Below are 57,671 nucleotides of genomic sequence, written 5' to 3'. Positions count from 1 at the left end.
AGCGCACCGGCTATGAGACTCGCTCAGTGAACCTGGGTCACACCCAGCGCGGCGGAACGCCAACAGCCTACGACCGGATGCTGGCCACACGGTATGGACTGGCCGCTATTGACCTGGTCCACCAAGGAAAATTTGGCCGGCTGGTGGTCCTCCATGGAACGAAGATTGAGGATATTCCGCTGGCGGAAGCGATCTCGAAGAATAAGACGCTCGATGACAGTTTCCTTGCGATTCTGGATGGACTGGAACCAAAGGTCTAAGGACACGAGGTCTAAGGACACGCCTGTTACAGGCAGAAAATGGCCGGGCAGCGCAATCCGCTGCCCGGTTTTATTGTTCATGGTTACCTACCATGCGATAAATGCAATGACTTTCGAGTGTTGATCGGAGTACTATAAAACCATCTCACGCGTTATCTCATCAAAGGCATGTTTAAAATGTCCTTATTGCAAGTGCTTAAGCTTAGCTGCCCCTGGTGTTCAGAAAAAAAGCATCTACGCTCATCTCACCTTCGAAAAGCAGACTATTTTTTTCTCGCTTTAGGAATGCGTCCGGTACGGTGCCAAATCTGCGGGAGGCGTTTTCATCGCTGGATCTCACCTGACGAGCAGAAAGCACAGCAGCAACTCTTAGAGCGGTAGCTGCCCTGCGCCTGAGAAGATCAGGTAAGCAGGCTACTATTCTTTATCCGTGGCTGCATTTGTGATGCAGCCACGGAAATAGTTCAGAGTCGCTTAGTAGATTCGGAAGTTGACTTCGACTTGGATTTCGACCGGCACCGGATGGCCCTTATACATAGCCGGCTTGAAACGGTACTGCTTGACCGCTTCGACAGCCTTTTCATCGAGCCCCATGCCCAGCGGGCGCACAACACGAACATGCTGCGGATTGCCCTGCGCATCAACGATCAGAGATACGATGCAGATGCCCTGATACTTGGCGCGTCGCGCTTCGTCAGAAAACTCAGGATCGACAGAATAGGTGACCTGAGGAGCCGAAACACCGCCGCCCGGATGATAAACGCCACCACCGGTTCCACCGCCAGAGCCGGGGCCGATACCGCCGCCGCTGCCGGAGCCGATGCCGCCACCGGAACCCTGTCCGAAGCCACTGCCCGCCCCCCCGCCCTGTGAGGCGAGCGCTACCTGGTTCGACTGGGGAATGCCAAGGTTGGGCATGGCAGCGTCAGGCATCTTGACCTGCTGCGGCATGACTACAGTGGGAGCGACAGCGAGCTTGGGATGATCGATGAGGAGCTTTTGCGGAGGCACAATCTGCTGCTTGTCGAACTTGGGCAGCTTGCCCTTGGAGGCCTGGACCAGTTCATGATTGCCGCCGCCACCGCCGCCACCCATGACCGCCATCGTCTTTGGAGCCATGGGAATAAAGGGCGAGATGTCCACCGGTGTGACGACCGCCTTCCTGACAGCCGGACGTGTTTTGATCTGCCAATAGATAAAGAACGCAATCAGTCCAATGACCAGCACATGGATTCCAGCGGAGATGGCGCTGGATTTGGGATCACGGTGGATTTCAAGCGGATTGGTGACCGCGACCGGCTTGGAAGTGAGCTGAAGAGGCGGAAGCTTCTTTGGAAAGAACAGATCCTGGATGCTGTCCGCGAGAGTCTTCCAGACAGGTTCGGACTCCAAGGCATCGTGTACAGCGACTGGCGTAGAACTCAATTGAAGTGGTGCTTGTTTCTTTGAGGAGAAGGCGTCGCGCAAATTTGCGATGAGCGACGTCCACATGGAGCCGTCGGCTTCATGCAGGAGTTCAAACTGCTCGTCCTGTGACCGATCTTGTTCCAGTTCAATAGGTGTCAAAACCTGATTCCCCATACAGCCTATGCGCAAAAACCGCGGATTTGAGATAGACCTGATTTCTGTCTATCTCTTCATTATGTAGTACGGCCAGCACCCTTGTCTCGATTCTGCGACTGGAAATATGTTGATGGCGCGTAACGGGCACTTCCAACTTGCTATCGACATAGACGCTGGCGACGGGGGAAAGTCGCCGGTTTTTTGCCTTGCGCGAGCAGATACAATGAAGTTTAGCTCTATCAAGTACAAGATCGACTGGAGAACCGATGTCCGCTGCGCCTGAGCTGAAGGCGACTTTAACGCTGCCCCAAACCGGCTTTCCGATGAAAGCCAATCTGCCCCAGAACGAGCCTACACGGCTGAAGCAATGGGCCGAAACCGGGCTGTACGAGCAGATTCGCGAGGCCCGCGCCGGGTTGCCGAAGTATATCCTGCACGATGGGCCGCCGTACGCGAATGGCCCAATTCACCTGGGCCACGCCCTGAACAAAGGGCTGAAAGATTTCGTGGTGAAGTCGAAGACCATGGCTGGCTTTGACGCACCTTACGTGCCGGGATGGGACTGCCACGGGCTGCCGATCGAAATCAAGGTGGACGAAAAGCTGGGCCGCAAGAAGCTGGAGATGCCGCGCGCCTCAGTGCTGCGCGCCTGCCGCGAGTACGCCCAGAAATATATCGACCTGCAGCGGACGCAGTTTGAACGACTCGGCATCCTTGGCCGCTTCAACGACCCCTATGCGACGATGACCCGACAGTATGAGGCGAAGACTCTGGAGGCGTTCTACAGCTTCTATGAGCGGGGCTTCGTCTATCGCGGGCTGAAGCCGGTTTACTGGTGCATCCACGACCGGACGGCGCTGGCCGAGGCCGAGGTGGAGTACGAGATGCACACCAGTCCGAGCGTGTATGTGCGCTACGCGCTGACCAGCGATGCTGCGACGCTCGACGCGCGGCTGGCTGGAAAGAAGGTCTGGACAATCATCTGGACGACGACACCGTGGACGCTGCCCGCGTCCCTGGCGGTCGCGTTCCATGCAGAACTGGAATACGTTGCGCTTGAACAGGACGGCAACACCTACATCGTCGCGGAGGCGCTGGCTACGGCCGTGCGCGAAGCCTGCGGCCTGGAGCGGGCGGTTGAAGTTGCACGGTTCAAAGGCGCGAGGCTGGAACGCACGACCTTCCAACACCCCTTTGTCGATCGCTCGATCCTAGGCGTAGTTGCCGACTACGTCACGACTGAGCAGGGCACCGGCGCGGTGCACACCGCACCGGCGCATGGCGCAGACGATTTCTACACCGGCGTGCGCTATGGCCTGGACCAGACGTGCAAGGTGGATAACGAAGGCAGGATGCGGCATGGACTGGCCGAGATTGAAGGCCTGACGGTCTTCGAGGCGAATTCGCCGATCATCGAGATCCTGAAGGCGCATGACGCATTGATGGGCCGCAACGATATCTATCACAGCTATCCGCACTGCTGGCGCTGCCACAATCCGGTGATCTTCCGTGCGACGGAGCAGTGGTTCATCGGTATGGAGACGCCGATGACCAGCCAGGATGGCACTGAGACGACCTTTCGCAAGCGAGCGCTCGACGAGATCGACAAGGTGAAGTGGGATCCAACGTGGGGCAAGGAACGCATCTCGAACATGATCGCGACCCGGCCGGACTGGTGCATCTCGCGCCAACGCGTGTGGGGGGTGCCGATTGCGGTGTTTCTCTGCGAGGGCTGCGGTCATGCGCTGAACGATGCGGGAATCAACCGCAGCATTGTCGAACTGCTGGCGCGCGAAGGAATTGAAGCGTGGTATTCGCATGAGGCAGGGCAGATGCTGCCCGAAGGCACAGCCTGCCCGAAGTGCGGCAAGAAGGATTTCCGGAAGGAAACGGACATTCTCGACGTCTGGTTCGACTCGGGCACAAGCTGGCATGCGGTGCTGGAGACAGAACCGGAACTGCAGTTCCCTGCCGACCTGTATCTGGAGGGCGGCGACCAGCATCGTGGATGGTTCCACTCATCTCTGCTGTGCGCGGTGGCGATTCGCAATGCAGCCCCCTACAGGCATGTAGCGACGGCAGGCTGGACGCTCGACGAACAAGGCCGCGCGATGTCGAAGTCGCTCGGGAACGGCGTCGATCCGGTGGACGTGGCGAACCGGCTCGGTGGCGAGATTGTGCGGTTGTGGGTCGCCTCCATCGACTTCCGTGAAGACATGGCGGCAAGCGAAAACCTGATGCAGCGCGTGGCGGACAACTACCGCAAGCTGCGGAATACATTCCGCTTCCTGCTGGGGAACCTGCATGGCTTCGATACGGCGCGCGATGCCGTAGCGTTTGACGAGATGCTGCCGCTCGACCAGTACATGCTGGCGCGCACGCGCGAACTGACGGAGAAGGTGCTGCGGTGGTATGAGGAATTTGAATTCCACCGGGTTTATCATGCGGTGACCGAGTTCTGCGTGGCTGACCTGAGCGCGCTCTACCTGGACCTGCTGAAGGACCGCATGTACACCTTTGCGCCGGCAAGCAGGGAACGCCGCTCGGCCCAGACTGCGCTGTGGAAGATCACGGAAGCGCTGGTCCGGCTGGTGGCGCCTATACTGAGCTTCACTGCGGATGAGGTATGGGGTTATCTGCCTGCAGTCGCGGGACGGGAATCCAGTGTGCACATTGCGCTCTTTCCGAAGCCGGAGGAGCTGGCGCCAAAGGATACGACGGCGGACTGGCAGAGGCTGCTGGTGATTCGCGACGAGGCACTGAAGAGCCTGGAAGAGGCTCGCAAGGACAAACGGATCGGCAAGGCGCTCGAGGCGAAGGTCCGCATCAGCGCCGAGTCGGACGCGCTGGCTCTGCTGACGAAATATGAGGGCGCCTTGAAGGAGTTGCTGAACGTTTCGCAGGTAGAGCTGACGGGTGGGGATTCACTTGTGGTTGAGACACTGCCCGCCGATGGCACGAAGTGCGAGCGCTGCTGGAACTACCGTACGGATGTGGCCCAGTTTGGACCGTGGAGCACGGTGTGCGGACGATGCGCCGAAGCATTGACCGCCATGGGATATGCGAGCGTGACCGCATGACCGCGCCTCAACGCCGCGACTGGCGCGGCCTTCTGCTGATGATCTCTGCTGTGATTGTCGCGCTCGATCGGTGGACGAAATACCTGGTGCATAAGCACATTGCCTCAGGCGATATGAAGGTGATCATCCATGGGACATTCGGCATTTCGAATCTGCAAAACAATGGAGCGGCGTTCAGCCTCTTCGCTGACTCAGCTTCGCCGAGTCGCACGCGATGGATGCTGATTGCCTTTTCACTCTTTGCGGCTCTGGTTGTGCTCCTGATGATCTTGAAGGCGGGGCGGCGATTGACGGCGACGACGGTCGCACTCGCCCTGGTACTGGGGGGAGCGGTCGGCAATCTCTGGGATCGCGTCTTCGACAAGACGGTCACGGATTTCATTGCGGTAAATCTCCACTTCGGCAGCTGGCACTATCACTGGCCAGACTTCAATATCGCGGATTCGGCGATTGTGATCGGCGGCCTTCTGCTATTGCTCGATGCTTTGCGCGGGAGCAGGGAGACAGATAAGGCGGTCTAACAGACGGGCTGGAAAAGCGGTGCGGTGGCTTGATTCTGAATGGGCTCGGCGAGCATCCTGCCGAGCCCATTCAGTCTTTGCACCCAAAATCGAACGACGCTCGAGAAGTCGCCTCTCCAAAGCCATGAGGTCCGCGGTTTCGAGATGGCCAGGTGCGAACGCTCCCGGTCTTGTCGGTGTGGGCCAGCTCACTTGCCGGCGGATCGAAAGGGACTTTGACGACCCGCCTCGAAAGGCGCAGCGAGAGCGGCAAAGCGCTTTTATAATCAAGATGGGGCGGTTCGCACGCACTGCTTCAGACAAGGCATACTTTTGACGGACCAGATCATCATCCGCGGCGCGCGGGTCCACAATCTCAAGAACATCGACTGCGAGATTCCGCACGGCAAGCTGACGGTCGTCTCGGGCGTCTCTGGTTCGGGTAAATCCTCCCTGGCCTTCGACACGATCTATGCAGAGGGACAGCGCCGGTATGTTGAATCGCTGTCTGCTTATGCGCGGCAGTTTCTGGAGCGCATCGAGAAGCCGGACGTTGACCTGATCGACGGCCTTGCGCCCGCGATCGCGATCAAGCAGAAGAATACGACGCGCAACCCACGCTCGACCGTGGCCACGGCCACAGAAATCTTCGACTACATGCGGCTGCTCTATTCGCGCTGTGGAACGGTGCACTGCATCGTGTGCGATGGAGTGGTGCGGCGCGACAGCGTAGACGAGATTGCGGCGGCAGTACTCGCGCTGGGCGATGGCACCCGGCTACATGCGCTTTTTCCAGTGCAGAAGCCGGGGACGCAACCGGTTTCGCCGGAGCCGGAAAAGCCGAAGACGCGCGGGCGCAAACCTACGGCGAAGAAGGCCGCTGCTCCGCTCTCGTCCCTGACGGAGGAACTCAAGGAGCGACTGGGCGAGCTGCGCAAGCGCGGCTTCAATCGTCTCTACCAGAACGGCACGATTTACGAGTTTTCGACGCCGGAATCGCTGCTTGAAATCAACTTCGACCTGCCTGTCTTTATCCTGGTAGACCGGATTGCCGTTTCGGCAGAGAGCCGTGCGCGCATTGTCGATGCGGCGGAAATCGGGTACCGCGAGGGCGGGGAGATTCTCTTCGAGATCGTGCCGCGTGAAGCAGGGGAAGCAGAGCGGGAGCGGTTGCGATTCTCAGCGGCGTTTGAGTGCAAGAACTGCCATCGGGTGTACACGGAGCCCGAGCCGCGCCTGTTCTCCTTCAACAATCCATTTGGCGCGTGTCCGCGCTGCCAGGGCTTTGGGAACACGATCGACTTCGACCTGGACCTGATTATTCCGGACAAATCGAAGACGCTGGAAGATGGCGCAATCGATCCGTGGATGCGACCCAAGTACCGCCCCTACTTCACGGAGTTGAAGCGCGCGGCGAAGCAGCATGGGATTCCGCTGAATGTGCCGTGGTATGACATGACGCTGGACCAGCAGGCGTTCGTGCTCGAAGGACACGGCTCGTTTGTGGGGGTGCACGGATTTTTTGAGCAGCTGGAGCGGAAGAAGTACAAGCTGCATGTGCGGGTGATGCTGAGCAAATATCGCGGCTACGCACTGTGTCCTGAGTGCAAGGGGCAGCGGCTGCGCGCAGAAGCGCGCGCAGTGCGAATCGATGGAAAGAATATCTGCGAGGCCGCAGCGCTGACGATCCGCGCAGCCGATGAGTTTTTCTCGGCGCTCAAACTCTCACCCATGCAGCAGGAGATCGCCGGAAGCATCCTCGGCGAGGTACAGCAGAGGCTGCACTTCCTGGATGCCGTGGGACTGGACTACCTGACGCTTGACCGGCTGGCTTCAACACTTTCAGGCGGCGAGGCGCAGCGCATTCAGCTGGCTACGTCGCTGGGCTCGCGGCTGGTGGGAGCGCTCTATGTGCTCGACGAACCCTCCATTGGGCTGCATACGCGGGATACGGCGAAGCTGATTCGCATTCTGGAAGAGTTGCGCGACCTGGGCAACACGATCCTCGTGGTCGAGCACGATCCCGATGTGATCCGGGCGGCTGACTACCTGCTGGATCTGGGGCCGGGCGCGGGTGAATACGGCGGCCGTGTGCTGGCGGCGGGAACTGTGCCGGAAGTGACACGCAACCCTGAGTCGATCACGGGGCGCTACCTGAGCGGACAGCTGACCATCCCGGTGCCGGCGCGCCGGCGCGAGCCGAATCCCGACTCAGGCAAGGACTGGCTAAGGCTGCGAGGCGCGCGGGCCAATAACCTGAAGAATGTGGACTGCGAGATTCCACTGAATGTGTTGACGTGCATCACGGGCGTTTCCGGCTCAGGTAAATCGACGCTGGTGCACGATGTGCTGTACCGGGCGGTAGCGCACGCGGTAGGGAAAGGCGAGGGCGCAGACCCTACTCATCTGTATCGCGAGCTGAAAGGTGCGGAACGGCTGAACGACATCGTGCTGGTCGACCAGGCCCCCATCGGGCGCACGCCCCGCTCGAACCCGGTGACTTACATCAAGGCTTTCGACGCAGTGCGCGAGCTGTTTGCCGCGCAGCCCGAGGCGCAACGGCGGGGGTATGGCGCAGGACACTTCTCATTCAACGTGCAGGGTGGTCGCTGCGATGTGTGCCAGGGGGATGGGACAGTCACGGTAGAGATGCAGTTCCTCGCGGATGTGGAACTGCCGTGCGAAGAGTGTAACGGGACGCGTTACAAATCGAGCACGCTTGAGATCAAGTACAAGAACAAGAATATTCACGAGGTGCTGGGGCTGACGGTCAAGGAGGCGCTCCGCTTCTTTGTGGGTCAGCCGAAGATTCTCGACAAGCTGGCAGTGCTCGAAGAGGTTGGCCTCGGCTATGTGCGGCTTGGACAGTCGGCAACAACGCTCTCGGGTGGCGAGGCGCAGCGCGTCAAGCTGGCCGCGCATCTCGCAGCTACCCGCACTTCGAGCGGAGCAGCGAAGAAGCTGGGCAGCCGCGTGCTTTACATCCTCGACGAGCCCACGACCGGTCTGCACTTCGACGACGTGAGCAAGCTGCTGACGGCCTTTCGCAAGCTGATCGACGGCGGTGGATCGCTGGTGGTCATCGAGCATAATCTGGACGTGATCAAATCTGCGGACTGGATCATCGACCTGGGCCCGGAGGGTGGCGGAGCCGGCGGACAGATCGTCGCGACCGGTACACCGGAAGAGATTACTCAAAACGAGCTTTCCCACACCGGCTACTGGCTGGCGAAGGTGCTCGGCAACAAGCGCGAAGTCGCGGAAGAAACGGTAGTTTAAAGATGCAGAAACTTGTCCTGCTGGCTGCTCTATCGGCCATGACCGCTGCCGGCGCTGTCGCGCAATCGGCCCCCCTGCCACCGGGAACCTCCGTCGATGACCAGCCCAACCTCAGCGCACCTGTGCCCACCAACAGCCCGGTGACGACGGCTGAGTCCGATATCGACGCGAAGAACTATGGAGCGGCGCGGAGCCTGCTCGATACCTGGCTCTCGGCTCATACTCTGGATGCAAGAGCGCTCTTTGACCGCGGCTACATTGAGGATGCGCAGGGCCATACGGACGGCGCGGCTGTCTACTATCGCAGAGCCATTGCCGCCGATCCTAAGCTTTTTGAGCCGCGACTTGCTCTGGGGCTGATTCTGGCAGGCGAGGGCAAATCGAATGAGGCAATCGATCAGCTGAAAGCAGCTGTGCCGCTGACTCCGAATCCGCCAAACCCGGCGGCCAAGGCACAGGCGCTTCGAGCGCTGGCGCAGCTGCTGCGCACGAGCGACCCGGATGGTGCGAAGCAGGCGCTGCTGGCCGCATTGTCCATGAGTCCGGAGACGGTGGGCGACACCCTGCTGACCGGCGAAATCGCCGACGCCGAAGGCGACTCGGCGACAGCAGAAGCTGCATACCGGCGGGTGCTGAACGTGCAGCCGGAGTCTTCAGCAGCGACGGCGGGCCTGGTGCATCTGCTGATCGCGTCAAAGAAGTATGCCGAGGCAGAGCCGCTGGTGAAGAGCGCGCTGAGCCGCGATCCGGATGATCCGGCACTGAACACCGAGCTGGCCAGCATTCTGAACGCCGAGGGCAAGCAGCAGGAGTCAGTTGGGGTGCTGGAAAAGCTGCACCAGCAGCAGCCCGGCGACAAGCTGATCACTGGAATGCTGGCGGATGCCTATGACCAAACAGGGGCAGCGGCGAAGGCCGAGCCGCTCTACCAGCAGCTGGTAGCAGCCTCACCGAATGACCCTGCGCTGCTGGCTGAACGCGGCGACAACCTGATTAAGCAACAGCGATATGCCGAGGCGGTCAGTGTGCTGGAGCGGGCGACGCAGCTTGCGCCGGGGAATGGGAATGCGTGGAGCAGCCTGGCTTTTGCGGCTTCAGAAGATCATCAACCTGAAGTCACACTTCAATCTCTTTCAATGAGATCAAAAACAATGCCGGAAACACCTGCCACCTATTTCCTTCGCGCCACGGCCTACGATACTCTGCACCAAACGAAGCTTGCGGCGGAAAACTACCACAAATTCCTCGACGTCGCAGGCAGTCAGTTTCCAGATCAGGTATGGCAGGCGAAGCATCGCCTGGTAGCCCTGGGCAAGTAAACATTCACGAACGTCTTCGCGCCGCCTGAGGAGGTGGGCCATGAGGTTCGTTCTCCTTATCACTACGTTTCTACTGTCCGGTATCTCTGCCTACGCACTAGCAATCGACGAGCGGATACCGGACGCCCAGACGCTGCTCGCGCTGGAATCCAGAGCCGAGCAGGCGGTCCCCAAAGAACAGTGTTTTCTCTATGCGGAGCTGGTTCACTCCATGACAGAGCTGGCCGGGCAGCAGCTGGCGCAGGGAGACCTGGAACAGGCCTCTGCCACGCTGCGGGCCGTCGAGCAGTATTCGCAGCGCATTCACATGGGACTGGCGAGCAACTCAAAACGCTTGAAGAACGCGGAGATGCTGATGCGGCATACGTCGTTCCGACTGAAGGAATTTCTCGGTGGCGCATCGCTGGAAGACCGCCCCGGGCTGGAATCTACGCTGCGGCAGCTGGACAGAGTTGAGTCGGAGCTGATGATGCAGGTATTCAAGCACTGAGCGCGGTCTTCCGGCGAAGGGTTATCCCTTTGGCTCGGTGGTGAGGGGCTTGAGGATATCGTCGAGCAGGTCGGGAGTTCCCTTTTCGCGCTCGAGATGCGGATACTTAAGACCATCGTGATAATCGATGTGGAGGATCTTGTAGTACCCCGTATTGGCAACGATGAAGTCGATGGGAGCGCTATTACCCTTTGCTCCGGAGATGGAATCGTTGAGCAGTGAGTTGGTGTACTGGCGTCCGTTGACGGCCACGATCTGCATGCCCGGGCCGAAGCCGGCCTTATCTGCCGGTGAGCCGACGAGAACATCCTCAACTTTGCCGTCGCTGCCTACGTTAAGGCCAATCGACCACCACTCAACCGCGTCTCCAACCACGGCGATTCCCGCCTGCGTGTAGTCGCTCGGCTTGTCAGTGTAGACGAGCTGATAGCCGCCGCGGGTGATGCCGCCCAAGGGTGCATGTGGGGCCTTGCTGGTGAGCCGCTCGGTGAGGAAGGCAGCCCAGTCATTGGGCACGACGGCGTTCAGGTTGGCTACGATGTCGTCGAAGGTGTAGGGAATGACCTTCGGCGGAGTATTGCCACCGAGACCGTGGAAGCGGGCGCAGAAATCATTGATGCTCTTTTTGCCGTTGGTGAGCTGGCGAATAGTGGTGTCGACATCAAGCCAGACCAGTTCGCCCTCAGGGTAGTAGTCAACGCTGCGACGCCAGTTATCCCACTGCTGGCTGGTGCCGTAGAGAATCTGGGCGGAGGTTGCCGTATCCTGCAGATCGCGCCAGGTACGGCCGGGCCTATAGTCCATGGCAGCGGCGGTTGAGGCCAGGGCGTCGCGATATTGCGCGGGGGTTTCGATGCCGCTGCGCGCTGAGAGCACGTCGCCGAGGTACTGGGTGAGTCCTTCATAGACCCAGAGGAGATTGCCTATCATCGGCTGCTCGTAGTTGCCGGTTGCGAGGCCCGCCGGGCGGCGATATTTGCCATTCCAGGAGTGAGTGAACTCGTGCGGCAGCAGGTCTGCAGCGAGCAGCGACAGGTTGTCATCGAGGAAGGTCTTCTCCGGCACACGATCGTCGCTCGACTGGTGATGTTCAAGGCCGAAGTGCGCGACCTGATCGCTGAGAGTCACCAGGAAGTGATAGCTCTCATAGTGGCGCGAGCGGTAAAGGGCGCCGGTCTCGCGGATGAGATTACTGAAAGCGGCAAGAGCCTGCGGCTTGATGGCAAGATCCTCTGGGCCGTCGGCGGCGAGATCGAGATAGTGCCGGGGAGTGATCTCCGGTGCGAGGGGAAACTCCTTGAAATACCTGCCAGTGAGCAGGGGCGAGTCAATAAGCTGCTCCAGCGAGACCTCGGCGAAGTGGGTGGTGGCGCCATCGCTGCCGGTCTTCGTGAGAGCGGTGCCGTATTGCCAGCCTTCGGGGAGCTTTGCCGAGGCATCAACCATGATGGTATCCGCCTGATGTCCTGCGGGATAGAGGAGGACTTCGTTCCAGCTGACCATGGCGAGGTTGGCACTGGTGGAGGCTCCGGCAGAGAAGCCTGACGCAGCCGCCGTAGCGAGAAAGTCCAGCTTGGCGTGGAGGGTGGTGACGCCGGGTGGCACGATGACGTGGAAGGCGAACATGTTGACGTCGTCACGCTGCCAGGCAAGCTGCTGGCCCTTGGCTTCAATCACCAGGCCTGCCAGATTATCAATGGGGCCGGTGGGGCCGTGCTCTCCAGGAATCCACTTCGGATAGACGAGGGTCAGTGGACCCGGCTTCACCGGAATATCGAGCTGCGCATGGAGCATTTTGCGCGGTGCATCTGTAACATCGACGGTTACATGAATGGGAGCGGAGGTCTGGGCAATTAACGGGGCGGCTGCGGCAAGAGTTGCGCCGAGCAGCAGAAGATGCAGCGATTTGGATAGCAAAGCGGGAGTTCTCCCCGACAATCAGGATGAACCAAGTCTAAAACAGTGAAGCACGCTGCTAAACTTCAGGGAATGCAAACCGGCTACTTCATTACTTTCGAAGGCATTGACGGCTCCGGCAAGTCTACCCAGCTGAAGCGACTGGCAGCGTCGCTAGCGGCGCAAGGGATGCAGCCAGTGGTGACAAGACAGCCAGGCGGAACCCCTGTGGGGGACCGCATACGTGCGCTGCTGCTCGACTCCCGCACGGAGAGGCTGGCAGCGATGACGGAACTCGGCTTGATGTTCGCAGATCGCGCGCAGTCAATTGCAGAGATTATCGGCCCGGCGCTGACTGAAGGCCGCATCGTGCTGTGCGATCGCTTTACGGATTCGACGGAGGCCTACCAGGGAGGCGGCCGGGAGCTTGGCAGCGAGGTGGTGCTGCAGCTCCATGCGACGATGTGCGGCGGCCTGAAGCCTGACCTGACCCTGCTGCTGATGCCGGATTTTGATCGCGCACTGGCGAGAGCCCGCAGGCGTAACGAGCGAAACGCCCCGAAAGGTGGAAACGAAGACCGCTTTGAGCGGGAAGGCAATGCTTTTTACCGGCGCGTCTTCGACAAGTACAGCGAGATCGCAAGGCGTGAGCCTTTGCGTGTGGTGGTAGTGGATGGCGACCGGTCTATTGAGCAGATTCATCAGAGCATCGTACAAGTGGTAGAGGAGCGTTTAAGAAACCATGGCTACCACATGCCAGACCGTGCCTGACTGGACCGTGATTGAGCGCGGCGGATATCGCTTTCCTCCAGGGCTCAAGCGGAACCTTCCGTTCTATCTTTTCAGCAGGTTCTTCCGGCCGGGAAATCCGATTCTGCTCTTTGAGCACCTGGCAAAGACCTACGGCAGAATGGCTCACTACCGACTGGGGACAAATCATATTGTCTTCGTGAACGAGCCGGAGTTCATACGCGAAATCCTCATCAATCAACCGCAGAACTTCATTAAAGAGCGCACCCAATACCGGATGAAAATCCTGCTCGGGGAAGGGCTTATCACCAGCGATGGCGAGGCTCATAAGCGACAACGCCGCATCGCTGCGCCAGCGTTTCACAGGCAGCGGATTCAAGCGTACGGCGGGATGATCGTCGATCGCGCGGCCGCCATGCGCGATGCATGGCGGGAGGGTGCGGAGCTCGACGCCTCGTCAGAAATGATGGCGCTGTCGCTGCAGGTGGTCGCAAGGACCATTTTTGCAACGGATGTGACCGCAGAAGTTCAGAGCATTAACGATGAAGTGAACGCAATCATGCGGCTGTATAACTTCCTGATTGCGCTGCCGCGCGCCGAGGCCATGCTGCACCTGCCGATCCCCGGACTGATGCGCTTTCGACGCGCTCGCAGGCAGCTGGACAAGGTTGTGTATCGCATGATCGAAGAGCGGCGGCGGGATGCGACTGACCGCGGCGATCTGCTGTCTATGCTGCTGGCTTCGCGCGATGAAGAGGCGGACCGCAGCGGCATGAGCGATGAACAGCTCCGCGATGAGGTAATCACGATCTTCCTCGCCGGATATGAAACAGTCGCCAACGCGCTCTCGTGGACATGGCTGCTGCTGGCTCAAAACCAGGAAGTAGAGGCGAAACTGCACGCGGAGATCGACAGCGTGCTCAAAGGCCGGCTACCCACCCTCGAGGATATGCCACAGCTGCGCTACACGGAGATGGTTTTCGCCGAGTCCATGCGGCTCTATCCACCCGCCTGGGCGATGGGGCGGCAGGCAACGCGCGATGTTGAGATAGGCCCTTACAAGTTTCCCAACGGCACTTACTTTTTCTTCAGCCAGTACATCATCCAGCGCAGTGCAGAGCACTTCCCTGACCCGCTGCGGTTTGACCCGGAGCGCTTTACGCCGGAAAACAAGGTGGGGCGTCCGCGCTTCGCCTACTTCCCTTTTGGCGGTGGCAGCCGCCAGTGTATCGGCGAATCGTTCGCGTGGATGGAAGGGATACTGGTCCTCGCAACGATCGCTCAGCAGTGGCGTCTGAAGCTTGTACCCGGACAGCGTATCGAGGTGCAGCCGAAAATTACGCTGCGGCCGAAATACGGCATCCGGATGATCGCGGAACGACGCCCCGACAAGAAGACGAACTAGAGCAAGGGAGGCGGCACAATCGGCTTTTCCATGAGCACGTTCAGAGACCGCCCCTCGATACGTACTCGCTTCTTGGCAATGGTGTGCTTGAATGGCGTCTCAAGGTCATTGGTGTTGAGGATGCAATGCCACACACCACTGCCCGGACATGGCGGCAGCAAGAAGGTGACCGCCTCGTGATGCGCGTTGAGGAGGAGCAGAAAGCTGGCGTCCTTGACGGTGTTGCCCAGCTGGTCTATCTCTGCCAGCGTCTCACCATTGAGCAGCAGGCCCAGTGTGCGTACCCAGCCGGCGTTCCAGGCGGCGGGGCTCAGCTCCTCGCCATCGATGTCATACCATGCAATATCCCGGGCGGCCGAGTTGTGAATGACGCGGTCCTGAAAGAACTTCTTCCGGCGCAGGTTTGGGTGGGATCTGCGCAGTTCCACCAGCTTGGCAACGAAGTCGATCAGCGATTCCTTCTCCGATGACGGCGTCCAGTCGTACCAGCTGATTTCGTTGTCCTGACAATAAGCGTTGTTGTTGCCGCGCTGCGTGCGCCCCATTTCATCGCCGCCGGAGATCATTGGCACTCCCTGCGAGAGCACCAGCGTGGCCAGGAGATTTCTCTTCTGACGCTCGCGGGCATGGATAATCTCCGGATCGCTGGTCGGACCCTCCACCCCCATGTTCCAGGAATGATTGTCGTTGGCGCCGTCCTGATTGTTCTCCGCGTTCGCCAGATTGTGCTTGCAGTTGTAGCTGACCAGATCGTGAAGGGTAAACCCATCGTGCGCGGTGACAAAGTTGATGCTGGCGTATGGACGGCGGCCATCATGCTTATAAAGATCGCTGGAACCAGTCAGACGATATCCCAGGTCTGAGAGCTGCCCATTGTCGCCCTTCCAGTAGCGACGGACGGTGTCACGATATTTGCCATTCCACTCAGCCCATAGCACGGGGAAGTTGCCGACCTGATAGCCTCCCTCGCCCACGTCCCATGGCTCAGCAATCAGCTTGACATCGGCAAGTGTCGGATCCTGATGAATGATGTCGAAGAAGCCGCTGAGGCGATCAACGTCATGCAGTTCCCGGGCGAGAGTGGCTGCGAGGTCAAAGCGGAATCCATCGACGTGCATCTCGGTGACCCAGTAGCGCAGCGAGTCCATAATGAGCTTGAGCACCTGCGGATGGCGGACATTGAGGCTGTTGCCGGTGCCGGTGTAGTCCATGTAAAAGCGCGGATTGTGGGCGAGGGTGCGGTAATAAGTGAGATTATCGACTCCCTCGAACGAGAGCATGGGGCCAAGATGATTGCCCTCAGCGGTGTGGTTGTAGACAACATCGAGAATGACTTCAATGCCCTCTCGGTGAAGCGTCTTGACCATTGCTTTGAAGGCCGCTACCTGGTTGCCCTCGTCGTTGGTCGCGCAATATCGGCCTGCCGGAGCAAAGTAGCTGAGCGTGTTGTAGCCCCAGTAGTTCGTGAGCCCTTGCTGAACGAGATGGCTGTCGTTGACGAAGTGATGCACCGGCATCAGTTCAACGGCGGTCACACCTAGACGCTTAAGATGGCGGATGCTGGCGGGAGAGGCGAGGCCCGCGTAGGTGCCGCGCAGATGCTCAGGTACATCCGGATTCCGGATGCTGAATCCGCGCACATGGGTCTCATAGATTACTGAATCGGCGAGCGGTATTCGCAGAGGGCGATCGTGCTCCCAGTCAAAATACGGATTGACGACGATACACTTGGGAACGCCGGGGGCGCTGTCACGGTCATCGCGGACGAGGTCCGCATCATGAGAGCCAAACTTATAGGGGAAGATGGGCTGGGTCCAGTCGACATAACCCGTAATGGCCTGGGCGTAGGGATCGACCAACAGCTTGGCCGGGTTGAATCGTAGACCATTGGCTGGGTCCCATGGTCCGTGCACGCGGTATCCGTACTTTTGGCCGGCGGGGATGCCCGGGAGGTAGCCGTGCCAGACAAAGGCTGTGACTTCAGTGAGGGGAATCCGTTCGGATTCTATGCCATCGTCGTCAAAGAGACAGAGATCTACACCCGTTGCTCGCTCTGAATAAATTGAGAAATTAACGCCCGTGCCGTCCCACTTTGCTCCGAGAGGATAGGGGCGGCCAGGCAATATTTTACTAACCATTAACTACATTTTACGCGACTGACTATGCGCGGGCCCTCTTTGCGAAGTTCTTTTATTTCTGAGTGATAAGAAAGGTCGTCACCTTTTTGAAGCGGGCATTCAGATCGTCGGTCTCCTGCTTGCTGTACTTCTGCTCAAGGGCGATCTCCTGCTGCGCCTGTTCGCGCTTGCCAGTATGCGACCATGCAAGCCCGAGGCGATAGTGAGCCTTGGCGAAGTCGGGTTTGAGTGCGATGGCCTTCTGCAGAGGAGGAATGCTCTCGGCCCACTTCCCTTCCTGCTGGTCGAGCATGCCAAGCAGATAGCTGGCCTCGGGAAGCCTGGGATCCGCGGCTAAGGACTGATCGAGCAGAGAGCGTACCTGCTTGAGATTTTCAGAGCCGGAGGGGCTGTGCAGAATGCTGGCTGCGGCGTAGGCAGCGGCAGGGGCGTTCTTAGGATGCCGCTCGGCAAAGGCGACGAGCTTGCCGCAGTCGCCGCTTCCATTAGGCAACAAGGCGCACATGTGTCCCAGCATGTCCGCGTAGAAAGCATTATCAGGATCGGCGTCGAGCAGGCGCGAGAAGATCGGGGTGGCGCGGGCGTAGTCATTCGCGGAGTAATGGGCTATGCCGAGGCCGACCTCCATCCGCCTGCTTTGAGGGTATTTTGAGACTCCATACTCGAATATCTTGATGGCCTCGGCGAATGTCCAGTGACGGAGAAGTTCGACGCCGAGCACATACAGATTGGGCTCGCTGGGGTCGAGCTGGACAGCCAACTTGTAGTGCTCCACTGCGTTCTTGTAGTCGCGTTGCTGCTCCGCGATGTCTCCGAGCAGTTCCTGATCAGGGGCTGACGATGGCGCGTCGGCAAGCTTTGCCATCAGGGCGGCGGCCTGGGCCGCATCACCGGACTCAAAGGAGGCGAGCGCCCAGTTGTAGATGAGATCCGGATCATCGAATTTGCCCGCAGAGGCGCGCGCAAAGGCTTTGGCGGCAGCCCTGGGATCGTGGTTGAGCATGAGGGCCTGGGCCAGATCCGATTGCGTGTGAGTATTGGCTGGATCGAGAGCAGACGCACGCTCGAGTGCACGCAATGCCTCAGGGTTGCGGTTCAGCTTCAAGAGCGCCGCCCCGAGGTTGGCTTGCGCGATGGCGGAGCCGGGCTGGAGGGTTGCGGCCTTCTTAAGCAGGGGCAGAGCGGAGTCGAACCTGTTGCCTTCGGCGTAAAGGACCCCGAGCGATTCGAGAACTTCAAAACTGGATGGGTTGCGACGGGCGAGGTCGCGAAGCGCCGGTTCTGCGACTTCCGGATGGCCCTGATCCTGCGCATCGAGCGCGCGGCTGAGAGCTGCGCGGTCGGCTGCGCTGAGCGGATGCTGCGTCTGCGCTGCAAGCGGCAAAGCCAGCAAAAGGGCGGACGCGGAGAGGATGATCAGTTTGCGGAATCGAAGCACTGCGGATTGGTTCTCCATCGGCGGAGACTGTGGTTGCAGTCTCCGCCATCAGGAAGAGTGTAGCGCGCTAGAAGTTATACTTTCCGGCGAACTGGAAGAAGCGGGAATCCGGAGTGTAGCTCTGGAAGAACCGCGCCCCGGTGATGAGGCCGCCATTTGCGGAGATACCGGTATTGCTGGGCTCTCCGTAGGCGGGCGTGTTCAGAACGTTAAAGGCGTCTACGCGAAACTGGAAGGTTTGCTCGCGGAAGGTCTTGAAGTTCTTGAACAGGGACATGTTGACGCGCTCATAACCAGGACCGTTGATCTGGTTACGGGGCGAGCCGAGATAGGCCAGAGCTGCAGCACCAGACACAGTGTTGGGCTGTCCATTGGCCTGATAGGTGATGTTGCTGGGCTGAGGATTGCGGAAGGCGCAGGGGTTAAACCAGTTCTGCACAGTACGCACCTTGGTTGGGCAGGTGAAGGCCGCTGAGCCGGTGAAGTTCGGATCAGGTGTGCCGCCGCCCTTGAAGGGATCCGAAACGCGAACAGCGCGCGCGGATGCTCCAGAAGGCGATGTGATGTTAGTCGCGTAGACCGTGAATGGTTCGCCAGTCTGCGCGCTGAAGGTGAGACTGGTCATCCACCCACCGATGATGTAATCCATCGCACGGCTCTTGTTAGCGTACTGCCGTCCGAGGCCGAAGGGAAGCTCGTAGCTGCCATTGATGTTGAAGCGGTGACGAACATCGAACGGTGAGCTTGCGTAGTCCTGATTGATCGGAACGATGTTGGTGTTGCGGTATCCACCATCTCCTGTGCTGCCAAGAGGTGTCGGAGCATCGTCAAGAGAGTGCGAGTAGGTATAGGTGGCCAGATAGCTGAGCCCGTTAGAGTAGCGCTTCTGCAAGGAGGCCTGGAGCGAGTTGTAGTTGGACGACCCCGCATAGGAGCTGTAAGAAACACCACCAAAATCAGGGAAGGGCTGAAGCGGATTCGGATTTGGTCCGTATCCGTTTGGCGCCAGTGCGACCGGCGCATTGGGATTGGGGAAGACCTGCAGGTGACGGCTGTTATCGCCGACATAGCTGAGGTTCACAACCATGTTGTTCGACAGGCTGTATTCAATGGCGAGGTTGTAGTCCTGGGTATAGGGCGTCTTCTCTTTCGGATCGCTTCCGCGCAGACTGGGGACAGAAATGGAATTCTGCAAGCCTGCGGCGATTGCGTTGCTGAACCCGGACTCGAGGGTGAAGCCGTTGGTCGGGCAGCCTCCTCCGTTCACGCAGCTTGTGGGGCTGGGGAAGTTGGAGTCGAACTCGAACGGGAAGTTCTCGCCGAGATTGGGATAGTATCCGATGCTTTCCAAGCCGCCAAAGAAGATGCCATAACCACCGCGAACCACTGTCTTGTCATTGATGGTGTAGGCAAATCCGAAGCGGGGTGCGAAGTTGGTCTTCTGCCCCTGAACCAGCGAACGGTTGCTGGTGTACTGCACCTGGATATTGTCCTTGGCGAGCAGGTTAGCGAAGGCCGGAGCAAGAACGGTGTTCTTCTGGCTGTTGGCCAGCAGATAAACACCTTGACCGGTGCCAGGGCCTGGCGCGTTGGTGGGATAGAACAAGGCCTGGTGATCGTGGCGCTCGTAATAAGGCGTTGCGTACTCCCAGCGAAGACCCATATTGAGGGTCAGCTTGGGACTTGCCTTCCAATCATCCTGGAAGTAGGCTGCACGATCCCACCGCACATCGTCGCTATTGAAGATGTTGGAGATCGCCGAACTGTTCATGGTGCCCAGCAGGAAGTCGGCAGCACCGAAGCCGGTATTCGCCGTCCCTACCTGAGAGGTGAATACACCGGTGTAGTTATAGGTGCCGCGAGGCTGCGTTGGCTGTTGGGTGGAGAAGCGAATGCGCTGGAAGTTCACGCCCATGTGCAGACTGTGGTTGCCGGCAACCTTGGTGACGTTGTCGAGAACCTGCCACACATTCTGATATTCGTTCGACACGTAGAAGGTCGGGGAGCCGAAGAAGGAAAGCCCTCCAACATTGAAAGCCGGAAGACCACCATTGAGCGGCTGATACGGAATACCACCGAGTCCGAGCGTTGGCGCAATGTCGGTATTGGCATTGAACTGTTGATAGCCGAAGTGGCCATAGTTATAGCCAAAACGGAACTCATTGGTCAGGGTCGGAGTAAAGATGTGGGTTTCGCTGGTCGTAAAGTTCTCGCCCAGATTGATGATGTTGCCGGTATCGCCGAAGCTGCCGCCATCCAGAATGGGTCCGAGTGGCGCCGGGTGATTGCCGGGTTCATGCTCGTAACTGAAACGCGCAAAGATCTGATCTTTTGAACTGATGTTGTAGTCCATACGCGTGTCCCACTGCCAGGTGTTGTCGAGGGCATTGGTCTGGACTGTGTAGTTATTGTAGGTCTGCCCGGGAGCGCCCTGGTTAGGCAGAGGGAACAGGTTCATGAGCCGAGCGGCAACCGGGTCAAGCTGGTTGGGGCAGATTACATTCTGCTGACCGTCGCACTGCAGGAGCTGGGTGCCAGCCGCTGTAGTGCTGGGCTGATAGAGGGTGACTGCTGCTTTTCCGGTGGTGAGTGCTGGATTGAGGAGCTCGCTGAAGTTGCCCTGCCGCATGAGGGCGGTAGGAACATTTAAGCCGGAGTGGGTCTCACCAAAGATGATGCGATTTGCCTCGACATCGCCGAAGAAGAAGAGCTTGTTCTTAATGATCGGGAAGCCGAGGGTGGCGCCAAACTGGTTCTGACGATACTTGGCTACCGGATTGTTGCCATCGAAATACTGGCGAATATCATATGCATCGTTGCGGTTGTATTCCCAGATGTCGCCATGTACCTCGTTTGTGCCGCTCTTGATGCTGGCGTTGATAACCGAGCCTGCCGAGTGGCCAAACTCCGCGCTATAGGCGCCGGTCTGAATCTTGAACTCGGCGAGGGCATCCGGTGGAGGCCGCACGACGAAGCTGGCGCCGCTGAGGAAGTCTACGACGTTGTTGTTGTTATCCACGCCGTCCAGGATGAAGTTGTTCTGCTCGGCGCGCTGGCCGTTTGCATTGAAATCGCCTTTGCCGGCGCCGCGTGAACCGCTGGGAGGATTTACGCCTGCGGCGAGCTGTGCGATGAACACCCAGTTGCGACCGTTAAGCGGGGTGTCGTTGATGGTCTTCGTGCTAAGAACCTGACCGCTGGAGCCGTCCTCGGTCTGGAGTAGCGGTGGGGCCCCGGTAACGGTGATGGTCTGGGTTGCTGCACCAGCCTTCAATTCCACGTTGACCTGCAGACGCTGCTGGACATCCAGATGCAGATTCTCCTGGGTTGTCTTCTGAAAGCCTGGCGACTCGACTGAAATCCTGTAGTTGCCGATCTTGATGGGAGAGAAGCTGTAAAAGCCACTCTGGTCGGATTTTCCGGTTAGCTGCAGTCCGGTATCCGTGTTGGTGAGCGTGACGCTCGCACCTGGAACCACCGCTCCCGTGCTATCTGCAACGATGCCGTTGATGGTGCCCTGATCGGTCTGGGCAAATACCGCGGCCGTGCCGAAGCAGAACAGCAGAAACAGAAGAGCGACCGGAGAAGCGTTCCGCATCCTGCTGAGAAGCTTTGGCTTCTCTTTCTTTTGTGTGGCCATGAAGACCTCCTTAAATTAAGTTCGAACGTTGTACTTCGGGGTGTGTAAACGATTGCTTGAATCGAGAAATCGCTTACATAGAAGTCCCCCAAATGGACTATTGCCGAACCGCACAAAGAGATAAAGAACCCGAATAACGGTTGTCAAGAAAAAAGATCAGCCAAAAGGATGAGGCGTAAAACTACGCGATGGAACAGGGCTTTTGCCAGTGCCGCGCCAGACGGCGAACCAGAATGGCAGCGATGATCACCAGCGCCAAGGTGAGTCCCGACCAGAGACCGGACAAGCCACGGTGAAAGCCGAAGCAGAGGATCAAACCTACGGGCAGGCCGATGATCCAGTAGCCGATGAGGTTGGCAAACATGGGCATACGGGTGTCGCCGACGCCGCGGAGGGCTCCAGTGGCTACCGTCTGCATTCCATCGAAGATCTGAAAGGCTGCGGCAAGGGCAAGGATGGGCACTCCTGCCGCAACCACCCGGGGGTCGAAGGTGTAGATGTGGATGATGGGCCGGGCCGCCGTCAGAAAAAGCACAGCCGTGGAGGCCATAAAACAGACGGCAAGTGCAAGGGCCAGCCATCCTGCCCGGCGTGCGCGCTGCGGGTCACCTGCACCCATGGCATGCCCAACCAGAACGGCCGCAGCCGAGGAGATGCCAAGCGGCACCATGTAGGTATAGGCGGCGCAGTTGAGGGCGATCTCATGGGCAGCGAGGGGGATGGGCCCAAGATGGGCAGCAAAGATGGTAGCTGTCCCGAAGGCCGCAACTTCCAGCACGATCTGAAAGGAGGCTGGTAGGCCAAGCTGGAAGAGTGCGTGGAGACGACGCCAGTCCGGACGGGGCCAGTGGTAGAAGAGACCGTGACCCCGGCGGCGCTCATGAAGCCAGGCTGCCCCGATCAGCACCGCAGCCATATAGACACGTGCAAAGCACGTGGAAAGCGCAGAGCCGCGTACTCCCAGAGCCGGAGCGCCCATGCGGCCATAGATCAAAAGCCAATCTCCGGCCAGGTTGACCAGGTTGGCGGAGATCAGGGCAAACGCGATCGGCTTAACGCTGCCGACCCCCTGCAGGTACCGTCGGAAAGCGCCGTAAACGAGTAGCGGCAACGTGCCCCAGTTCAGCGTAAAGAGATAAGAGCGGGTCAGCCGGGCTACGGCAGGGTCTACGCCATGCGAACTGAACCATGGGGTTATCGCAAAGATCAGGAGCATAAGCAGCGGTGATATTGCCGCTGCAATGTAAACCCCCTGAGCCAGCGAGCGATGGCAGTCGTCATATTCGCCTGCGCCCCAGGATCGGGCCACCAGAGTATCCAGACCAAGTAACAGCCCAATGCCAAAGAGAGACGGAGCATAGTAAATAGCATTCCCAAGCCCCACGGCGCCGATCGCCCGAGGGCCAAGACCGCCGACCATGACGGTATCGACCACGGTCATGGTCATCCAGCCAACTTCAGACAAGGCAACGGGTATGGCCAGCCTGAGAAGCGCACGGAGCTCTCCGCCCACTCCCGGGGAGCGCTCCGGATGAATCACGGTGTCCACGAGAATACGTTACAGCAGTTTCCGGGCTCGGATTGTGATAGTTTGAAAAGAGCGCGGAGAGATGGCCGAGTGGCTGAAGGCGCACGCTTGGAAAGCGTGTATACCGCAAGGTATCCAGGGTTCGAATCCCTGTCTCTCCGCCATACCTTTCTAATTCACTTAAAAATCAATGATCTGGACTCGATAAGCGCGACTTGCTTCGTTCAGTCGGCGCCTGCGCATTATCCAAATGTGGAGTTTGTGCGCATTTCGTAGGAGCATTGAAGCTACCCTTCCGATTCCGTAAAGACGCAGTGAGTCGCTCGTTCTCTTATCTCAAAAACAGGCGCGGTTATGTCCCAGCGCCTCCGGACGGCGTCGTGCGTCAGGCTGCGCTGGGTGCTGAGGGCCGCGGAGTGAACGTGCGCGGCTTTATGGCTGGAGAGCGCTGCCGGTGACGACTCCTGTGAGTTTGTGCTCCGCCATGGCGCGGTTGAATGCAGCCAGATCGACCTGAATAAACTGGCTGAATCTCTCGAGAGCGGAGCGGTACTGAGGCTCCAACATATTTTTCTGCTCGAGGATGGCAGCCGTGGGTGCGTCATCGGCACCTTCAAGCGTCCCGTCGAGAGCAAAGAGGTGCTCACGAAGTTGGTCTGGCTTTCGCAAGGTCGACTCAGCGGCTCCGGCGTTGCTGGTGATCTGCGACTGAACCGCTTTGCTCTGCTTCTCGAGAGTTTCGACGGCGCTTTTGATGCCTGCTTCCTCGGGCGTACCCTTTACTGCAAGCTGCAGCGCGTTAACCTGGGCTTGGATTGCGTCCAGCCGGTTAAGGATGAGATCGAGCTGAGAGATGTGGTGAAGAACGGACTGGGTAGCCTCAAATCGTGCTTCCATCTCAGATTGAGTGCCATGCGAGGAAGGATCGTTGACAACCGTGATTCTGGTCGAGCTGGTCTTGCCGTCAACAGAAAGCGTGGCAGTGTAGTTGCCGGGTGGAACCAGTGCGCCGGATTGCGGCCCCTTGTTGAAATCGGGCGCGGCCTCCCAGCGTACGGGCCCGTCGGCGCGTAGATCCCAGTAAATGCGCTGAAGGCCAGGCTTGACCGGGACCCAGGGGCTCCGGGTTTGAGTGTCGGCGGCAGACTCCGCGGTAGCGGATTCCCTGGATGGGGTAAGCTGCTGCGCTGTCTGCGTGGCCGGTGCGGCATGGGACGGGGTGGCCTCCTGCTGCTCTGGCCGCTGCCCGGAGTGCTGCGTTGCCTGCCCCACCTGTGCCGCAGGTGGCACCTCGTCCTCCTCGGCAGGGTTTTCGCCGTCGCCGGGCTCATGCAGCCCCTTCATCGTGCGGACCACATGACCTTCAGCATCGGTAATGACAAGCTGGCCGGGAGCTTTGCCAGCATGGGAAAGGTAGTAGACGAGCTGTGCTCCATAGGCAGGGTTCTTGCCGTAGAAGGCACCGTCTCCCAACGCCTCGACCGGCGACCAGGGCCAGAAGCGCAGAGCGTCGGCAGGTGCGAAGAGGTGAGGTGAGCTTTGGGCTGCTTGAGCGGAGAACTGCTGGAATGGGGTGAGGTCGTCGAGAATCCACACGGCGCGTCCGTGGGTGGCAACCACCAGATCGTTCGATTGCGGTACCAGTGCGAGATCGTAGACTGCCGCATTGGGCAATCCCAGGCCGAAGAGGTACCAATGGGTGCCCTCGTCCCAGGAGACATAGAGGCCATTTTCAAGCCCTGCGTAGTACATATGCGGATTGTGCAGGTCTCGCTTGATGACATGTGCATAGACCTGTGGCAGATCACCGCTGACGGATTGCCACGTCGCACCGTAATCAGCAGTGCGGTAGATGTAAGGCTTGAAGTCCCCGCTGAAGTGGCGATCAACGGTGATCAAGGCATCACCCGGAGCATCAGGTGCGACGTCAATGGACTCCACTCGCCCCCAGGGCGGCAGACCGGAAATGTGAGAGGTGACGTTCGTCCATGTAGCTCCCCCATCGCGCGTGAGCTGGACCTGACCATCATCCGTGCCGACCCAGAGGACCTTGGGGTCTTTTGCGGAGGGTGTGATGCGTAGGATGGCATCGAAGACCTCAGCGCCGGAGTTGTCCTTCATCACCGGGCCGCCAGAGGATTGTTGCCTGGACTTGTCGTTGCGGGTCAGATCCGGACTGATCGGCTTCCAGGTACGTCCACGGTCTTCGCTCTTGAAAACGACGTTGGCACCCGCATAAAGCACGCGAGGATTAGATGGTGAGACCGCGAAGCCTGCGTTCCATGCGAACCGATAGGGCAGGTTAGCAACGCCGTCGCCGGCGAAATCCCGCGGGTAGGGTTCGATGTCATGAACCTGTTCCGCCGCACGGTCGAAGATCATGAAGGCGCCATTCTGCGTGCTGTTGTAAAAGAGGTCGGGATTGTCCACCGCAGGGATGGCATACATGCCGTCTCCCCCGTTGAGATCAAACCACTGGCGGTCGAGGATGCCTGAGGAGTTCTTGCTGCGGCCAGGACCGCACCAGGCGCTGTTGTCCTGCAGGCCACCGCAGACGAGATAGGGCCGCTGGTTGCTGGTGCTGACATGGTAGAGCTGCGCGATGGCGAGGTTGTGCAGAAACTGCCAGTGTCCGCCATTGTCGCCGGAGAACGCCACCCCGCCATCGTTCCCCTCAATGATGCGGCCGGTACCATCCGGATCGATCCAGATAGTGTGGTGATCTCCGTGGATCTGCTTTGCGATAGTGGCGAAGGTCTTGCCCCCGTCTCTAGACTCCATGAGGTCGTTGGAAAGGGCAAAGATGTGATCAGGGTTGTGCGGGTCAACGGCGATGTGGGAGAAGTAAAACGGGCGCACATCCACCTCTTCGTTTTTGCTGACGAGAGTCCAGTGAGCGCCTTCATCCTCGGAGCGCCAAAGCGTGCCCTCATTCGCACCCATCACTGCGTAGACAACACCCGGAGCGCTGGGCGCAACCGCGAGACCTATGCGACTAACGGGCCCCGAGGGCAGGCCGTGGCCGCTGAGTCGCTGCCAACTCTGGCCCTGATCGACTGATTTATAAATGGCGTCTTCAGGACCGCCATCGGAATAGCTCCACGGAGTACGACGGAAGCGGTACGCAGCCGCAAAAAGCACCTGCGGATTAGCAGGGTCCATCGCGAGATCGGATATGCCGACAGCAGGAGCGATGTAGAGAACCTTGCGCCAGGTGGCGCCGCCATCGGTGGTGCGATAGATGCCGCGCTCAGCACTATCAGCCCAAGGACTGCCCATGGCGGCGGCGAGAACAGTGTCCGGATGATGAGGATCAATGACAATGCGGGAAATCTGGAAGCTGCCATCAAGCCCCATATGCTTCCAGTGCGTTCCGCCATCGGTGGACTTATAGATGCCGTTTCCGAAAGAGACGTCATTGCGGATATTGGCCTCGCCGGTACCGGCCCAGATCACTTGAGGGTTCACGGGATCAACCGCCAGCGCGCCTATGGAAGCAACGCTCTGGTGCTGAAAGAGCGCCTTCCATGTGACGCCGCCATCGGTGGTGCGAAAGACACCGCCATCGGCGGCCCCCACGTAGTACACCTCGCTTTTGCCGGGTACGCCGGCAACAGCGGTGACGCGTCCGCCAGAAATGGCAGGCCCGATTTCGCGGAAGCTAATGCTCTTCTGGACCTCCATTGGAAGCCGCGTGCGGCCCTGCTGGTCGGCCGTCTGCGGGCCTGCCTGCGCTGCCGAGACGATGCCTACTGCAGTAGAAGGTGGCTGCTGGGCAGTAACTGCCGCAGAATGGCAGAAAAGCAGATAGAGGGCGAGAGCGGATAAGGAGGCAGAACGGAACGAGATGGCGCGATCGAAGAATCTGGTCATGAGAGGGAGTTAGTTTAGCACGCACGCTTATTGAAGCGGACGAGTGGGGATAGAAGGAGTGATTTTTCATTAGGCAGATTATTTCCTAATGCCCCAATCGGTCAGATACCATGTTGCGGCTGGAGGAAAAGCTCAATTGATCGTCGAAATATTTCTTCGTGGAGTGGCGGGGCGAAAGTACTGGTGGTCGCGGGCTGCACAGATATCGCTTGTGTCGCTTGCGCTCCTAAGCTGCTGTTGCGAGCCTGCCCATGCCCAGACTGCGAGGCCTGCAACGCTTAAGGCCGTCCGGCAGGGATTCGCTCATCCTCCGGAGGACGCGAAGGTGATGATGAGGTGGTGGTGGTTTGGCTCCGCGGTGAAGAAGGACGAACTGGCACGTGAACTAGAGACGATGAAGCAGGGAGGAATTGGAGGGGTTGAGCTGCAGCCTGTCTATCCGCTCGAATTGGATGATCCTGCGACTGGTTTCAAGAACCTCACCTTTCTTTCCCCAGAGTATCTTGATGCCGTGCGCTTCGCTGCGACACGAGCGCACGCGCTGGGAATGCGGATTGCGCTGACGCTGGGCAGCGGCTGGCCCTATGGCGGCCCGAATGTACCGATCACAGATGCCGCCGGCAAACTGCGCGTAGTTACTGCCGACGTGCCCGCGCAGAGCAGTTCCATTGCGATCCCATCGGTGCGGAACGGTGAAAAGCTGCTTGCGGCCTTTGTTGCGAACGGCACACGCGAGAACTATGAAGATGCTGCCTGGCGACGGCTTCAGCTACCGGACGGGGCACGGCTCGCTCTTCCCTCTTCCAACTCGGCGCAGGTTGTAGCCTTCTTCATCGCGAGTCGCACCGGACAGATAGTCAAACGGGCTGCCGCAGGCGCAGAGGGATTTGTGCTCGATCACTTCAGCAAGTCTGCGGTCGAAACTCACCTGCAGACAGTTGGCGAGCCCCTGCTCCGGGCTTTTGGAAATGATCCGCCGGCATCTGTATTCAGCGACAGCCTCGAAGTCTATGGCACGGACTGGACGACCGACCTGCCTACCGAATTTCGTAACCGACGCGGTTACGATTTGACACCTTACCTCCCGGAGATGGTGTTTGGACATGGTGCTGCGGCTGCAGACCTGAGATATGACTGGGCGCGGACACTGAATGAACTGATCGACGAAAACTACCTGGCGACCATCAACAGCTGGGCGCGCGAGCATCATACGCATTTCCGCTCCCAGACATATGGAACTCCGGCGGTTACGCTATCGAGCAACTCCATCGTCGATTTGCCTGAGGGTGAAGGCTCGCAGTGGCATTCATTTTCGACTACAAGATGGGCGACCTCTGCGAGCCATATCTACGGCAGACCGATCACTTCAGCCGAAACATGGACGTGGCTGCACTCGCCGCCCTTTCGTGCGACGCCACTCGATATGAAGGCAGAGGCTGACACCTTTTTCCTGCAGGGCGTCAATCAACTGGTGGGTCATGGCTGGCCCTACTCGCCCCCAAGCGCAGGCGATCCGGGCTGGTCGTTCTACGCGGCCGCGGTCTTCAACAACCACAATCCATGGTGGATCGTGATGCCCTACATCACGCAATACCTTCAAAGGATGAGCTACCTGATGAGGCAAGGCAGCCCTGCCAACCAGGTAGCGGTTCTGCTGCCCGAGGAAGATGCCATGGCGCACTTCTCACCTGGGCATACTTCAGTCAGCGAGCAGATGGACTCTCTGCTCGGAGAGAATCTTGTGGCGCAGATTCTTGACTCCGGCTACGGCTTTGACTTTATCGACTCCGAAGCCATCGCGAAAAAAGGGATTGCCTATCCGCTGCTGGTGATGCCAGCGATTGAGCGGCTGCCGCTGTCTACCTATCGGAAGATAGAAGAGTACGTGCGGAATGGGGGCATTGTAATCGCCGTCGGGCATGCTCCCCAGATGGCGCCCGGCAGGGTCGCAGATCAACGCGACTCCGCATCCGTGCGCGATCTCTCCCTCAGACTTTTCGATCAGCATCTACAGGGTGCGCAGTTGTTGGCCAGCGCAGATGCACTGGGCCGCACCTTGCGTCGGGTGCTTCCGCCGGATGTAACCCTCACCCCTGAAATCCCTCAAGTGGGATTTATTCATCGCAAGTTGGCAGACTCGGACATCTACTTCCTAGCGAACACCGATAACGTTCCTCATCGCTTTCGCGCTTCTTTCCAATCGCACGAGAAGCACGTGGAAGCGTGGGATCCATTTACGGGAAAGTCGCACTCGTTGCCAGATGGCAACGCACTGGATCTAAATCTTGCACCATACGAGTCGCGAGTGCTGGTCTTCACAGATGATTCCACACCGGCAGCAGTTGAAAGAAGATTTGCTACATCCGCTACGCCGATTGATCTTGCAACAGGCTGGACCATTAACTTTTCAGGCTCCCACCAGACAATGACAATGCCGATGCTCCGTTCGTGGACGGACTCGCCGGACACGCTCTACTATTCGGGAACAGCAATTTACACACGAGAAGTAAATGTGCCCGCCAGTTTTCTGGGGAATTCGCGGAAGATCCTGCTGGATTTTGGGAAAGGCAGGCCGGTCGAGCATACGCAACTTCATCAGCCGGGCATGCAAGCGTGGCTCGATGCGCCGCTCCGCGATGCGGCCGTTGTCTATATCAACGGGACCCTCGCTGGCGCTGTGTGGACGAGCCCTTTCAACATCGATGTAAAGCACCTGCTGAAACCTGGAGCGAACGATATCAGAATCGTTGTCGCGAATACAGCGATCAATGCTCTCTCTGGAAAGGCCAGACCCGACTATCGACTGCTGAACAGCCGTTATGGCGAGCGCTTTACGCCTCAGGATGAGCAGGATATTCGCCCGCAGCCATCAGGCATTCTTGGTCCGTTAAGACTTAATAGCCAGGGATGGAAGTGAGGAGTAGCTGTGGCTCCCCACACAGCATGAATGGCAACAAATCAGGAGCTCCTCGCTTAGCACAAAGGGAGCCGCCCAGGAACGGTGGGACCGCTCCTGGCCGTAAGGCTTGTAGATGAAACTGACTGGGCGCTCAGACTGAGAGCGTTATCGCACCTTCCACTTCGTAGAAAGGGCAGACAGCTTTTCATTCAGTGTTGGTTGCGGTTTTGGAGCAGGCTTACTGGACTTCGCAGCCGGACGTGAAGATGGTGCAAGGAGAGCCTTGATGGACAGCGCAATTCGCTTCGTTTTCGTATCGGCGCTCAGCACCTTGACCTTAACGATCTGTCCGGTTTTAACCGCTTCAGACGGCTCCTTGATGAAGCGATCGGATAGTTCGCTTATATGAACCAGTCCGTCCTGATGCACTCCGATGTCGACGAATGCACCAAATTTTGTCACGTTAGTCACGACGCCCTCTAAGACCATCCCCTCTTGCACGTCAGAAATTTCGCGGACCTGATCGTGGAAAATGGGCGCCACGAATGTGTCCCGCGGATCGCGTCCTGGCTTGCGGAGTTCCTCGAGGATGTCGTTCAGAGTAAATGAGCCTGCAGAAAGCTGGTTGCGATCGAGCCGTTCAAGTAGCTGAGGATTGCGAATAATTTCCTCAACAGGCGCCTGCAGCGATTGCGCAATCTGCTCCACGACAGGATAAGACTCAGGGTGAACTGCCGTCATGTCGAGTGGATTGTCTCCATTGCGAATGCGGAGGAAGCCCGCAGCCTGCTCAAAGGTCTTAGGGCCGATGCCCGATACCTCGAGCACTTGTGTACGCGAACGGAAGCGTCCGTGCTGATCGCGATAAGCTACGAGGTTCAGCGCGGTACGCTCTGTGATGCCGGCGATGTAGCGCAGCAGCGTCCAGGAAGAAGTATTCAGATCTACGCCGACGCGGTTGACGCAGCTCTCGATTACGCTCTCCAGCGACTCCTGCAGTTGGCGCTGGTCTACATCGTGCTGGTACTGGCCCACGCCGATGGATTTGGGGTCGACCTTCACCAATTCGGAAAGCGGGTCCTGTAGACGGCGAGCAATGGAGATGGCGCCACGCACGGTCAGGTCAAGATCAGGAAACTCCTGGCGGGCGATTTCAGAAGCGGAGTAGACGCTGGCACCTGACTCACTGACGGTGACGGAAAATATGTCCTGGATTCCCTTTTCTCGCAGGAAGTCGCGGACAAAGGCGTCAGTTTCACGGGAAGCTGTACCATTGCCGATGGCGATGGCGCGAATGGTGTGCTTCTGAAGCAGTGCTTCGACTTTTCTGGCGGCCTCGGCAATACCGTTCTTCGAGGTATGGGGATAAATTACATCATGAGCCAGAAGCTTGCCGGTTTCATCTACGACAGCGATTTTGCATCCTGTGCGGAGGCCGGGATCAATGCCGAGAACAGAGATAGGACCGGCTGGCGGAGCAAGAAGCAGGTTATAGAGATTGTCACGAAAGACCTGAATCGCCTCTGCATCGGAACGCTTCTTCAGCTCAAAGCGAACCTCTCCCTGAATAGAGGAATTCAATAGGCGCTGCCAGGAGTCTTCGATTGCCAGCTCGAGATTTGCGGTCCAATCACCTTGCCGGTGCAGGCTGTGTTTTCGCATCAGAGCAAGTGGCCGCTCCTGTTCGAGCTCAATGAGGAAGTAAAGTATGTTTTCGCTTTCGCCGCGGCGGATGGCCAGCATGCGATGCGAGGGAATCGATTTCACCGGCTCCCTGTATTCGTAATACATCTTGAATTTTTCCTGCTCATCTACTGCGTCAACGGCCTTGCGGCTGATGACGACGCCCTCCTCGAACATGAGCTGACGCAGGGCCTTGCGCAGGTCTGCATCTTCGCTGATCCATTCAGCAATGATGTGGCGTGCGCCCTCTAACGCTTCGTCCACCGTGGAGACGCCAAGTTCAGCATTCACAAGGCCAGCAGCGAGACTCTCCAGCGAATCGGCAGAGGTCTCTTGCGACCAGATATAACGCGCGAGGGGCTCCAGACCCTTTTCACGAGCGATAGTCGCCTTGGTGCGTCGCTTGGGCCGATACGGCAGGTAAAGATCTTCGAGCTCGCTCTTGTCGAGAGTGGCCTCGATGCGTGTCTTGAGTTCCTCTGTCAGCTTGCCTTGTTCGGCAATGGAAGAAAGGATGGTCGCGCGGCGCTCCACCAGTTCGCTGAAGTAGGCACGCTTTTCCTCGATGTTGCGAATCTGGACCTCGTCCAGATTCCCCGTCGCCTCCTTGCGATAGCGGGCGATGAAAGGGACGGTTCCACCCTGGTCGAGCAACTCGATGACGGCCAGAATGCCGCGCATGGGGAGCCCGAGAGTTTGAGCAATGTGGACAAGAATTTCAGGAGGGAGAGAATTTGTATCGGTCATGGGAGGTCTTTGCTCATAGTAATTGCGATGGGTGAGGAAATCCTGACGGGAGGCGCTTGCCTCAGGCCATGGCTGCGCAGGCATCAGCCGCTGGCGCAAATCGAAACTATCGAAGGTGAGGTTTTCCTCCGCCCGCAGCACGTGCCAAAATGGTATATCGCCATGGAAAACACCAACCTGCCGGAAACCCTGCTGCCCGCTGTACCCACTTCTGAAGCCACCACTGAGCCAACCGAGTCTTTTGGAGAGCTACTTTCGCAGTTTGAACAGAGCCAGAAGACTGAGGCCGGAGCAAAGCAGCTGGAAGGGACGGTTGTGTCTATCTCGGCCGACTCGGTTTACCTGGATATCGGATTCAAGACAGAGGGCGTTCTACTGCGCAGCTCCTTCAGCGACAATGCCAGCGGTGTAGTGCAGGGGGACAAGTTTCCTGTCTCAGTGAAAGGCCGCAACGCAGAGGGCTATTACGAGCTTTCGCGCCTGAAGATAGCGCAGCCAACGGACTGGTCTTCGCTCGAGGAAGCCTTCGCTCAGAAATCAGCCATTGTCGGTACAGTGACTGCCGTGGTGAAAGGCGGTCTTAGCGTCGATGTCGGCGTGCGCGCATTTATGCCGGCCTCTCGCAGTGGCGCGCGAGATGCAGGCGAGATGGAGAAGCTTGTCGGACAGGAGATCACCTGCCGCATTATCAAGCTTGACGCAGCCGAAGAAGATGTGGTCGTGGATCGCCGCGTGATTGCAGAAGAAGAGCAGCGCTCCCTTGAACAGAGCCGGTACTCCGAACTGAAGGAAGGCGATGTGGTGAAAGGGCAGGTTCGCAGCATTACCAGCTATGGCGCTTTTGTCGATCTTGGCGGGATCGATGGGCTGCTGCATGTGAGCGATATCTCCTGGAGCCGCGTGAACAACCCGGAAGAGGTTCTCTCCGCTGGACAGCAGCTTCAGGTGAAGGTGTTGAAGATCGACCCAGAGAGCAGACGCATTTCGCTGGGCCTTAAGCAGCTGCAGGCGCATCCCTGGGATGTCGTCGCGGAGAAATACAAGATAGGGCAGCGCGTCACCGGAACGGTTGCACGCCTGATGGATTTTGGTGCGTTTGTTGAACTGGAGCCGGGAATCGAAGGTCTCATCCATGTCTCAGAAATGTCCTGGGTGAAGAAAGTTCGGAAGCCGAGCGATCTTTTGAAGGAAGGCGACACAGTCGACGCTGTGATCCTGTCAGTAAATCAGGATGAGCGGCGACTCTCCCTCGGACTGAAGCAGGCGCTCGGGGATCCCTGGGCCGACGTGCTTCAGAGATTTCCGGTGGGCTCGACTATCGAAGGCCCTGTAACGCGGCTGATGAAATTCGGCGCATTTGTGCAGTTAACGGAAGGCGTCGAGGGGCTTGTGCACATTAGCGAGATCAGTGCCGACCGACACCTCAATCATCCCCAGGATGCCGTGAAAACCGGAGAGGTAGTCAAGGCGCAGGTGCTTGCTATCGATACCGAAAAGCGGCAAGTGAAGCTGAGCATGAAGCAGCTTATCCCCACCGGGCTTGACGAGTATTTGGTGGAACACCACGAAGGGGACATTGTTTCTGGCCGCATCGTCGATCAGGCTTCGGGACTCGCAACAGTAGAACTCGGCGAAGGTGTTCGCGCAACGTGCCAGATAGGTGCGAGCGCTCCGGTAGTCGCGGAGACGAAAAGTAATGAAGGCAAGCCGGACCTGACTTCCTTGACCTCTCTGCTGAAAGCTCGCTGGAAGGGGAATTCAGCACCTGTTGCACCTCAACCCGAATCCTTGCGAATCGGGCAGGTCTGCAGCTTTCGGATCGTAAAGCTCGATCCAGGCGCGAAGTCGATCGAGCTGACCCTGGCCTGACCTAGCAAGCAGATGTCAGGCGCTCAGAATAGCGCAGAAAGACAAGTTGTGATTCAGGGAACCATCTTCCCTTCTTTGCCGTATTGGTCGTCAGAGACACATGATGCAGACTCTGCGCCAAGACATTTCCTACGCCTTGCGGCAAATGCGGCTTTCGCCCATCTTTACCCTGACTGCGATGCTTACGCTCGCGCTGGGCATCGGTGCAACGACGGCAATTTTTTCGCTCATCCACACGGTGATGTTGAAGTCGCTGCCGGTCGCCGATCCATCCACCCTCTTTCGCGTTGGCGCAGGCAATGACTGCTGCGTAGAAGGTGGCCCTCAGGATAACTGGGGGATGTATTCCTATCAGCTTTATCAGCGATTCAAGGATGCAGCGCCAGAATTCGATCAGCTCGCGGCGTTCCAGGCGGGCCGATCGCAGTTCAGCGTACGACGCAGTGGAACGAATCAGCAAGCAAAGCCACTACGGAGCGAGTTCGTCTCTGGAAACTACTTTGCTACCTTCGGAGTGAGTGCTTTTACAGGCAGAACACTGACGCCTGCTGACGATCAGCAATCGGCTCCGTCAGCAGCCATGCTCAGCTATCGCGCGTGGCAACAGGAATATGGTGCGGATCCCAGGATCATCGGCTCAAGCTTTATGCTCGATGGACATCCCTTCACCATCGTCGGAATTACGCCTCCGGGTTTTTATGGGGAAACGTTGCGCAGCGATCCGCCGCAACTGTTTGTGCCAATTCAGCAAGAACCGCTGCTCCTAGGAAAAGATTCCATTCTGAAGGAGACGAACGCATGGCTGCGTGTGATTGGGCGACTGCACTCTGGAGCTACTATCGCAGGACTTGACTCGCGTTTTACCTCTATTCTGCGACAGTGGCTGGTGACAGATTTTGTTACCACAGACATGAAGGAATATCTGCCACAGATCAAGGCGATGCTGCCCAAGCAGAACATCAAACTGATATCGGCAGGCTCCGGAGTAGGAGAAATGAGGGAGGGATATGCCGATAGTTTGCGAATTCTCCTCAGTGTCTGCTGCTTGGTACTACTAATCGCCTGTGCAAATATCGCAAACCTACTGCTGGCGCGAGGAGCAGCACGAAGCTCGCAAACCTCGGTTCGTCTCGCGCTCGGAGCTTCACGAAAAAGGCTCCTGCGTCAGTCTCTTACTGAAAGCGTCGTCCTCTCCCTGCTCGGCGGAGCCGCTGGGATGCTGATCGCTTATTTGGGAGTGAAAGTCATTGTCGCGCTCGCTTTTCATAGCGCTCACTTTGTGCCGATCGATGCCTCTCCCTCGCTGCCAATTCTTGCTTTTGCATTTGGCTTGTCGCTGGTGACGGGGCTGCTCTTCGGCGCCGTGCCGGCTTGGTTGAACTCACGCAACAACCCTGCTGAAGCATTGAGAGGCGCTAATCGCAGCACACGTGACAGTTCTGCGATGCCGCAGAAGATTCTGGTGGTGGTGCAGGCGACTCTCTCCATTGTCCTGCTCGCCGGGGCTGGACTCCTCACGCGAAGTTTGCAAAAGATGGAGCACCAGGATTTTGGCTTTGAGATAGATCATCGTGTAAGTATCACTGTCAATACACCGTTCTCCAGCTACTCTTCAGACAAACTGGACGCAACCTATCGCGAGTTGCAGGACCGACTCTCGCATATTCCAGGAGTAGAGCATGCAGCCCTCGCGCTTTACACCCCATTCACTGATAACTGGGGCGAAATGATAGTTCGCGATGGGCATGGCACTCCTAACGTGAGTGAAGATCAGGGTTCCTCGTGGGATCACGTCAGCCCGGGCTATCTTGAACTGATGGGAGAACATATTCTCCGCGGCCGCAGCATCACCGAGCAGGACACAGCGGCTACGCAAAATATCGCAGTCGTCGACGAATCCTTTGTACGCAAGTTCTTTAAAAAGGGAGAGGAACCAATTGGTACGCACTTTGGCCTGGACAAAGTGCAATACAGCGGAACCTTTGAGATTGTGGGCGTTGTGCGCGATGCGAACTACACCGATCCCAGCGGTCACTGGAAAAGGCCCTTGTTCTTTGTGCCTCTCGCGCAGCATGTGCACTACAACACACCGATGATGCAGATGATCGATGATCGTACGCACCTCATACAAAGCGTAGTGTTGCAGTTACGTGGAAGCATGACTGGTGTGGAGCCGCAGGTACGTCGCATTTTCGCGGATGTGGATCCCAATCTAACCATCATCAGTATCCAGACCATGCAGGAACAGGTTGCGAACAGGCTTGACCAGCAACGCACCGTTGCACAGATGACGGGGCTTTTCGGAGTTCTGGCGCTGATCCTGGCCGCAGTTGGACTGTATGGAGTGACAGCCTATATGGTTGAGCGGCGCACGAGTGAGATTGGCGTTCGCATGGCGCTGGGTGCAAACCGAATCAGCATTGTTCGCCTCGTGCTTCGGGGAGCATTTCTGCAGGTCCTTATAGGTCTGATGATCGGCATCCCAGTTTCGATCGGATGCGCACGGCTGATTGCAGCCCAGCTTTACCAGGTAAAGGGTTGGGACCCGCTGACTCTCGCGGTAGCAGTCACTGCGCTCGGCGCCTGCGCCCTTCTCGCCAGCATCGTACCTGCCCTGAGAGCTGCGTCCATCAATCCAGTCACCGCACTAAGGATCGAATAGTCAGCCGGGATTGCTCGACCCCTCCTTGTGAAAGCTGAAGGCGGAGAATTAGGTTCCGTCGCAGAACGGCTGAACTTCCCGCCCGTTCTTTTGCACCGCATTTCTTCGCTCACTTTCCCAGCTCTGACCTTCTCGCAAATTAGAGGATTCGGCCTCTTACTGACTTCTTTAGTTGAACCCTTACAGAAACTATCTCCTTAATGACTTTCTGGATAACTTTTCTCTTTCCAGAATTTTTCAGTGAAAGCTTGACAAGGCTTTTAATCTGGGAATACCTTTTCCACGCGGTCGGAAGTCTGCAAAGCAGAACCTAAAAAAATATAGAGGTAATTAGCAGATTTACGGTCGATTTACCTGCGCTCCACCAGGTACTGGTAAATGTTTCCCCATTGATTTTCCTGTCTGCTCAATCATGCCTTTGGTTTTAGAAAATAGTTATTGCGTAGAAATGACATTGAATATTTCAGGAGACATGTGATGAAAATCCAGGCAATTCGACTGATCGGACTTATATTGACGATCCTGTGTCTGTCCTTCTGCGCAATGGCACAGGAGAATGCAGTGGTAAGCGGAACGGTAACAGATCCTTCCGGTGCAGCAATCCCTAAGGCATCAGTCACGATGACGAATGTAGGTACGGGAGATACGCGGACAAGTATTTCCAACGACTCAGGTATCTACAACTTTTCAAATCTCAATACAGGTCACTACACGCTGAGTGTCCATGCCCCCGGCTTTAAGACATACTCTGCTACGGACATCGTGCTCAACATTGCACAGACGCTCAAGCGTGACATCAGTCTCAACATAGGCAGCCAAGGAGAAACTGTCACGGTCAAAGCATCCGCTTTGCAGCTACAGGCCGAAACCAATCAGGTCAGCGACCTCATATCTGGTAAGCAGGTAACGCAGCTCGCAACGAACGGTCGCAACGTGACACAACTTGCGATTCTTGGTATGGGAGTTTCCACTAATGATGCGGCCTTTGATGGCGTAAATGCGTTGACCTCAGGTAACAGCATCAGCTTTAGCGGAACTCGCCCCAGCCACAATGTCTACATGATCGACGGGGGCGAGCTTAATGATCGGGGCTGCGGGGGCTGCTTCGGCATACTACCGTCGCTCGATGCACTTTCCCAGTTTAAGACACTGGACAGCAACTACACTCCAGACTATGGGATTGGTTCCGGGGGCCAGATCATCATGGTCCTCAGGTCAGGAACGAGCAGCTTCCACGGTGGTCTCTGGGAATTCAATCGCAATGACGCATTCGACGCAAACAACTACATTTCGAAGCTGGAGGGCCAGAGCAAACCGGAATTGCGACTGAACATCTTTGGAGGCAACTTAGGCGGACCGCTTTTTATTCCCCGTATTTACAATGAGAACCGCAAGAAGACCTTCTTTTTTGTTAATGAAGAAGGTCGAAGACTGATTGTAGGGAGCGCACCGACGGTTACTCCAACCGTCCCGGCTTCGGACTTTCCTGTTGCGGGGCAGCCACTGGTGTACACGCCGCCGTCAAATGGTGTTGTTCCTGTTGTGCCGGCGACCCAGGATCCGGCAAGACTGGCTCTCTATAAGGCTGATGGACTGACTCCCGGACAACCCTTCCCTAACAACACTATTCCCGCAAATCTGATCGATCAGAACGCGGTCCTTTTTATGGGTACAGGCGTAATTCCTAAACCCAACGCAAGCAATGGGACCAACAGCTTCATCACCTCGGTGAAACAGCCAACCTATGTACGAGAAGACCTCGTGCGAATCGACCACAATATCAATGACAAGCTTCAACTGATGGGCCATTACATCCACGATGCCGTGTCTCAGACGTATGTGCCACCCCTCTGGAGCAACGATTCCTATCCTACGGTGGGCAGTTCGATGGAAAATCCCTCCTGGAGTGCGGTCATCCAGTTGACACAGCTCATCTCGCCGAGCGTCCTGAACGAAACTTCTTTTGACTACGATGGCAACAAGATTCATCTCAATCCAACGGGTACATTTGCACAACCCTCAGGATGGGGTGCGCAAGGCTACTTCTCCGGTAACAATGCGCTTAACAGGCTTCCTGAAATTGATCTTGGCGCGCCATATGGAACGAACTGGAGTTCGTCATACTTCCCCTGGCATAATGCCGCAGAAGACTATCAAGTGCGCGACGATCTCTCCTGGACCAAGGGACGGCATAATTTCAAGTTTGGAGTGTCGTATATGCGCTTCATTAAAAACCAGGGCCTCCAGGCAAATACTCAGGGAACCTATGGTTTCACTACGCCAAGCTTTTCAGGTGACTCCTATGTCAACTTTCTGCTCGGCGACGCTAGCAGCTATTCCCAGTTGCAGTCACTCAATCAAGACCATTGGGTCAACAACACATACTCTGGCTACGCAAACGACAACTGGAACATCACGTCAAGGCTGACCTTAAACCTGGGCCTGCGCTATGACGGGCTGCCCCATGCATTTGAAAGGTACAACCGCTTTGCCAACTTTATTCCCGGCGACTACTCAGCTGCGAATGCTCCCCAGTTCAACTCGGATGGCAGCCTCAATCCCAATGGCCCCGGATTCAGCACGCCAGCTGGTTTCACCACACCGTTTTATTTGAATGGAATGCAACTGGCCGGGGTGAATGGTTTTCCACGAGGCGCAGTTCGCAATTATTACGGAACAATTATGCCGCGTGTAGGCTTCGCCTGGAATGTGGGACCCGATAGCAAGACCGTGCTGCGTGGCGGCTTTGGGCTCTTCTATGAGCGTGTTCAAGGCAACGATGTGTATAACGCCGGCCTGAATCCTCCGTTTGCCTTTCAGCCCTCTGCCAATAATGTGTACTTCTCTGATCCACACATTAGTGCGCTCACGGGAACAGCTTCAACTTCGTACTACTATCCGGCGAGCCTCACCAACCTTGCATATAACTACAAGCTGCCTGCGACGGCACAGTATAGCTTAGGGCTACAACGCGAAATTGTTCCCTCAGTGATTGGCGTTCTGCAATATGTGGGAACTACAGGATGGCATCAGGACGACAACCGCGACATTAATACGCTACCGCTGAACAGTCCTTTTCGACAGGGCGTTGCCAGTGGGACGGTAAACCCTAACCCGGTGAGGCAGTTTCCAGGTTATTCAAATATTACCCAGGAAGAGGTTGCAACCAACTCTCGGTATAACTCTCTGCAGGCGGGACTGCGCATGGAAGAAAAGCATGGTCTCACTATGCAGCTGGCCTATACGTGGTCCCATGAACTCGATGTAACAAGTTCCGATCTCGTTACCGTTTCCAATCCATTCAATCTGCGATACGACTTCGGTTCCGGCTCTTTAGACCGTCGGAACATATTCAATGCGAATTTCATCTACGCGCTTCCCTTCTTCATGCACGCGCAAAATGCTCTGCTCCGCTCTGGGCTTGGCGGATGGGAGATATCGGACGTGACCGTCGCGGAGAGCGGCACCCCTGTAAACGTGACGTATTCGCCCGATGTGATTGGGTTAGGCGGCGGCACTACGAACCGGCCAAATTTTTTCGGAATGGCGCGCGGTCCCAAGACCCAAAAACAATTCTTCAATACAGCTGCCTTCTCAGCTCCTGTTGCTCCATGGGCAGGAGGTGCGAACGAAGGCTTTGGCAATGCACGCAAGGACACGATCGTGGGGCCGGGAACCTTCAACTTTAACCTGGCGCTCTTTAAGTCGTTCAATCTTACTTCCGATGCCGCAGGACCATCCTTTCAGTTCCGGCTTGAAACATTCAACACCTTCAACCATACCCAGTTTCTTGGCATAGATACGGGATTCACTGATAGCACCTTTGGACAAGTAACGACTGCACAAGACCCTCGTGTCCTACAACTTGGAGCCAAACTACTCTTCTAGACGACCTGAGGGTTGAGCGCAGCGTACTTAAGAGGCTGCGCTCAAAGCTTCTGAGTGCGTGGACAAAGCAAACAGCTTCATAGCATGGCATAATGGGCCACGATGAATCAGCTTCTGTCAGCGCGGCTGGATAGAAGACATCTATCCGCTTTACCAACGGTGTGGCGCGCAACGCTCTGCTGGGCGTTAGCTCTGAGCATCGGTTCATGTTTATGCTGTGCTGCGCAGAGCGAGCCAAGCATTCCACCGATGAGCAAGACAGATAAATTGATGCACGAGGGTCAATTTCAACAGGCTGAAATCCTGTTGAGACAGCTAGAGGTATCCGAGCCTCATAATGTAGCGGTTCATGCTGAGTTAGGGCTGGTGCTCGCTAAGCAGGGAAAGCTTTCCGACGCTGTGATCGAATACCGGAAGGCGCTTGCACTTGAGCCTCACAAGCCTACTGTTGAGTACAACCTGGGACTTGCGGAATTCAAGCAGGGACACTTCGGCGCAGCAGCCATGGCGTTCAAGAGTGTCGCTGGCGCCATCCAGCCGAACACCCAGCTAGATATGCTACTGGGAATGAGCTATTACGGTGGCCGACAGTTCTCTAAAGCTATTCCCTTTCTGAGCGCAGTAGATAAGGAGCAACCTTCCAATCTTGAACTCCATTATGTGCTTGCCGAGAGCTGCCTGCGGAGCGAGCAGCCTCAATGCGCGATAGACAAATGCCAGGAGATTCTTGAGCAGAATCCAAACTCTGCACAGGCGCATATGTTGCTGGGTGAGGCGTTGGACGGTATGAGCAAGACGGATGATGCCATCGAGGAATTTCGGGCAGCTGAGCGCGTAGCTCCAACACAGCCAAATATTCACTTCGGACTTGGCTACCTCTATTGGGAATCACATGACTATAATCACGCGTTTCCTGAATTTCAGGCAGAACTGAAAAACGATCCTAACAGCGCACAGTCTTATACCTATCTGGGAGATATCACTTATAGAAATAACGACGACCATGCGGCTGAAAGCTATCTAAAAAATGCAATCCACCTGCAGCCAGGAATCCGGCTTGCCTATTTCGACCTCGGCGCGGTCTATGCCAGACAACAGAAGAGGGATGCCGCGATTGCTAATTTTTTGGCCGCAGAAAAACTTGATCCCGGAAATCCGGATGCGCACTACAGGCTAGGACGACTGTACATGGCAGAGGGACGAAGGCAGGAGGCAGCCAAGGAGCTCGCCCAGACTCGCAAGCTCAACCAGCAGACGAAAGAGCCTCTGATCGACAAGATGTCCGGCCAAGATGCTGCGGGCCTACCGTCTGCTCGTCGCGTTCAACCATAAGAAGTAAGCTCGACCGGCTTCAAATCCTCTGGATGGCTCCGGACTCCACTACATTCTTGACGCGATAGTCTCAACGCGGTTCAAGCCGCAGCACGCCGCATCAACCAGGAGGACGATTCCACATTTAATGATTGCGAAGAGCAACTTGCGTCGGATTGCGAAATAATAGTCTGAATGCACAAAACGCAACAAGCACTGCCTGCAGTCGGAATCGATTTTGGAACTACAAACAGCTCAATGGCTCTCGCAACTGCAGAGGCCGGTGTGCAGCTTGCATCCTTTCGCACAGGCGCAGGAAGTACATTATCTTTCCGCTCCGTGCTCTACCTGGAGATGGTGAAAGAGGCGGGACGGGCGCAGAGGACACGCTCGCGAACCGGTCCGGCAGCGATCGAACGTTATCTCGATGCTGACGAAAAAGGACGGCTTATCCAGTCGCTTAAATCCTATCTTCCGAGCCGGACGCTGACTGGAACGGAAGTATTTGGCCGCCGTTATACGCTTGAGGATCTGATCTCCCGAATTCTTGCGGATTTGCGTGAAGAGGCGGAACAGCATTTTGGTACGCCGATCCGTCATGCCATGGTGGGTCGCCCGGTCCGCTTTGTCGGGGCTGAAACGGAAGAGGACGATGCATATGCGCTATCCCGGCTGCGGGAAGCTTTCAGAATTGCAGGCTTCGATAGCGTGGACTTCGAAATGGAGCCTGTCGCGGCTGCTTACTCCTACGAGTCGACACTCGACCATGACGAACTGATCCTCGTGGGCGACTTTGGGGGAGGCACGAGCGATTTCTCCCTGCTGCAGGTCGGGCCCGGCATTCGCCGCCGGGGCCGCAGACCCGGAGATCTGCTGGGCAATAGTGGTGTGGGGTTAGCCGGGGATGCCTTTGATGCGCGAATCGTTCGCAAGCTCGTCTCACCTGCGCTTGGGTCGGACTCCCATGCACGCTCGCTGAACAAGATCCTGCCTGCTGTTCCAGCATGGATTTACGCAAATCTGGAACGCTGGCATTATCTCTCGTTCCTGCGCACGCGCAATGTGACGGAGCTACTAAAGAGTGCTCGCCTGCGAGCACTTGAGCCGGAAAAGATTGAAGCACTGATTGCGCTGATCGAAGAAGACCTCGGCTATCAGCTCCACCAGGCGGTGCAGCGGGTTAAGTTTGATCTGTCACGTTCAAAGACTGCTGAATTTCACTTCCGCGATGGAAGCCTGGACCTGCGCATTGAAGTCACTCGAAACGAGTTCGAATCGTGGATCGAGGATGAATTACGTGCCATGGACAGCTGCATCGATTCCCTGCTGCACAATGCCAATGTAAGCCCTCGGGATGTAGACCGAGTCTTTCTCACGGGAGGAAGCTCCTTCGTGCCGGCTGTTCGATCCATCTTCGCGCGACGCTTTGGAGAGGAGCGGATTCGCAGCGGAAATGAATTTACTTCAGTCGCCTATGGATTGGCATTGCGGGCTGAGGAGTCACGGATGAACCGCGCGCTTTGATGCAACAGCCGCTACGGAGGCGGCATTCAGTTCGTGTCGGTCCACCGCATGGTGGCCGAATGCGGAGTTCCATTCTGATCCGTAGCCTTTACGACGACCGTGTGATCTTCGCCCGGACTGGCGCTGCCTACATCGGAAAAGTCGCGAGTATAGGATTCCGTTCCAGGCTCACAGTCTTGACTGTCAAGCGTAGAGCCGTCCAGATCAACTTCTACGGATTGGATAGATTCGTTCGACCCGGCATTGACCTGCACACTGATATTGTTGCCGGAAAATGCACGTTGATGAGTTGCAACGAATTGCATCCGAACCTCCTTCTAGCGCGACGGGGTAGCCATCCGATCCTTGAGGATACACCTGTCCATCACAACTTTGATACCGTCCGACTCGGCCCAGCCTGCAGCCTCTTCATGGACAACCCCCTCCTGCAGCCAAAGGTAGGGAATCTTTAACCGCATGACATCTTTGACAATCTCAGGGACGAACTCGGGAGCACGAAAAACATTGACCAGGTCAATATGGTGCTCAGCAGCGGCGGCTTCAAGGCTGGCGAATGACTTTTCACCCAGAGCGCTCTCAATAGCGGGGTTAATTGGAATGATCTTATAGCCGTTCTGCTGCAAGAAGCGCGCGACGCCGTGGCTTGCTCGACCCTCCCGGTTAGAAAGACCAACAACGGCGATCGTCTTTGTTTTGTCGAGAATCTCTCGGATCACTTCAGGTTCATTCATTTCGACCCTCTTTTGGCTCCATAGTGGGCAATAAAAAATTAGATGCCGGGAACGCCTTCCGCTACCAGGAGCAGCCAGAAAATGCTATTCCAGATCGTCTCCCGTATCCGCGGCTACCGGTACGCCACCGTTACGGCGCATCCTTAGATATCCCTGGATGAACGGCGCCAGATAGCCATCGAGCACACGATCGACATCGCCTACCTCTACCTTGGTTCGATGGTCTTTAGCGATGCGGTATGGCTGCAGCACGTAAGAGCGGATCTGAGAACCGAAATTGATCTCAAGCTTGGAGTCTTCCACTTTCCTTGTCGCCTGACGCTTCTTTTCAAGTTCGTACTCATAGAGGCGCGACCGCAACATCTTCATCGCCTTTTCGCGATTCTTATGCTGGGAACGCTCGTTCTGGCAGGAGACAACAATATTTGTCGGAAGATGGGTGATGCGGACGGCGGAGTCGGTGGTGTTGACGTGCTGTCCACCCTTGCCACCTGAGCGGTAGGTATCCGTGCGAAGGTCGTCAGGCTTGATGTCAATGTGAATGGTGTCATCGATCTCAGGGGAGACGAAGACTGACGCAAACGAAGTGTGCCGACGCTTAGCCTGATCGAAGGGCGAGATGCGCACGAGGCGATGCACTCCGGTTTCCCCGGAGAGCTGGCCGAAAGCATATTCGCCAGAGATGGTGAAGGTGGCCGACTTGATTCCAGCCTCTTCGCCATCCTGATAATCGTTGATCTCAGTCTTGAAGCCCTGTTGCTCGGCCCAGCGCAAGTACATGCGCATCAGCATCTCGGCCCAATCCTGAGACTCCGTGCCACCTGCGCCGGGGTGGACGGTGACGATGGCGTTCAGACTATCTGTTTCCTCGGAGAGCATCGTGCGTTCTTCGAGCTTTGTCGCAAATTCCTCAAGAGCCTTGATCTCGCGGTCAAGTTCAGGTTCGACAGACTCGCCCTCCCGGGCCAGATCAAAGTAGGCCTGTATATCTTCACTACGGCGGGCTAACTCCGTATCATCGGCCAGCAAAGCCTCAATGCGCTTGCGGTCGCGCATCAGAGGCTGCGACTGCTCAGGATTAGCCCAGATGCCTGGATCGGAGAGGCGCTGCTCGATGGCGGCTAGCTGGCTGCGCAGGGTTGCGGGGTCAAAGATACTCCCGCAGGTCGCGAACCTTTTCGCGAATGGGAGTGTAGGCAAACTCTAAATCGTTTAACACTCAGGAGACCTGTCTTTTACGTGAGGATTGCCGCACGGCCACACGAAGTGCTCTGGCAAGAGCGGCTAAAGAAATTATCCCACACAGCATAGCAAAGAGATCGCCGTGTCGGGTATAGAAGGTAAGACCATCCATGTAGCCGTAACGCACTGCCAGAGAAGTCTGCTGATGACGAGGCGCACTCTGTTCGACGCGCCCCTGCGGATCGATAGCGGCGGTGACGCCGTCATTTCCATCGCGCAGAATCCAGCGATTATTTTCAATGGCACGCATACGAGCCATATTGAAATGCTGCCAGGGCGCACTGGTGTCGCCATACCAGCCATCGTCAGAGATATTGACTAGAACCTCAGCCCCGTTGAGAGCAAACCTGCGCACTTCGTCTGCGAAGATCGATTCGTAGCAGATGAAAATGCCGAACAGGTGCCCCTGTGACTGAAAAACCTTGCGATATTTGCCGCGGGTGAAGTCGCTGATGTTCTGCGTCAGATGGCCCGCGAAAAAAAGCACATTGCGGTATGGAACATACTCCCCGAAGGGAACCAGATGAATCTTGGCATAATGGCCTACGATGTTGCCATCGGGCGCTACAAACGTAGCTGCGTTGTACTCTCCGCTCTGATCGATGGCTATGTTGCCGGCGATGACCGGCGCACGCATGGTCCTGGCAAGGGTTGCCATGAGCGTCTGAAACCTCGGATCGGCCTCGCGAAACGGCGAGGGCGATTCCGGCCAGACAATTACATTCGCAGGAGCGGGATTGGCCGGACACTGCGGCGTGATCGTTTTTGCCCCTGTCTGGGGAATGCCGGCGATCCAGGGAGTACAGGTCCGCTCGCTCAACTCCAGGAATCGCGAGACATTTTCATCCCACTCCGGGCCAATCCAGTCATTCGACTCATCAACATCGAGGTTGCCCTGCAGCATGACGGCAGTCGACGTGGCGGGATACTTTTTCGGGGTGACGAAGGAGCCTAGCTGAAGCAGGATGGCAAGCAGAGCAGCGCCCACCCCCAGCCGAATACGAATGCCGGAACCCCGGGAAACAAGTGCTCCCGCAAGCATTGCATTCACCACAACCAGCACGAATGAAATGCCGTAGACACCCGTAAAAGGAGCGAGCCTGGTCAGCCAGAGATTATCGACCTGCGTGTAGCCAAACTGATCCCACGGCACGCTGGTCAGCCGGGATGACAAAAACTCAATTGCAACCCAGAGAAACGGCGCCAGCAGGAGAGCGGCCCATCGGCTGCCCGTGGTGCGACGAACCAAGGCGATCACCAGGCCGAAAAGGCCAAAGTAAAGACCGAGGACGAGGCTGTAAAGGATAAGAATACCGACGGCGACCGGAGCCGCGATATGCCCATAGATGTGCATCGTCGCGTAGATCCAGTAGCAGTTGAGGACATACCAGGCAACGCCGGCAAAATATGAGCCCGCTGCACTATGGAGCAGGTAGCTTTTGCCGCTTACGCACCGCTCGTCAAGAATTGCATACAGCAGCGGGACAAGCGCAATCCACGAAAAGGCGGCGCGCCAGGGCGGCAACGGGCCCGCTAAGGGGAAAGGCAGGTCGAGCAGAAGGGCAGATACGCCCCCCATCAAAAGTGTTCGCCTGAAAGAGCAACTCATCCGGCTAGAGTTTACCATTCGCGCGTTACAATCATGGCGTGGACCAATTTATACACTTCAGTACGAGTCTGCTCGTGATCCTGTTTTTCGTGGGGCTGGCAGGCTCATCAGTGGTTGTCATTATCAGCTTCATCGAAGATCTACATGAGCTGTTCGGTGAATAGATCCATGCGAACCCGCAACATATGATTGACGCTGTGACTGCGCAGACATAAACTCAGCGCTGAGCGTTACGACGAAGCCAGCCTGTCTGGAAAGGCTCGCGTACCGTCTGGAAAACCCATAATCCATGCCTGCAGGACAAACCTTTACCGCTCCCTCCAACCGAGTTCGCCTGGTCGTCGCGTCCTCAGTGATGCTCACCTTCATATCCTTCTGGCGAGCGGCAGCCGTCGTGCTCAACGACCTCGGCTCTTCAGCCTTTTACGCAGGCGGCATCGCGGAGGAGGCAGTCGGCAAAGCTGCACCCTGGTTCATCCTCGGCGTCATGCTGTTTTCCTTCGCGGTGCGTGCGGTTTACGTCGAGAGCTGCTCGATGTTTACCCGTGGCGGTGTTTACCGTGTGGTCAAAGAAGCGCTGGGCGGGACTTTCGCCAAGCTGAGCGTTTCCGCGCTCATGTTCGACTACATTCTCACGGGCCCGATCTCAGGGGTGTCAGCCGGCCAGTACATTACCGGGCTGCTCAACGAACTGATGAATGTCGGCGCCGCGCATGGCTGGTTGCCTGTGGCACTGCTGGCCACAGCGCACAGCGCCCGGCAGTTGCCGGTAGATGAAACTTCAGCTGTGTTCTGCGCGATCGTCACCATCTACTACTGGTGGCAGAACACCAAGGGTATCGAAGAGTCCACGGACAAAGCCCTTGACGTAATGAAAATTACAACCGTGATGGTTGTCCTTTTGCTCGGCTGGGGCATCTTCAGTGCTTTTCATTTAGGAGCACATCTTCCACCGCTGCCCACTCCTTCCAATCTGCACTTCTCACATGATGCGCTTGGCTTCCTGGGTGGCACCAAGCTGGCGGGAGCGCTTGGACTTTTCGGCATCATTATGGCCTTCGGCCATTCCATCCTGGCGATGAGCGGCGAGGAGACCCTGGCGCAGGTCAATCGAGAGATCGAGCACCCCAAACTAAAGAATCTGAAACGCGCAGCAATCGTAATTGCCATCTACAGCTTTATTTTCACCGGGATCGTCTCTCTGCTCGCCGTGATGATCATCCCCGATTCGGTCCGCATTCCGGTGTATAGGGATAATCTGATTGCCGGGTTGGCAATGTATATGGTCGGGCCCGCCACCCTGCGCATCATCTTCCGGGTGTTCGTTGTTATAGTCGGATTTCTGATCCTCTCCGGAGCCGTGAACACCTCGATTATCGGGTCAACAGGCGTGTTGATGAGGGTGGCGGAGGATGGCGTACTGACCGACTGGTTCCGTAAGCCACACACCAAGTTCGGAACCAGCTACCGCATCATCAATCTCGTTACAGCGTTGCAGCTGTTCACTATTATTGTGAGCCACGGTAATGTGATCGTGCTTGGCGAGGCCTATGCCTTCGGAGTTATCTGGAGCTTCACCTTCAACTCCCTCGCGATGCTTGTGCTGCGGTGGAAATATAAAGGTGAACGCGGCTGGAAAGTACCCATCAACATCCGGATCGGCAAAACGGAATTTCCGGTCGGGCTGTTCTGCGTATTTCTTGTTCTGCTGACTACTGCGATCGTAAACATCTTTACAAAGAGCGTTGCAACAGAGAGTGGCATTGCTTTCGCGGGGGCATTCTTTGCCATTTTCACGTACTCCGAGCATAGGAATAAAAGCCGGCATAAATTGTCCGAGCAGCAAATGAAGGAGCATTTCCAACTTGAACATCCTGAGAGCATTACGCGGGATGCGTTGGAGATTAATCCTGGCGCTGTACTGGTGACGATGCGGGATGCAAATAATCCTTTCGCTCTCAAGTGGGCGCTGGCGCGGACAAATACGGATGAACAGGATGTCGTCGTATTGACTGCACGCATAATGGGCGCGGGCGGCCCGGAGATACTGGACGAACAACCCTTCAGTGAGCATGAACAGATGCTCTTCACCAAAGCGGTATCCGTTGCGGAGAGCTTCGGCAAACACATCTCCCTGCTCGTGGTTCCAGCGGGAGATGTCTTCGCTGCGCTAGTACAGACTGCAAATACTCTTGAAGTCTCCGCCCTGGTCTCAGGTCTATCCACCAAGATGTCTGCACAGGAACAGGCGTACCATGTCGGCCAGGCATGGGAAAACCTTCCCGAACCTAAGCGGCAGTTAACCTTTTATGTAGTACTTCCTAATGGAGAGGCTCAGGCGTTTCATATCGGCCCGCATGCGCCCAGCCTGCAGGCGGATGACGTACAGCTTGTGCATCGGCTCTGGCTAAATTTTCGTCGTGACCCAGAGATGCAATCTCTGCACCATAGTGACATTGTGACTTATGCATTGACGCGACTTGCCACTGAGTATGCGCGGGATAAACAGGAAATACTTAAAGGACTCCGCCGCTACACCGGCGATGACAGTAAGAAGGATCTACAGCTACCTACGACAACTACTGCTCCAGGAAAACCAGACTATTCCATACGCGCTCCTAAACCTTCTGCAGATGCGGGCGAGTCGAACAATCACGAATAGTTCTACTAGCTACATCACCGTATGCCCTTTGGATAGTTACTGTTGAGTGGATAATTTTCGATCTAATTGTTTGTAAATCTGCATCTAAATGCGTATCTTCGAGAGGTAGGCAAGACAATCGGAATCCCAGTCTACTTACTCAACAAGCCAGGCTCTGCATACCGGGTCTGCCAACGGAGGAACCGTGGAAGTTAGCCGTATTATTGCGGAATTGGACAACGAGATAACACGCCTGCAGCAGGCCCGCACCTTGCTAGCCGGTGAGAATGCGCCCAAGAAGCGCGGTAGGAAAAAGTCAGTAGCCGCATCGACTGCGAAGGTACTTGCTGCTGCACCTGCGCGCCGAGGTAGCCGCAAGCTCTCCGCCGAGGGGCGGCGAAAGATTGCTGAAGCGATGAAAAAGCGTTGGGCAGAGCGCAAAGGTCAAGGCTCTACGAAGTCCTCTAAATAAGATCTGCGGGTGCCGACTTCGAGTCGGCACCTACCTTATGCATATTCCGTCCCAGCCCCTAATTCCAGCACTTCTATTCCTGATCCGTCTAAATGCTTTGCAAGTTCTGAAGGCGTTCCCGTTAACTGAGGAAAAGTTCCGAAGTGAAGTGGCAGGACGGTCCTAATTCCAAGTAGCTTTGCCGCCATCGCGGCATGTACTGGACCCATCGTGAAGTGGTCTCCAATAGGCAGCATGCCTAACTCCGGCTGATAGAGCTCTCCAAACAACTTCATATCTGAAAATAGTGCTGTGTCCCCAGCGTGGTAGAGTACCGGACCCTCAGCTACGGTAATGATGTAGCCAGCGGGTGTTCCGCCATAGATGAAACCATCTCCATCCTGGATACCAGAACTGTGCTTTGCCTCAACCATGGTTATGGTTACATCTTTATGATGAATGCTTCCTCCCAAATTCATGGGAATTACGTTTTCCACGCCTTTCGACTGCACCCAGCCGGCAAGTTCAAACATGGCAACCACATTCGCGCCCGACTTTTTCGCTACGGGAACGGCATCTGCAATGTGGTCCTGATGGCCGTGCGTAAGTAATATGAGATCGAGTTTCTCCGGCAACCGATAGGATTTTGGGTATTTGCTGTTTTGCTCAATAAAGGGATCAATGAGGATTGCAGTCTTTGGCGTCTTAATAAGTACCGTTGAATGTCCTAACCAGGTTAGGCGGGTACCTTTTAAATTAGTCATAGTTATTCGAGCCTTTCACTGAGTAATTTTCTCTTAAAAGTTAGGATGCATCTTTCCTAGTTCCATCTAATCAAAACGTCCGGCAGGCGAGGGCCCGTAAGATTAGTGCATGGCCGATACAGCCGTATTCATCCAAACCGTCGATAGTTCAGGCTTCCCTTCCGGCCCCCCTTTTTTATCCAGAGTTCTCTCCGGCAAAATTTTCCGCATGAATGCTGCCGCGTTTATGCAGGCAAACGCCCGCGAGTATGGCGATCTGGTCCACTATCGAGCGGCAGGGCGCGACGCGTTTCAATTTAACCATCCGGAGTTGATTCAGGAACTGCTTTTGCGTGATGCACCCTACCATCATCGTGGCATCGTGATGCAACGCGCCAAATTTGTGTTGGGAGAAGGACTGCTGACGAGTGAAGAGCCTCTCCACATGCGTCAAAGAAGACTCTCACAGCCTGCTTTTCATCGCGATCGTATCTCTGCTTATGGTGACGTCATTGCAAGATTCGCTACCCAAATGACCGACAAGTGGAAGAGCGGAGAAGTAGTGGATCTCCACGACGAGATGCTACTGCTTGCTCTGCGAATTGTTGGAAAATGTCTCTTCGATGCAGACGTGGAGAGCGATGTGCACAGGATCGAATCTGCGGTAGATGCCTTCATGGGTTTCCTGCCCCTGGTATTTCTACCGTTTTCCCAACTTATCGAGCGGCTGCCGATCGGTCCCATGCAGCGTATCCGTAGAGCTCGCATCGAGCTTGATCGCCTGATCTACGGAATCATTGCAGAAAGACGCAGGGAACCTGGCGATCGTGGCGATCTGCTCTCCATGCTGCTGGCGTCAGTGGACACGGAAGAAAATTCCGGACAGATGAGCGACAGACAGGTACGCGATGAATGCCTGACGGTTCTGCTGGCCGGCCATGAAACCACCGCAAATGGATTGAGCTTTGCGCTGTGGCTTCTGGCCAAGCATCCTGAGATACAGGAGCAGCTACATGCCGAGTGTGCTGCCGTAATGGGCGATCGCCCTGCCTGCGCGGCAGACTATGGACGATTACCTTTAGCACAGATGATTTTTGCTGAGACAATGCGTCTCTATCCGCCGGTCTGGGTAACGGCACGCACTGCTGCGGTGAGCTATGAGTATCGCGGATTTCGCATATCCGAAGGATCACTGCTGCTGGCTCCACAGATAGCTGTCCATCGAGATCCACGCTTTTACAAGGCTCCGGAGATTTTTGATCCTCAGCGATTCTCCGATGCCGGAAAAGCTGGCCGGCCCAGGTTCGCCTACTTTCCCTTTGGAGCGGGCAGCCGCCAGTGCATCGGCGAAGGCCTTGCCTGGATGGAGGGTGCGCTTACGCTTGCGACGATTGTGCGGCAGTGGCGGCTGACCCTACCCAAAGACTCAGCCAGCGACCTGGCGGTATCCCCGATGATTACGTTGCGACCCAAGCACGGGCTTCCCCTTCTGATCGAGAAACGTACTTGACACGAAGTATGGCCGGGCATACTCTTTCGCCATGAGCGAACAAAAAGCGAATATTGCACTGTGGCCTGAAGACGCAAGCACCGAAAACCGACTCACCGGAATTGGTCGCCTGGCTGACTCTGCTGGTAACGCCGGCGCAGGTCACCTGGTCGAGTTCCGCTCCTTTGAGGTGAAGTCTATCCTGAATCGGAGCGTTTCCAAGCGGAGACTCTCCTTCGGGTGGAGCATCAATCCTTATCGTGGATGTGAGTTTGCCTGCCGCTATTGCTACGCTCGCTATACCCACGAATTTATGGAATTGCGTGACCCAAGGATGTTCGAGCGGCGCATTTTTATCAAGCAGAACGCCGCATGGCTGCTCCAACAGGAGCTGAGGCAGGTGAGGGAGGGGGATGAAATTGCGCTGGGCACGGCTACCGACCCCTACCAGCCCGTGGAGCGTACGGCGAAGGTGACTCGGAGCATTCTTGAGGTATTTGCTCGGCAGCGAGGGCTGCGCCTTGGCATTGTGACCAAGTCGGCGCTCATCCTTCGCGACATCGATCTGCTGACCGAAATTGCAGAGCACAATCAACTTGTGCTGCACCTGACGATTACCACTCCCGACACGAGCCTCGCCCGCACGCTAGAGCCCAGAGCGCCACGGCCGGATCTTCGCTTCCGCGCTGTCCGAGAGCTTCGCCGCGCAGGATTGCAGGCGGGAATCCTGTGTTCTCCGCTCTTGCCGGGCATTACAGACACATTAGCTGCGCTCGACGAGATGGCGATGCTTGCGAAGCGGGCTGACGCGAGCTTCTTCTGCGCGCAGCCGCTCTTTCTGAAGGCCTGCTCACGCGAGACCTTTCTCGCATTTATCCGCCAATACTTCCCTGCCTTGGAGGCCAGCTATCAAGCCCGCTATGCGGATGATGCCTTCGTCTCAGCCACGTACCAGGAGCGTATGAATCAGCTGGTGCGCTCGGTGACGAAGAAGCACGGGCTACGCGAGCGTTCCGGCGATGCCCTGTTGACTCGAAGGCCACTTCCAGCTACCCCGGTGCAGCGAGCCCAGCAACTGCTCTGGCCTGAACCCGCCAAGCGGCCAGCCAGGAGCGTTAGCTCATTTCAGCGCGTGATGATGACTTCGTAGACGTTATCCTTCGCCAGGAAAAAGCGGTAATTGCTGTACGCGGCGAAGAGTTTTTCGATGTTTCGATTGGTGTAAACCCGCCGAATGGGATAAGTGCCGCTTTCCTGAGCCTCAATAGCGTCGGTCGGCGTCAGATGGTAGCGGCAGAACGCCGTATCCGGCCCGACAGACTTGCTGTGAAACAGAGCGAGTACCTTGCCCCCCGGTTTGAGACTCTTGTGCAGCCGGTCGATCAGCGGCGCGGTCAAAGCATCTGGAATGTAGTCGAGGGTGGTCCATAGCATTACTACATCGAACTCGCGACCGCTGAAATTCAGATTCTGCTCAAAGAACGTGTCCGTATTGAAGCCTGGCTGGCCGCCCTCCTCTACAGGAGGAAGCTCCCATTCCTTGCGGCTTGACTCATCTACAACGTCTGCCATCCAGACGCCGTGACCCATGCCGGTAAGGAAGTTAATGTTGGTTGAAGATGTAGGTCCGATGTCGAGCACCTTCAAAGCTGACTCGGTCTTCAGATGTTTAAGCAGGGTGGACCATCCACTCGAGTGCCGCGGTACCCGCGGACCTGAGTGACGGCCCTCCCCTTGTCCCTTTTGGAAAAAACTGCGCAACACGTTTCTGGACTTTCCTTAACGCTTGGCCGCCGCGGCCTGCGCCGTTGCTGACTGGATGAGATCAACTTTGCCAGAAAATCCGGCATTCTCTTCGATTGAGAGCCTCGAGGCACGGATGTCGCCTGTGAGCTGAGCGCCCGAACGCAGTTCAACGCGACCGGTCGCATCCACATTACCCTGCAGGTGGCCGAGGATAATAACGTCCCGGGCCGAAACATTTGCCTGCACCTTGGCAGTTGCACCAACGGTCAATCTGCTCTCTGTGAGTGTGATTGTGCCTTCGACCAAACCGTCAATCAAAAGGTCTTCGCTACCCTTCACTTCACCGCGTATCTGTACTGATTTTCCGATGCTTGCTGTCGTACCTTCTCCTGCCGCCATCTACCTCTCCTGTTGGGGAACTTGCCCCGAATATACGCAACTGAGAGCATGGCCGCAACCGTCGCTGAAATGACTACAGTTGCGACCTCCCGAATCGGGCACTGTTAACGACTTATTCATCCCGTAATAGAACTACCGGCTCGGCCTATATCGTTCGTTGGGCAGGCACTTCGGCGGAGACGAGACCGACCGTCGCCACCACAATACCGATCAGCTCCAGTGGTCAGAGGCTTGACGGCTGGAAGAGACCTATTTGGGTCTCCTCGGCCATGTAGTCAACGACTGCGCGGAGGTCGCCTGTTTCTTCAAACTTGCGGAGCTGCCGGTCTGCGCCGGTGCCCATTTCCAGGATGGTGCGGATGTAATTGATTTCGTCCCGGCAGTCGAGTTCGTCGACCACCTCCTCCACAAGTTCCAGATATTCGAGGATGAGCTCCCGCTCATCGACCTCGGTCTCTTTGCCAAAGTCGATCAGCTTGCCGTCGAGGCCATATCGGACGGCGCGCCACTTGTTTTCCATGATGAGGGCCCGGGAGTACTGACGGAAGTCCTGGTTGCGCTCATGAAGACGAAAGAGCTTGGCCGCCGTGGCCTGAATGAGGGCGGCGATGGCCAGCGTCTCCTCTGCGCGCATGGGCAGATCGCAGATGCGAACCTCGACCGTATTAAAGAAGGGGTGCGGCCGGATATCCCACCAGATGCGCTTGCCGTTGTCGAGGCACTTCGTCTTGATGAGGAGATTCACAAACCCTTCGAATTCGGCATAGCTTGAAAAGCTGTCTGGAATGTTGGTACGGGGAAACTTGTCGAAGACCTTCGCGCGATAACTCTTGAGACCGGTTTTCATACCGCGCCAGAAGGGCGAGTTGGTTGAAAGAGCGAGAATATGCGGCAAAAAGTAGCGCATGGAGTTCATGAGCCGGATAGCGGTCTCGCGATCTTCAACCCCGACATGGACGTGCAGGCCAAAGATAAGATTGGCCCGGGCTACCAGCTGGAGGTCTTCCACCACCTGCGCATAACGCGGATCGGGGTGGATCTCCTGGGTACGCCAGTCGGCAAAAGGGTGGGTGGCGCCGGCCACCAGCAGCAAGTTGTGTTCTCGGGCAAGGTAGATCATCTGCCGCCGCAGATCGAAGAGATCCAGGCGAGCCTCCTTGACCGTCCTGCAGATACGAGTGCCGACCTCGACGACGGACTGGTGCATCTCCGCCTTGACCCGTTCCTCAAGGCGAAGCTTGCCCTGGGCGAGCATTTCAGTGGCAATGTGAGAGCGGAGATCACGGGTAACCGGATCGACGGTCTGATATTCCTCTTCGATACCGATGGTGAAGGAAGGCTGCTTCATCGCAGATCACCTCTGAACTGAGTACCGTTGTATTCCGAATGAGTTGACGAAGCAAGCTCGGGTGTTAACGCACGAGGAAGGACGGGGAAGCATGAGTAATGCCCTCGCCAGCGACAGCGACTCCATCCCGCGACGTCTCCTTAACCATATAAAGCATGGAGTCGGCGGTACGGATCAGCTCGTGAATGAATGCCCCGTCTTCAGGGAAGGTTGCCACGCCGTAGCTGGACTTGATCTTTACCGTGGAGCCGACTCCTATGTCGAAGGACTTATCGCGCATTTCGGAGTAAAGCCGGATAGCGGCCTCGCGTGCCTCTTCTTTCGTTGTTTCGGGGAGAAGAACCATGAACTCATCCCCGCCATAGCGAAACACAATGTCTACTCTCCTGACAGTGAGTTTCAGAGCCTGTGCAAACTCCGCCAGGAGGCGGCTGCCGGCGAGATGACCATATTCGTCGTTGATGAGCTTGAAATGATCGAGGTCGATGAAGATAAGGCTAAAAGGAACATTAAAACGGCGGGAGCGAGCTAATTCTGCCTCCAGCTGACTGTAAAGATGCCTGACGTTGTAGATGCCGGTGCAGTCATCGGTAATGGTTAGTTCCTGAATGCGTTGTACTGACTTTGCGTTCTCGATTGCAATGGCCGCGAAGTCGCAGAGGACATGCAGGAACGAGACGGTATAGGGAGTAAGAGTCTCAAAACGGCAGTTGAAAAGCTGCAGCACTCCTATGGTGCGCATTCTCGATCGAATGGGGAGGCAGAGGGCGGAGCGGACCTGAAAGGAGATACGGTTTTCCGGGAGCGAGGTGGCGCGTGGATCGAGGCTGGCCTCAGGCACGATCAGGGTTTCGCCGGTATCGGCCACCCATCCTGCAAAGCCCTCGCTCATGGGTATGCGCATGTCGCGCAGTTCGGACTCCGCGTGTCCGACCGCCACGGCATAAAACAGATCATTGCGAGCCTCATCGACGATGAGCAGCGACCAGGTCTCGGGCTGGAAGAAGAGCTCCATCTGCTGCATGATGGAGCGGAGAATGGTGTCCAGATCAAGCGAAGACGTAAGAGCACGCGCAACATCATGAAAGACCATGAGGTCTTTCAAATTTTGATCGACTTGGTTCAAGCTTGCAGCCATAGCATTAATTAGCTGTTTAGTTTGACATATTTATCAAGAGTCGGCGCAGCATTTATTTGGAGCTAACCGCCAATATGAACCATGCTGCGGGAGGGTTTCAGGAAGCCTTCTTCTCCAATATGATGGCGGGCCTCTTTCTGGGCGACAGTTGCGTGAATAAAAGCAGCCATTTCCTGGTCGCTCCCGCCTCTATGCATCAGGCCATAAAGATCATGTTCGGACTGGGAAAAGAGACATGTACGCAATTTGCCATCGGAGGTAAGCCGGATGCGGCTGCAATGTCCGCAGAAGGCCTGGGACACCGGAGCAATAATGCCGATTTCTCCAATACCATCGTCGAAAGTGTAGCGGCGGGCGGTTTCGCTTAGCGTGTTCGCGCTGAGAGATACGAC

The 57,671-nt window shown here is 56.8% G+C and carries 35 protein-coding genes and 1 tRNA gene (2 of these 36 cut by a window edge); 18 read left to right on the top strand and 18 right to left on the bottom strand.

Annotated elements, in window-relative coordinates; genetic code table 11:
• Positions 1-260, top strand: the 3' end of a protein-coding gene (locus C7378_RS02825; protein WP_131991464.1) for a 6-phosphofructokinase. Its footprint begins 778 nt before the window's first position; only the last 260 of its 1,038 coding nucleotides appear in the window; its start codon lies off the left edge, out of view; it ends in the stop codon at positions 258-260.
• A gap of 474 nt (positions 261-734) precedes the next feature.
• On the opposite strand, the gene C7378_RS02820 is transcribed toward C7378_RS02825, so the two are convergent.
• Positions 735-1,826 (bottom strand): energy transducer TonB, encoded by a 1,092-nt coding sequence (locus tag C7378_RS02820; protein WP_243648021.1) that lies wholly within the window; start codon positions 1,824-1,826, stop codon positions 735-737.
• Between the two features lie 263 nt (positions 1,827-2,089).
• On the opposite strand from C7378_RS02820, the gene ileS reads away from it, so the two are divergent.
• The 5 genes from ileS to C7378_RS02795 all read left to right on the top strand — a co-directional run bounded on the left by ileS (position 2,090) and on the right by C7378_RS02795 (position 10,491).
• Complete coding sequence (gene ileS, locus C7378_RS02815) at positions 2,090-4,903, top strand: isoleucine--tRNA ligase (RefSeq protein ID WP_131991460.1); 2,814 nt, start codon at positions 2,090-2,092, stop codon at positions 4,901-4,903.
• Complete coding sequence (lspA, locus tag C7378_RS02810) at positions 4,855-5,424, top strand: signal peptidase II (RefSeq protein WP_243648020.1); 570 nt, start codon at positions 4,855-4,857, stop codon at positions 5,422-5,424. The genes ileS and lspA overlap by 49 nt, the downstream gene beginning before the upstream one ends.
• Positions 5,425-5,736: 312 nt before the next feature.
• Positions 5,737-8,682, top strand: a complete 2,946-nt coding sequence (gene uvrA, locus C7378_RS02805; protein WP_131991458.1) for an excinuclease ABC subunit UvrA — start codon at positions 5,737-5,739, stop codon at positions 8,680-8,682.
• Positions 8,683-8,684: 2 nt separating this feature from the next.
• Complete coding sequence (locus C7378_RS02800; RefSeq protein ID WP_131991456.1) at positions 8,685-10,001, top strand: tetratricopeptide repeat protein; 1,317 nt, start codon at positions 8,685-8,687, stop codon at positions 9,999-10,001.
• 40 nt (positions 10,002-10,041) lie between these two features.
• Positions 10,042-10,491, top strand: a complete 450-nt coding sequence (locus C7378_RS02795) for a hypothetical protein (RefSeq protein ID WP_131991454.1) — start codon at positions 10,042-10,044, stop codon at positions 10,489-10,491.
• 21 nt (positions 10,492-10,512) lie between these two features.
• On the opposite strand, the gene C7378_RS02790 is transcribed toward C7378_RS02795, so the two are convergent.
• Entirely contained in the window at positions 10,513-12,408 is a 1,896-nt protein-coding gene (locus tag C7378_RS02790; RefSeq protein WP_165876619.1) for a M61 family metallopeptidase, read from the bottom strand.
• 45 nt (positions 12,409-12,453) lie between these two features.
• Between C7378_RS02790 and tmk the strand changes: the two genes are divergently transcribed.
• Both tmk and C7378_RS02780 read left to right on the top strand, forming a co-directional pair.
• Entirely contained in the window at positions 12,454-13,158 is a 705-nt protein-coding gene (gene tmk, locus C7378_RS02785) for a dTMP kinase (protein WP_341539112.1), read from the top strand.
• The gene (locus tag C7378_RS02780) at positions 13,130-14,542 is read left to right on the top strand and encodes a cytochrome P450 (protein ID WP_131991452.1); all 1,413 of its coding nucleotides are present in this window, start codon (positions 13,130-13,132) and stop codon (positions 14,540-14,542) included. The genes tmk and C7378_RS02780 overlap by 29 nt, the downstream gene beginning before the upstream one ends.
• Here C7378_RS02780 and glgX read toward each other — a convergent pair.
• The 4 genes from glgX to C7378_RS02760 all read right to left on the bottom strand — a co-directional run bounded on the left by glgX (position 14,539) and on the right by C7378_RS02760 (position 23,307).
• Positions 14,539-16,680: a glycogen debranching protein GlgX gene (glgX, locus tag C7378_RS02775; protein ID WP_131991450.1), complete on the bottom strand. Its 2,142-nt coding sequence runs from the start codon at positions 16,678-16,680 to the stop codon at positions 14,539-14,541. The two genes, C7378_RS02780 and glgX, sit on opposite strands and share 4 nt — an antisense overlap.
• 52 nt (positions 16,681-16,732) lie before the next feature.
• Positions 16,733-18,118, bottom strand: a complete 1,386-nt coding sequence (locus C7378_RS02770) for a tetratricopeptide repeat protein (RefSeq protein ID WP_165876618.1) — start codon at positions 18,116-18,118, stop codon at positions 16,733-16,735.
• A gap of 67 nt (positions 18,119-18,185) precedes the next feature.
• Positions 18,186-21,758, bottom strand: a complete 3,573-nt coding sequence (locus tag C7378_RS02765; protein ID WP_243648019.1) for a TonB-dependent receptor domain-containing protein — start codon at positions 21,756-21,758, stop codon at positions 18,186-18,188.
• A gap of 181 nt (positions 21,759-21,939) precedes the next feature.
• On the bottom strand, positions 21,940-23,307 hold the full coding sequence (locus tag C7378_RS02760) for an MATE family efflux transporter (protein ID WP_243648018.1): 1,368 nt from the start codon (positions 23,305-23,307) through the stop codon (positions 21,940-21,942).
• Between the two features lie 55 nt (positions 23,308-23,362).
• On the opposite strand from C7378_RS02760, the gene C7378_RS02755 reads away from it, so the two are divergent.
• Positions 23,363-23,450, top strand: a tRNA-Ser gene (locus tag C7378_RS02755).
• Between the two features lie 268 nt (positions 23,451-23,718).
• Here C7378_RS02755 and C7378_RS02750 read toward each other — a convergent pair.
• Positions 23,719-27,159 carry a WD40/YVTN/BNR-like repeat-containing protein gene (locus C7378_RS02750; protein WP_131991446.1) on the bottom strand — a complete coding sequence of 1,147 codons (3,441 nt, stop codon included), beginning with the start codon at positions 27,157-27,159 and terminating at the stop codon, positions 23,719-23,721.
• A gap of 136 nt (positions 27,160-27,295) precedes the next feature.
• Between C7378_RS02750 and C7378_RS02745 the strand changes: the two genes are divergently transcribed.
• Entirely contained in the window at positions 27,296-30,076 is a 2,781-nt protein-coding gene (locus tag C7378_RS02745) for a glycosyl hydrolase (RefSeq protein ID WP_243648017.1), read from the top strand.
• 147 nt (positions 30,077-30,223) lie between these two features.
• Here the strand turns inward: C7378_RS02745 and C7378_RS02740 are convergent, their stop codons facing one another.
• Complete coding sequence (locus C7378_RS02740) at positions 30,224-32,488, bottom strand: Tex family protein (RefSeq protein ID WP_131991442.1); 2,265 nt, start codon at positions 32,486-32,488, stop codon at positions 30,224-30,226.
• A 9-nt stretch (positions 32,489-32,497) separates the two neighbouring features.
• Here C7378_RS02740 and C7378_RS02735 point away from each other — a divergent pair, with 9 nt between their 5' ends.
• From C7378_RS02735 to C7378_RS02715, 5 genes are all read left to right on the top strand, one after another.
• Positions 32,498-34,357, top strand: a complete 1,860-nt coding sequence (locus tag C7378_RS02735) for a 30S ribosomal protein S1 (RefSeq protein WP_243648016.1) — start codon at positions 32,498-32,500, stop codon at positions 34,355-34,357.
• Positions 34,358-34,457: 100 nt separating this feature from the next.
• Positions 34,458-37,019 carry an ABC transporter permease gene (locus C7378_RS02730; RefSeq protein ID WP_243648015.1) on the top strand — a complete coding sequence of 854 codons (2,562 nt, stop codon included), beginning with the start codon at positions 34,458-34,460 and terminating at the stop codon, positions 37,017-37,019.
• A 477-nt stretch (positions 37,020-37,496) separates the two neighbouring features.
• Positions 37,497-40,907: a TonB-dependent receptor gene (locus tag C7378_RS02725; protein ID WP_131991440.1), complete on the top strand. Its 3,411-nt coding sequence runs from the start codon at positions 37,497-37,499 to the stop codon at positions 40,905-40,907.
• Positions 40,908-41,156: 249 nt separating this feature from the next.
• Positions 41,157-42,239 (top strand): tetratricopeptide repeat protein, encoded by a 1,083-nt coding sequence (locus C7378_RS02720; RefSeq protein ID WP_165876617.1) that lies wholly within the window; start codon positions 41,157-41,159, stop codon positions 42,237-42,239.
• 174 nt (positions 42,240-42,413) lie between these two features.
• Positions 42,414-43,742 carry an Hsp70 family protein gene (locus C7378_RS02715; RefSeq protein ID WP_131991436.1) on the top strand — a complete coding sequence of 443 codons (1,329 nt, stop codon included), beginning with the start codon at positions 42,414-42,416 and terminating at the stop codon, positions 43,740-43,742.
• A gap of 26 nt (positions 43,743-43,768) precedes the next feature.
• Here the strand turns inward: C7378_RS02715 and C7378_RS02710 are convergent, their stop codons facing one another.
• The 4 genes from C7378_RS02710 to lnt form a co-directional block, all read right to left on the bottom strand.
• Positions 43,769-44,047 carry a hypothetical protein gene (locus C7378_RS02710; protein ID WP_131991434.1) on the bottom strand — a complete coding sequence of 93 codons (279 nt, stop codon included), beginning with the start codon at positions 44,045-44,047 and terminating at the stop codon, positions 43,769-43,771.
• Positions 44,048-44,059: 12 nt separating this feature from the next.
• Positions 44,060-44,473, bottom strand: coding sequence for a CoA-binding protein (locus C7378_RS02705; RefSeq protein WP_131991432.1), 414 nt, complete (start codon positions 44,471-44,473; stop codon positions 44,060-44,062).
• A gap of 84 nt (positions 44,474-44,557) precedes the next feature.
• A protein-coding gene (gene prfB, locus C7378_RS02700) for a peptide chain release factor 2 (RefSeq protein WP_207901308.1) occupies positions 44,558-45,692 on the bottom strand; the annotation gives its coding sequence in 2 pieces (ribosomal slippage) (positions 44,558-45,622 and positions 45,624-45,692; 1,134 coding nt in all).
• Positions 45,693-47,294 (bottom strand): apolipoprotein N-acyltransferase, encoded by a 1,602-nt coding sequence (gene lnt / locus C7378_RS02695; protein ID WP_165876616.1) that lies wholly within the window; start codon positions 47,292-47,294, stop codon positions 45,693-45,695.
• A 319-nt stretch (positions 47,295-47,613) separates the two neighbouring features.
• On the opposite strand from lnt, the gene C7378_RS02690 reads away from it, so the two are divergent.
• Entirely contained in the window at positions 47,614-49,986 is a 2,373-nt protein-coding gene (locus tag C7378_RS02690; protein ID WP_131991426.1) for an APC family permease, read from the top strand.
• Positions 49,987-50,472: 486 nt separating this feature from the next.
• Here the strand turns inward: C7378_RS02690 and C7378_RS02680 are convergent, their stop codons facing one another.
• On the bottom strand, positions 50,473-51,180 hold the full coding sequence (locus C7378_RS02680; RefSeq protein WP_131991422.1) for a metal-dependent hydrolase: 708 nt from the start codon (positions 51,178-51,180) through the stop codon (positions 50,473-50,475).
• A 109-nt stretch (positions 51,181-51,289) separates the two neighbouring features.
• On the opposite strand from C7378_RS02680, the gene C7378_RS02675 reads away from it, so the two are divergent.
• Together C7378_RS02675 and C7378_RS02670 are read left to right on the top strand one after the other, a co-directional pair.
• Positions 51,290-52,669: a cytochrome P450 gene (locus C7378_RS02675; RefSeq protein WP_131991420.1), complete on the top strand. Its 1,380-nt coding sequence runs from the start codon at positions 51,290-51,292 to the stop codon at positions 52,667-52,669.
• Positions 52,670-52,700: 31 nt separating this feature from the next.
• Positions 52,701-53,798: an SPL family radical SAM protein gene (locus C7378_RS02670; protein ID WP_131991418.1), complete on the top strand. Its 1,098-nt coding sequence runs from the start codon at positions 52,701-52,703 to the stop codon at positions 53,796-53,798.
• Here the strand turns inward: C7378_RS02670 and C7378_RS02665 are convergent.
• The 5 genes from C7378_RS02665 to moaA form a co-directional block, all read right to left on the bottom strand.
• On the bottom strand, positions 53,774-54,412 hold the full coding sequence (locus tag C7378_RS02665) for a class I SAM-dependent methyltransferase (RefSeq protein WP_131991416.1): 639 nt from the start codon (positions 54,410-54,412) through the stop codon (positions 53,774-53,776). The genes C7378_RS02670 and C7378_RS02665 overlap by 25 nt on opposite strands.
• Positions 54,413-54,427: 15 nt before the next feature.
• The gene (locus C7378_RS02660; RefSeq protein ID WP_131991414.1) at positions 54,428-54,793 is read right to left on the bottom strand and encodes a bactofilin family protein; all 366 of its coding nucleotides are present in this window, start codon (positions 54,791-54,793) and stop codon (positions 54,428-54,430) included.
• Between the two features lie 223 nt (positions 54,794-55,016).
• Positions 55,017-56,141, bottom strand: a complete 1,125-nt coding sequence (locus tag C7378_RS02655; RefSeq protein ID WP_131991412.1) for a carboxylate-amine ligase — start codon at positions 56,139-56,141, stop codon at positions 55,017-55,019.
• Positions 56,142-56,205: 64 nt separating this feature from the next.
• A complete protein-coding gene (locus C7378_RS02650) occupies positions 56,206-57,234 on the bottom strand; it encodes a GGDEF domain-containing protein (protein WP_243648012.1) in 1,029 nt (342 codons plus the stop codon).
• Positions 57,235-57,341: 107 nt separating this feature from the next.
• Positions 57,342-57,671 carry the final stretch of a GTP 3',8-cyclase MoaA gene (gene moaA / locus C7378_RS02645; RefSeq protein WP_424221075.1) on the bottom strand. Its footprint extends 726 nt past the window's final position, so 330 of the gene's 1,056 nt are visible here — the last part of the coding sequence; its start codon lies beyond the right edge, outside the window — the gene reads right to left on this strand; its stop codon occupies positions 57,342-57,344.

The sequence above is a fragment of the Acidipila rosea genome (assembly GCF_004339725.1).
Classification (GTDB): domain Bacteria; phylum Acidobacteriota; class Terriglobia; order Terriglobales; family Acidobacteriaceae; genus Acidipila; species Acidipila rosea.
The sequence above is the reverse complement of the archived record's forward strand: the minus strand, read 5'-3'. Positions and strand labels throughout refer to the sequence as shown.

Excerpts from the sequence above, each read along its gene's own strand:
- ileS (WP_131991460.1), top strand. The coding sequence starts at position 2,090 with ATGTCCGCTGCGCCTGAGCTGAAGGCGACTTTAACGCTGCCCCAAACC.
- lspA (WP_243648020.1), top strand. The coding sequence starts at position 4,855 with ATGCGCCGAAGCATTGACCGCCATGGGATATGCGAGCGTGACCGCATG.
- C7378_RS02800 (WP_131991456.1), top strand. The coding sequence starts at position 8,685 with ATGCAGAAACTTGTCCTGCTGGCTGCTCTATCGGCCATGACCGCTGCC.
- C7378_RS02795 (WP_131991454.1), top strand. The coding sequence starts at position 10,042 with ATGAGGTTCGTTCTCCTTATCACTACGTTTCTACTGTCCGGTATCTCT.
- C7378_RS02780 (WP_131991452.1), top strand. The coding sequence starts at position 13,130 with ATGGCTACCACATGCCAGACCGTGCCTGACTGGACCGTGATTGAGCGC.
- glgX (WP_131991450.1), bottom strand. The coding sequence starts at position 16,680 with ATGGTTAGTAAAATATTGCCTGGCCGCCCCTATCCTCTCGGAGCAAAG.
- C7378_RS02765 (WP_243648019.1), bottom strand. The coding sequence starts at position 21,758 with ATGGCCACACAAAAGAAAGAGAAGCCAAAGCTTCTCAGCAGGATGCGG.
- C7378_RS02750 (WP_131991446.1), bottom strand. The coding sequence starts at position 27,159 with ATGACCAGATTCTTCGATCGCGCCATCTCGTTCCGTTCTGCCTCCTTA.
- C7378_RS02740 (WP_131991442.1), bottom strand. The coding sequence starts at position 32,488 with ATGACCGATACAAATTCTCTCCCTCCTGAAATTCTTGTCCACATTGCT.
- C7378_RS02730 (WP_243648015.1), top strand. The coding sequence starts at position 34,458 with ATGATGCAGACTCTGCGCCAAGACATTTCCTACGCCTTGCGGCAAATG.
- C7378_RS02725 (WP_131991440.1), top strand. The coding sequence starts at position 37,497 with ATGAAAATCCAGGCAATTCGACTGATCGGACTTATATTGACGATCCTG.
- C7378_RS02720 (WP_165876617.1), top strand. The coding sequence starts at position 41,157 with ATGAGCAAGACAGATAAATTGATGCACGAGGGTCAATTTCAACAGGCT.
- C7378_RS02715 (WP_131991436.1), top strand. The coding sequence starts at position 42,414 with ATGCACAAAACGCAACAAGCACTGCCTGCAGTCGGAATCGATTTTGGA.
- C7378_RS02710 (WP_131991434.1), bottom strand. The coding sequence starts at position 44,047 with ATGCAATTCGTTGCAACTCATCAACGTGCATTTTCCGGCAACAATATC.
- C7378_RS02705 (WP_131991432.1), bottom strand. The coding sequence starts at position 44,473 with ATGAATGAACCTGAAGTGATCCGAGAGATTCTCGACAAAACAAAGACG.
- lnt (WP_165876616.1), bottom strand. The coding sequence starts at position 47,294 with ATGGGGGGCGTATCTGCCCTTCTGCTCGACCTGCCTTTCCCCTTAGCG.
- C7378_RS02690 (WP_131991426.1), top strand. The coding sequence starts at position 47,614 with ATGCCTGCAGGACAAACCTTTACCGCTCCCTCCAACCGAGTTCGCCTG.
- C7378_RS02680 (WP_131991422.1), bottom strand. The coding sequence starts at position 51,180 with ATGACTAATTTAAAAGGTACCCGCCTAACCTGGTTAGGACATTCAACG.
- C7378_RS02675 (WP_131991420.1), top strand. The coding sequence starts at position 51,290 with ATGGCCGATACAGCCGTATTCATCCAAACCGTCGATAGTTCAGGCTTC.
- C7378_RS02670 (WP_131991418.1), top strand. The coding sequence starts at position 52,701 with ATGAGCGAACAAAAAGCGAATATTGCACTGTGGCCTGAAGACGCAAGC.
- C7378_RS02660 (WP_131991414.1), bottom strand. The coding sequence starts at position 54,793 with ATGGCGGCAGGAGAAGGTACGACAGCAAGCATCGGAAAATCAGTACAG.
- C7378_RS02655 (WP_131991412.1), bottom strand. The coding sequence starts at position 56,141 with ATGAAGCAGCCTTCCTTCACCATCGGTATCGAAGAGGAATATCAGACC.
- C7378_RS02650 (WP_243648012.1), bottom strand. The coding sequence starts at position 57,234 with ATGGTCTTTCATGATGTTGCGCGTGCTCTTACGTCTTCGCTTGATCTG.